The organism is Kitasatospora misakiensis, from assembly GCF_042656005.1.
Classification (GTDB): Bacteria; Actinomycetota; Actinomycetes; order Streptomycetales; family Streptomycetaceae; genus Kitasatospora; species Kitasatospora misakiensis.
Window position 1 is genome coordinate 115,344 of the sequence record NZ_JBHSOF010000005.1, and the last position, 57,671, is coordinate 173,014.

The window sequence follows — 57,671 nt, forward strand, 5'->3', positions numbered from 1 at the left end:
AGGAACGCGGTCGCGCCGACCTCGCCGCCCTGATCGGCCTGCTCGCCGCGCTGCTGCCGTGGGGCGCGGCCGCCGTGCCCGGCAGGCCGACGGCGCTGGACCCGCAACTCGTGGCCGCCGAGGGCCACTTGCCGGGCCGGGGCACGCACCGCGCGGGCGAGGACGAGGTCACGGTGACGGCGACGAGGAACGCGCACCCGAACGTCGGTGCCTCCGCACGCCGGACGACGGGGAGGCCTACGCAGCCGCAGCGACCCCGACACCCCCGGCGGCGGCGCGCCGGGGCGGTGGCCGGGGCGGTGGCTGGCACCCTGACGGTGGCCGCGCTGGCCGGCGTCGCGCTCGCCGGGACGACCCAGCGCGAGGAGCGGACGGTGACGGGCAGTCCGATGGTGCGGGTCACCAGCACGCTGGAGGCCGCCGTCGGGGAGGCGACGACGCAGCCACCCACGCCCGCACCGACGGCCACGTCCGCCTCCCCCACCCGTCGGACCCCCACCACACCGCCGACACCCTCGGCCTCACCCTCCCCCTCGGCGAGCCGGTCCGCGCCACCGTCCACTCCCCCGTCCTCGTCGCCGTCCCGCCCACCCGCACCGTCCGCGTCCCGGCCGCCCGCCCCCTCGCCGTCGCGCCCGCTGCCGCCCGCCACCGGGACGCCGTCGGGCGGCGGCACCTCCAGCCCGTCCCCCTCCTCGCCACGACTCACGGACCCGCCCGGCACCAGCACCTCGCCGACCCCCGTCCCCAGCCCGCCCTCGCCCGTCCGCGAGCCGCTGCCGCCCACCGTGACCTCCCCGCCGCCGGCGCCCACCCGGGTGGACTCGCTGACCATCGACTCCATCAGCTGCCTGGACAGCAGCCGCTTCGGCATCCAGGCGAGGATCACCGTCGTGACCTCCGGGCCGCCCGGCGCCAGGCTGACCGTGTCCTGGCAGCACCACTCCGGTGCGATCAACCCACCGGTGACCGTGGCCACCGAGACGGTGCGCCTCGACACCGGCACCGTCACGCTCACCCGCTCATACAACTTCGGCAGCGACGAGTCGCTCCAGTGGGGCGTCCGGGTGGGCAGCGACCCCCGGCCGGGCAGCACGCCGACGGCCTACCGCGAGTTGCCCTCCATCGACTGCCGCCAGCCCGGCTGAGCCGTCCTCCGGCCGCTGCTCGCCGCCCCGCCACCCGTCCCGGAGTTCACCATGACCCTGCCCCCACCGGAGCACGGCTCCCGCGCCGACCGGACTTTCCGACTCACCCCCTCCGCGCCCACCAGGCCCTCGGCCGAGGAACCGGACTGCGCCACCGTCCTCGACCCGACCGCCTGGAACACCCCGATCGCCGACACCCCACCACCACCCCCAGCTCCACCGCCGACGCCGCCGACTCCCCAGCAGCACGAGGTGCGCCGCTTCGGCCCGGGCGTACCGCCGGCGGTCGCGGCGAAGTGGCACGGCACGCCGCCCCCACCGCCTCGGCGCCGGCGGCCCCTTCCGTGGCTGGTCCCCACCGCCGCCGCGGTCGTCCTGCTCGCCCTCCTGCCCGCCCGCTGCCGGGCCGAGCCGCCACTCGCACTGACCGGCATCGCCGTCACCGCCGAGCCGACCGACGGCCCGCCCTGCGACGGCACGGCCGTCATCACCGCGACGGTCACCACCGACGGCCACCCGGGCACCATCCACTACCGCTGGCTCCGCAACGACGGCACCGCCTCCGACGAACTGGTCCAGCCCGTCCGCACCGGCGAGTTCCGGGCCGACCTCGTCCTCAGCTGGTCCTTCGCCGGCCACGGCACCATGCACGCGACCACCACCGTCGAGATCCTCGCCCCCCGCACGCTGAGCGCCTCGACCTCCTTCGACTACACCTGCCGACGCTGAACCCCCGGCAGGTGCAGGCGCTACGGAAGCAGTGCCATCTCGTCAGTCCAACCAGTACTACCGGCAGCGGCCTGGTGCAGCCGGCCGCTCGCGCCTCTCAAGGTTGGGTGAATGCACCGTGGGTCGCCTCGCCTTGGCTCGGCTCACTGAACGCGGCACCGGCCGACAACGCGAGCATCGGCAGGATGTGCCGCGTGGAAAGCCGACGCGATGACCTCGGCAAGTCGGGTATCCAGATCCCGCACGGCCTCGCACTCGAACTGCTCGCCCGACCGAACGCGCCGCTACGTCTCGGAATCGATCCGGACGCGCCCGGAGGGCCGACACTGCAGGTCATCGACCCGTACGGCAACCGCCATCCGCACCGTAGCCGACCCCGGCGAGGGCGCACCGGCGGGCAAGCGCGCTACCGGTGCGCTACCGCGCGACCACCGAGCCGATGCGCCAGCAGCTCAGCGCCCTCGCCACCCACGAGGAGCCTGCGGCCTGACCGGTGCCACAAGGCCTCCGGGGCGTCCCCGGGGCCGCCCGAGTGGTTCGCTCCGGCCCGCTCCGCGACGATGGGGAGGGTGACGGCCGCCGCGGGCCGGGTCACGCCGCCGCGGTTCCCGGCCGACCGGGAAGGGATCGAACCGCCATGACCAGCACCACCACGACCACCGTGACCGCCTACGCCGCACCCGCCGCCAAGGCCCCGCTGGAGCGCACCACGATCGAACGCCGGGCCGTCCGCGAGCGCGACGTGCGGATCGCGATCGCGTACGTCGGCATCTGCCACTCCGACCTCCACCAGGTCAGCGCCGGCTGGGGTGCGGCGATCTTCCCGATGGTGCCGGGGCACGAGATCACCGGCGTCGTGCGCGAGGTCGGCTCCGCGGTGACCGGCTTCCGGGCCGGGGACCGGGTCGGCGTCGGCTGCATGGTCGACTCCTGCCGGGTGTGCGAGAACTGCCGGGCCGGTCTGGAGCAGTACTGCGCCGAGGGGCCGGTCTGGACGTACAACGCCGTCGGCAAGGACGGGCAGCCCACCTACGGCGGCTACGCGCAGGAGATCGTCGTCGACGAGAGCTTCGTCGTGCGTGTCCCGGACGCCCTGGGCCTGGACGTCGCCGCGCCGCTGCTGTGCGCGGGCATCACCACCTACTCGCCGCTGCGGCACTGGGGTGCCGGGCCTGGCCGGAGGGTCGCCATCGTCGGCCTGGGCGGGCTCGGCCACGTGGCCGTGCAGCTCGCCCACGCGCTCGGCGCCGAGGTCACCGTGCTCTCCCAGTCCCTACGCAAGCGGGACGACGGCCTGCGGCTGGGCGCCGACCACTACCGCGCCACCGCCGATCCGGCCACCTTCGAGGACCTCGCGGGCGCCTTCGACCTCGTCCTCAGCACCGTCTCGGCCCCGCTCGACTTCGCCGCCTACTTCGCGCTGCTGCGCACCGACGGCGCCATGGTCAACCTCGGTCTGCCCGAGGAGCCGGTGCAGATCGGGCTCCAGTCGCTGAACGGCCGCCGCCGCAGCATGAGCAGCTCGGGCATCGGCGGCATCGCGGAGACGCAGGAGATGCTGGACTTCTGCGCCGAGCACGGCGTGGCGGCCGAGATCGAGACGATCCGCGCGGAGCAGGTCAACGAGGCCTACGACCGGCTGCTGGCCGGCGACGTCCGCTACCGCTTCGTCATCGACACCGCCACCCTGTGACCCCGCCGCCGCAGCTCGGGGACCCGGGGCTCAGTAGACGTCCCGGACATAGCGCCTCTCGGCGGCCAGCTGCTTGATGTGGAGGGCGGCCTCCTCCTCGGTGAGGCCGCCGTGGGTGCGGGCGATCTCGTTCAGCACCCGGTCGACGTCCTTGGCCATCCGGGCGGCGTCGCCGCAGACGTAGAGGTGGGCGCCGTTCTGGAGCCAGTCCCAGAGCCGCAGGCCGTGCTCCCGCATCCGGTCCTGGACGTAGACCTTGTTCCGCTGGTCCCGGGAGAAGGCGAGGTCGAGGCGGTCGAGGTGGCCGGAGTCCTGGAAGGCGGCGAGCTCCTCGCGGTAGTAGAAGTCCGTCTCCCGGCGCTGCTCGCCGAAGAACAGCCAGTTCGGGCCGGTGTGGCCGCGGGCCCGGCGGTCCTCCAGGAAGCCGATGAACGGGGCGATGCCGGTGCCCGGGCCGACCATGATCATCGGCGCGGTGGGATCCGTCGGCGGCCGGAAGTGCGTGGTGGGCTGCACGAAGACGGGCACCGGGCCGTCGTCCGCGCGGTCGGCGAGGAAGGTGGAGCAGACGCCCTTGCGCATCCGCCCGGAGCCGTTGGGGTGGCGGACCACCGAGACGGTGAGCCGGACCTCGCCGGGGTGGGCCAGCGGGCTTGAGGAGATCGAGTACAGCCTGGGCTGGAGCCGCTTCAGCACGCCGGCCCACTCGGCCGCCGCGGCCCGCACGGGTATCGCGCCGACCACGTCCACGGCCTGCCGGCCCCAGGTCCACTTGGCCAGTTCGCCGGTGTTGTCCGGGCGCAGGAGCCGTTTGAGGTCGCGGTCGCCGGAGCGCTCGCCGACGAAGCGCAGCAGGTCCGGGGTGATCCTGGCGATCTCCAGGTGGCTGCGCAGCGCTTCGGCGAACGGGAGCTCTCCGGCGTCGCGGAGGGTGACGGGGGCGTCCGGGTCGAGGCCGGTGACCGCGAGCCACTCGGCCACCAGCTCGGGACAGTTCCGCGCCCGGACGCCGAGGGCGTCGCCCGTCCGGTAGTCGAGGTCGCCGTGTTCGCCGTGTTCGCCGCCTCGGGTGTCGAGGGCGAACTGTCGGACCTCCTTCGCGGATCCGGGCAGGCTGAGGAGCCGGTTGCCGATCAGCAGGGTGCCGAAGGGGGCGGCCTTGGAGTAGGTGGTCCGGCGGGCCGGAGCGGAAGGGGCGGACGGTACCGCCGGGGCGGCCGACGCGACCGGCGAGACCGGCCCGGCCAGCGCCGCCAGGACCTGCTCCAGCCACCGGTCGACCGCGTCGTCGTAGTCGGGCTCGCAGTCCGTGCGCGGGGCGAGCCGGGTCGCGCCGAGCTCCCCGAGCCGCTGGTCGAGGCGCCGGCCGTGGCCGCAGAAGTCCGCGTAGCTGGAGTCCCCGAGGGCGAGCACCGCGTAGCGGAGGCCGCCCGCGTCCGGCGGGCCGTCCGCGAGCATCCCCTCCCAGAAGGCGGATCCGTTGTCGGGGGCCTCGCCGTCGCCGAACGTGCTGGTGATCAGGAGCAGCGGCGTCCCGGCCGCCAGGGTGCCGGGGCCGACCTCGTCCATGCCGAGCAGCAGCGGCTGCCAGCCCTCGGCGGCCAGGCGCTCCGCGATCCCGGCGGCGACCTTCTCGGCGGTGCCCGTCTGGGACGCCCACAACACGGTCACCTCCCGGCCGGGCGGCGGGGCGGCCGGGCCGTCCGCCGTACCCGGCGCGGGCTCCGCGGCGCCGCCCGCGGCCTCGGCCTCGGCGTCGACCGGTGGGGCCGCGAGGTGGGAGTACGCCCCGGCCAGCACGCCGTTGATCCACTGTGCCCGCTCCGGGTCGACCGGCGCCTGCGCCGGGAGCACCGGCACCCCGGCCGGCCGGGCGGGCGCGGACGGCAGTCCGGCGAGGAAGCCCGCCAGGTAGATCCGCTCGGCGTCGCTCAGCAGGGGTGCCTCGATCCCGGCGACGCCGAACACCCCGGCCAGCGCGGCGATCTGCGACCCCGGCGCCGCCGGAAGCACCGGAACCACCGGAACCACCTCCGCAGGCTGCACCGCCACGACCGGCTCCGCGGCCTCCCGGAGACCGGGCGCCGCGACCGGGCGCAGCGCGACCGCGCAGACCTTCAGCTCCGGCTGGAAGGAGATCGGGTCCACCGCGTCGCTGGTGACCGCGTTGATGCTGAGGTACTCGCCGAACAGGTCGTTCCAGTGGAACGGCGCGAAGCAGTCCCCCGGCCGCACCCGGTCGGTGACCACCACCGGCAGCACCGCCCGCCCGCGCCGGGACGCCACCTCCAGGTGGTCTCCCTTGTCGACACCGAGCGCCGCCGCGTCCTGAGGGTGGATCTCCACGAACGGGCCCGGGTTGAGCCGGTTGAGCGCGGCGACCCGGCCGGTCTTGGTGAGCGTGTGCCACTGGTGCTGGAGGCGACCGGTGTTGAGGACGAACGGGTAGTCGTCGTCCGGCAGTTCGGCGGCCGGGAGGTGCGGCCGGGCGTAGAAGGCGGCCCGTCCGGACGCGGTCGGGAAGGCCAGTCGCGGCCGGCTGCCGTCCGGCCGCTCCAGCAGGGCCTGGCTGACGCCGTCGTTGAGGTAGCGGATCGGGTTGCGGTCCGGTCCGTCGGGGTCGGCGGCCGGCCACTGCACGGGGGTGTCCCGCAGGCGTGCGTAGGTCACGCCCCGCAGGTCCCAGCCGGTCTTCGGGTTCCACGCCCGCTTGAGCTCCTCGAAGACCTCCTCGGCGCTCGCGTAGCTGAAGCCCTCGGCGAAGCCCATCGCGCAGGCCACCCGGGCGATGATCTGCCAGTCCGGCAGCGCCTGGCCGACCGGGTCGGCGGCCGGTCGGGCCAGGGTGAGGCCGCGCTCCGAGTTGACCAGCACGCCCTCCGCCTCGGCCCACAGGGCGGCGGGCAGCACCACGTCGGCGTACGCGTTGGTCTCGGTGTCGGCGAACACGTCCTGGGTGATGACGAGCTCGGCGGCCTCCAGGCCGGCGATGACGGTCTTCCGGTTGGCCACCGAGGCGACCGGGTTGGTGCAGATGATCCAGCAGGCCTTGATCTCGCCCTCCGCCATCCGCGAGAACATCTCGACGGTGCCCCGGCCGACGTCGGTGCGCAGCGTGTCGGCGGGCAGGCCCCACAGCTCCTCCGTGAAGGCCCGCTCGGCCGGGTCCAGCACCGATCGCTGCCCGGGCAGGCCCGGCCCCATGTAGCCCATCTCCCGGCCGCCCATCGCGTTCGGCTGCCCGGTGAGGGAGAACGGGCCGCTGCCGGGGCGGCAGATCGCGCCGGTGGCCAGGTGCAGGTTGACCAGGGCGTTGGTGTTCCAGGTGCCGTGGGTGGACTGGTTGAGCCCCATCGTCCAGCAGCTCATCCACTCCCCCGCCGCGCCGATCAGCCGGGCGGCGGCGCGGATGGACTCCTCGGCGAGCCCGGTGATCCGGGAGACCTCGGCGGGCGGGTAGTCCGCCAGGAAGCCGGGCATCTGCTCCCAGCCGTCGGTGAACTCCTCGATGAAGGCCGGGTCGGTGTCCCCGTTCTCGACCAGCAGGTGCAGCAGTCCGTTGAGCAGGGCGAGGTCGGTGCCGGGCCGGATCTGCAGGAAGAGGTCGGCCTTGTCGGCGGTCGCGCTGCGCCGCGGGTCGACGACGATCAGTTTGGCGCCGGCCCTGACCCGGTCCATCATCCGCAGGAACAGGATCGGGTGGCAGTCGGCCATGTTGGAGCCGATCACCAGGAAAACGTCGGCGTGGTCGAAGTCCGCGTACGAGCCGGGCGGCCCGTCGGCGCCCAGCGACAGCTTGTAGCCGCTGCCCGCGCTCGCCATGCACAGCCGGGAGTTGGACTCGATCTGGTTGGTGCGGACGAAGCCCTTGGCGAGCTTGTTCGCCAGGTACTGGGCCTCCAGGGTCATCTGGCCCGAGACGTAGAACGCCAGGGCGTCCGGCCCGTGCTCGTCGAGGATCGCCCGCAGCCGGTGCGCGGTGGCGGAGATCGCCGCGTCCACGGGCACGGGTACGGCCTCGGCCCCCCGCTCGACCCGGACCAGCGCGGTGTCCAGCCGCCCGGGGGCCGCGAGCATGTCGGCGGTGGTCGCGCCCTTGGTGCAGAGCCGCCCGCCGTTGGCGGGGTGGTTCCGGTCACCGGACGCCTTGAGCACCGTCCGGCGGCCCGTCTCCCCGTCCACCGTGACGTCGAGCAGCATGCCGCAGCCGACGCCGCAGTACGAGCAGACGGTCCGCACGCTCTGGACGGGGTTCGGGCCCGGTACCGTCACTACGGCTCCCTCTCAGGTAGCAGTCGCCGGCCCCGGCCCCTGCCGACCCGTGCCGTCCGACGGTGGGCGGTCCCACCACCGGAACCGTAGGAAGTCGGCATTAACGCGAGATCACGAACCCGAACGCCGGACGTAAACCCCCTCGCACGGCCGGTGCCGCACCCCTGTGAGCCCGGGGCCCACCCTGTCCGACCCGCACGGTCCCACGGCGGACGGCCGGTTGCCAAGACGTCGCCGTCCACGCCCGGCCCCGCGCGCCGGGAGGGGCCCGGGGGTCAGTGCGGCGGGGCCGGGACGGTGACCGGGGAGGAGGCGCCGGGGAGCAGGAGGCGGGGGGTGCCGGTGCCGTCGGCGGGGGTGGACCAGACGTCGGTGGCCTTGCCTCCGTGGGCCGGGAGGGCGTAGGCGAGGGTGGCGTCGTCGAGCCAGGCGGCCTGGTCGTCGACGCTGCTGGTCTCGGCCAGGGGGTGCTCCCGGAGGTCGGCCAGGTCGAGGACGAAGAGGCGCCAGGGGGCGGCGGGGTCGGCGGAGACCTTCTTCTTGAAGGCGATCCGGGTGCCGTCCGGGGAGAGCGAGGGGCATTCGACGTTCTCCCGCAGGGTGCGGGCCGACCAGGCCTTGAGGTCGCCCTCGACGAGGTGGGTGCGGCCGCCGGTGGAGACGGTGGCGTAGAAGCGGTTGTCGTCGGCGGCGAAGTTGACGCCCCAGTAGTTGACGTCGGCGGCGTGGTAGCGGCTGTCGCCGATCGTCAGCGGGATCTCCTCGACGGACTTGATCAGGTAGTCGGTGCGCAGGTCGAGGATCGAGGTCCGGGTGGAGAACCGGCCGGCGGCGTAGGAGTCCCCGACGGCGAAGGTGGTCCAGGAGAGCACCTGGCCGGAGGGCGACACCCGCGCCCGGTTGGGGATGCCGGGGACGGTCACCGACCGGAGTTCGGCGAACCGCCGGTCGTAGACCACCGCCTGGGTGCGGGCCGGGGTGCCCGGCAGGGCGCGCAGGCACAGGGCCCGCTCCCCCGCCGCGTAGAACCGCGCGCAGGACGGCCCGTCCGGCGTGCCGCCCGGGCTGCGGGCGACCCGGCCGGTGGCGGTGTCGCGGTAGTAGAGGCCGGGCTCGTTGAGGGTGAACGAGGCTTCCGCCGCGACGAGTTGCGGCGCGCCGCCGCGTTGCCGGGCGTGCAGCAGATAGCCGAAGGAGCCGCCCAGGAGGACGAGGACGGCGAGGATCAGGAGGGTCGGGCGCGACTTCATCGGGCCTTCCTTGCGGGCAGGATCCGCCAGGCGGCGGTGAGTGCGGCGGCCAGGGCGAGGGCGGCCGCCGCCAGGGCCGGGCGCGGCCCCCACCACGTCCAGGCCGCGCCGAAGCCGGCCGCGCCGACCAGGCGGGCCAGGGCCTGGCCGGTCTGGAGGACGGCGAGCCCGCTCGCCCGGCCGTCGGCGGGCAGGGCGGGGGCGGCCAGGGCCATCAGCACGCCGTCGGTGGCGGCGTAGAAGACGCCGAGGAGGACCAGGACGAGCGCGGCGGTCGGCGGGCCCGCCGGGGCGAGCAGGGTGAGGTAGGCGGCGAGCAGTGCGCCGTGTCCGAAGAGGAGCGGGGTCCGGCGTCCGATGCGGTCGGCGAGCCGACCGGCCGGGACGGCGAGCAGCAGGTAGCAGGCCGCCGCACCGAGCGGCAGCAGGGGGAAGAGCGAGGGCGACAGGTCGAGGCCGCGTTGGAGCAGGAGGTAGAGGAAGGAGTCCCCGACGGTCGCGGCGCCGAGCAGGGCGGCGGCCACGACCACCCGCCGGAAGGCGGGGTCGGCGAGCATCCGGCGGGTGGTGCGGGCCGGTCGTGGTGCGGCGGTCCCTCTCGGGGCGGTGGCCGGCGATGCCAGGTCGGCCGGGACGAAGAGGCGCAGCACCACCACGCCCAGCAGGCCGACCGCGAAGCTCACCACGAAGACCGCGTCGTAGGCGTCCGCCGTCGCCCACAGCACCACGAACGCGACCAGCGGGCCGAGCAGCGCCCCGGTGGTGTCCATCGCCCGGTGCACGCCGAAGGCCCGGCCGAGCGCCTCCGGCGGTGCGCTGAGCGTGATCATCGCGTCCCGGGGCGCGGTGCGCACGCCCTTGCCGAGCCGGTCGGCGGCCAGGGCGGCGGCGATCCCGCCGGCCGCCCCGCCGGCCATCAGCAGGCCGAGCCGGGAGAGGGCCGAGAGCAGGTAGCCCGCCCCGGCGACGGTCCGGTGGCGACCGCCGCCGCGGTCGGCGAGCCGGCCGCCGAGGAGCCGGACCAGCGCCGTGGCGCCGTTGAACAGTCCGTCGAGGAAGCCGAACTGGAGGGGTGACAGGCCGAGGCCCAGCACCAGGTAGAGCGGCAGCACGGCGGTGACCATCTCCGAGGAGACGTCGGTGACCAGGCTGACCGTGCCGAGCGCGAGGACCGTGCCGGGGACGCGCCGCCCCACCCCCGCGGGGCGGGGCGGCGCGTCCGAACGGCGGCCCGTGGTGGCCAGGTACATCATCAGTGGCAGCTGTAGGTCGGGCTGGTGTCCTTGGCCTTGCCGTCCGTGCCGAGGTAGCTCCAGCCGTAGCCGGAGTCGGTGAAGTCCAGCTTCAGCACGCCGTAGTCGCCGCTGATCCGCTTCTGGCTGTTCGGCTGGACCTGCTCGATCGGGTAGGGCTCGGCGCCGCCCATGCCGCCGACGATCTCGACGATGCCGTCCGCGGTGGCCCTGCCGTCCGGGTCCTGCGGGGCGAACCGCTCGTAGTGGTGGTCGTGCCCGTTGAGCACCAGGTCGGCCCGGGCGTCGTAGAGGATCCGCCACACCGGCCGGGAGACGGGGTCGTTGCCGTGCCCGCCGGAGGAGTACAGCGGGTGGTGCCAGTAGGCGGCGACGCACTTCCTGGCGTTCGCCGCGAGGTCGGCCTTCAGCCAGTCGATCTGGGCGCTCTGGTCGAAGGCGTTGGAGTCGAGGGCGACGAAGTGCCAGTTGCCCTCGTCGAAGCTGTACCAGCTCTTGCCCTGCGGGTAGGCGACGCTGCCGAAGTACGCCTTGTACCCGGCGAGCGGGCCGGCCGGGTCGTAGGTCTCGTGGTTGCCGGGGACGGGGTGGGTCTTCGCCTTGAACGCGCCCCAGCTCTTGTCGTAGTAGGCGCGGAAGTCCGCGAGCCGGGCGTCGTCGTACTGGTTGTCACCCATCGTCAGGTAGAACCTCGGGTCGATCCGCTGGGCGAGCGCGGCGGTCCTGGGGTGCGCGCAGGCGCTGTCCGAGGCGGTGCACTGGGCGGCGATGTCGCCCGCCGCGACCACGGTGAACGCCCCGCCCGGCGTGGTCCCGGTCGGGGACGGCGCGGTGGGCGACGGCGTCGCGTCCGCGGTCCCGTAGACCTCCATCTCGAACAGCGAGTACCCGTAGGAGGTGCCGCGCGCCGTCCCGTACATCCGGACGTACCGGCCCTTGCCGGTCAGCCCGGTCCACTCGTCCGTGCCGCCGTTGCCGGCCTTCTCCTCGGCGACCGTCGTCCAGGTCGCCCCGTCCGCCGACACCTCCAGCCGGTACGCCTTCGCGTACGCGGCCTCCCAGGCGAGCTTGATCCGGGAGACGGTGGCGTTCGCTCCGAGGTCGACCCGCAGCCACTGCGGGTCCTTCCCCTCCGTGCTCGCCCACCGTGTGCCGGTGTTCCCGTCGAACGCCTTGCCCGCCGCGTACGACGAGCCCTCCGTGGACGAGGCCGTCGCGGCCCTGCCCCGCGAGAGCAGCGGATCGGCCGCCGCTCCCGCCCGCCCGGACCAGCCGAGCAGCAGTCCGCCGACCAGCACGAGCACGGCGGCGAACACTCCGATGTGAACAGGCCTTACTGAGACTTCGGGACGCATCCCTGGACTCCCTGACCTCGGTTGACGGCGAGAGCTGGACTCCTGTGAAGCTCGTGCACGAACCCCACCGGCGGAGCGGCGGCCCGCACCACCGCGGCGGCCGGGTCAGAGCTCTCGCTGAGCGCGTCACGCCCCGGCGGTGCGGGCGCCGCGCCAAGCCGCCGTCGGGGAGCCTAGTGAAAAGTAAAGTTTCCTGACAATAGTGCGGGCGCACCGAACTCCCGCGCGAATCCGGACCGCACGCCGCTCGGGCGTGCCGCCGGCGCGGGGGACGGATCCATGGGACGACCGTCCGGTCACCAGTTCAGCTGATGACGTGTTCAGCAGATCGGTAGTTCTGCTGATGACCGTTCGGCAGCAGAGTGGTGGCCATGAGCAACGCCGTACAACGAGAAGCCGCCCCGGACACCGCGTGGGACAACACCTGGACCAACCCACCGCGCAGCGTGTGCGTGATCGGTGGGACCAGGTACTTCGGCCGCCACCTGGTCACCCTGCCGCTCGACGCAGGGATCCGGGTCACCCTGGTCAACCGCGGCTCCGCCCCGCCGCCGCCCGGTGTGGAGCACGTCCGGGCCGACCGCGACGACGAGGGCGCGCTGGCCGCCGCCCTCGGCGACCGCACCTTCGACGCGGTGATCGACCAGGTGCTGTACACGCCCGCCCAGGCCGCGGTGGCCCGCCGGGTCTTCGCCGGCCGCGCCGACCGGTATGTGATGACCTCGACCATCGAGGTCTACAACCCCGCGACCTCGCCGCTCGTCCGCACCACGCCCGGGGTGCCGGTGCCCGAGCAGGCCGTCGACCCGGCGCACTGGCCGGTGGACCTCACGCTGCCGTGGCACGACCCGGCGGCGATCACCCGGCACTTCGGCGAGGCGACCGCCTACGCCGAGGGCAAGCGCCAGGCCGAGGCCGTGCTCGCCGCCGGTGACCCGCCGTTCGCCTGGGCTAGCGTGCGCAGCGCCCATGTGCTCGGCGGCGGGGCACGGGACTTCACCGGCCGGCTCGCCCACTACGCCGAGCGGGTCGCCGCCGGACGGCCGGTCGCCGTGCACGAGGACCCGCGGCCGAGCTCCTTCGTCCACCACCGGGAGATCGCCGCCGCCCTGTTCGCGGTCGCCGCCTCGCCGGCCGTCGGCGCGGTCAACGCCGCCTCGGCCGAGCTGCTCGACGCGGTCGGCCTGTGCGAACTGATCGCCGACGGACTCGGCACCACCGCCCGCTATCGGCGGGCCGAGGGCGTGGAGCACTCGCCGTACTCCTTCGACCGCTGGTACGCGATGGACACCCGGCGCGCCGAGTCGCTCGGCCTCGTCTTCTCGCCCCTGCGCGACTGGCTGCCCGCCGCCGCGGCCGAGGCCGTCGAGGCCGTCCAGGCGGCGGGCGGGCCCGAGGACGCCACCGGGACGCCCGCGACCGACGGAGAGGCGGCCTGAGCATGCGACAGCGCACCCTCGGAGAGCGGAGCATCGGCGCGATCGGGCTCGGCGCGATGCCCCTCTCGGTGGAGGGACGCCCGGACCCCGAGGCCGCCCTCACCACCCTGCACGCCGCGCTCGACGCGGGTGTCACCCTGCTCGACACCGCCGACTCCTACCACTGGCACGCCGACGAGGTCGGCCACAACGAGCGCCTGATCGCCCGGGCGCTGGCCGCCCGGCCGGCCGGCGACCGGGAGGCGGTGCTGGTCGCCACCAAGGGCGGCCGTGGCCGCCCCGGGGACGGCTCGTGGACGGTCGACGGCCGGCCCGAGCACCTCCGACGGGCCTGCGAGGGCTCGCTCCGCCGCCTGGGCGTGGACACGATCGACCTCTACCAGCTGCACAAGCCCGACCCCCGGGTGCCGTGGGCGGACTCGGTGGGGGTGCTGCGCGAGCTGCTGGACGCCGGGAAGATCCGGGCGGCGGGCCTCTCCAACGTCGACGAGCGGCAGATCCTGACGGCGCGGGAGATCCTCGGTCCGGGGCTGGTCTCGGTGCAGAACCACTTCTCCCCGGCCGACCGCACCGCCCTGCCGCAACTGCGGCTCGCCGAACGGCTGGGCCTGGCCTTCCTGCCCTGGAGCCCGCTCGGCGGCCTCGCCCGCAGCGTGCTGGACGATCCGGCGGGCGGCGTCCCGGCGCACACCGCCTTCCACCGGATCGCCGCAGAGCGCGGCGTCTCGCCCCAGCGGGTCGGCCTGGCCTGGCTGCTCGCGCTCTCCCCCGCCGTCGTCCCGATCCCCGGCGCCCGCCGCCCCGCCAGCATCCAGGACAGCGCGGCGGCGGCCGAGCTCGTCCTCGACGCCGCCGAACTCGCCTCCCTGAACGGGCCGTTCGCGGCCCTCACGAACGGGTGATGCCGGCGGCCTCCGCGAGCAGGCGGTAGGAGGTGAGCAGCTCCGCCCGGTCGTAGGTGCTGGTGGTCAACAGGAACTCGTCGGCGCCGGTGCGCTCCACCAGCGCCGCGAGTTCTCCGACGGCCTGCCCGGGGGTGCCCGCGATGTGGCCGGTCAGGGCCTGCTCGAAGGCGGTGCGCTCGCGCGCGGTCATCGACCGGGCGAGGACCTCCTCGGCGGGTTCGAGCGGGGAGAACTCGCCGCGGGTCCGGCTGTGGGCGCTCGACCAGGCCTCCGGGACGAGCAGTGCGCGGGCCCGCTCCTCGGTCGCGGCGACGGCGACCGTCCCGGACACCACGACGTAGGGCCGCTCGGCACGGGCCGAGGGGCGGAAGCGCTCCCGGTAGCGGTCGATCGCCGCCCGCATGGCCTCCTCCCCGCGCACCGCCGCGATCACCAGGGGCAGGCCGGCGTCGGCGGCCACCTCCGCGCCCGCGCCGGTGGCCAGCACGAACGCGGGGACGTCCAGGCCCTCGGACGGACGGGCGTGCACACCGCCGGGGCCGCGCGCGGCGGGGTCGAACCAGGAGAGGAGTTCGGCGAGCTGCTCGGGGAACCGGTCGGCGTCGTCCTTCTCCCGCCCCAGGGCCCGCCGCACCCCGTCGGTGAAGCCCACCGACCGGCCGAGGCCCATGTCGATCCGGCCCGGGAAGAGGGCGGCGAGCACACCGAACTGCTCGGCCACGACCAGGGGCTGATGGTTGGGGAGCATCACCCCGCCGGTACCGACCCTGATCCGCGACGTCGCCGCGGCCACCGCCGCCGCCAGCACCGTCGGCGCCGAACCGGCCACACCCGGCACGCCGTGGTGCTCGGAGACCCAGAACCGGTGGAAGCCGAGCCGCTCGACCTCCACCGCGAACGCCACGGTGTCGCGCAGCGCCTGCGCGGGCTCCTCCCCACGGCGCGTCCGGGAACGGTCCAGCACGGAGAGGCGAAGGGCGGGCGAGGCGGTCACCTCCCTGCCAACAGCCACCCGCGCCACCGGCATTCCCCCTGGAACGCCGGTCCGGGGCACCGGGGAAATCCGCTTGCCGATCCTCATCCCCGGGCTTCACGGGACTCATGGGACATGGCCCGGCACCCGGCTCAGGTTCCGGGGAGGATACGGCGCGTTTCGTAGGCCCACATCGCGATCTCGACCCGGTTGCGGGCGCCGAGTTTGGCCATCAGGCTGGCCAGATGCGTCTTCACCGTGCTGAGGCTGATGTGCAGTGCATCGGCGATCTCGGTGTTGGTCAGCCCGCGAGCGACGGCGAGGAGCACCTGCTCCTCGCGGGCGGTGACGGGTGAGACCGGCTGGGCCGCGGGCCGGCCGGCGGGCAGGTCCGCGAATGCCTGGAGCAGACGGACGGTGACGCTGGGCGCGATGAGCGCCTCCCCGTCGGACGCCGACCGTACGGCCTGGGCCAGCAGGTCCGGTCCCGTGTCCTTGAGGAGGAATCCGCGGGCGCCGGCACGCAGCGAGCCGTAGACGTACTCGTCGAGGTCGAACGTGGTGATGACGACCACGGCCAGCGGGTCGGCGACGCCCGGGCCGGCGACCAGCCGGGTGGCCTCAAGCCCGTCGAGTACGGGCATGCGGATGTCGAACAGGCAGACGTCGGGGCGCAGTTCGCGGGCCAGCCGTACCGCTTCCCGTCCGTCGGCGGCCTCGCCGACCACCTCGATGCCGGGCTGGGCGTTCAGCATGATCCGCAGCCCGGTGCGGATGATCGTCTGGTCGTCAGCGACGAGGACGCGTATGGACACCGCGCTCGCTCCTCGCTCTCGGCAGCTCGGCTTCGACCTGCCACCCCCGGTCGGTGCCCGGGCCGGCTCGTAGGGTGCCGCCGATCAGGGTCGCGCGCTCGCGCAGTCCGGTGAGTCCGTATCCGTCGCGACCCCGGCCGGTGCGCCGGCCGTTGTCCCGCACGCTCACCCGTACCGTGTGCCGTTCCGCGGCGACCCGGACGACGACCTCGGTCGCGTCGACCGCGTGGCGCAGCGCGTTGGTCACCGACTCCTGCACGATCCGGTAGACGGCGGCGTCCACGGCCGGGGGCAGCGTGTCCAGCTCGCCGTCGAGCCCCAGGTCGACCCTGACGCGACCGCCGGGGGTGCGCACCAGGCGCTCCAGATCCGCGACGCCGGCAGGGGGCGCCAGCTCGGCGCCGACCCCGCGGTCGCGCAGCGCGGCGACCATGGCGCGCATTTCCTCCAGTGTGCGCGCCCCTTCCTCCTCGATCCCCTCCAGCACCTCGACCGCGGCGGACGGATCGGTGCCCGCGAGCACCCGGCCCGCCTGGGCGATGATCACCATGGCCGACACGTGGTGGGCCACCGTGTCGTGCAGTTCCCGGGCGAGCTGCTCGCGCTCGCGGGAGCGCACCTGCTCCAACTGCCGCTCGCGAGCGGTCACCCGGAACCGCACCGCAGCCCCGAGCACGCCGGGCAGCAGCCCGAAGACGAAGCCCACGACCTTTTCGACGACCGGGGTGTCGTCCGCGACGACACACAGCGCGAACGCCACGACGATCATCGCGCCGCCCAGCACGTTCTCCCGTCCCGATCCCCACCGGGGCAGCGCGTACACCAGCACGAGGACGACCGCGCCGGTGTACAGGCCGACGGGCTCGCGCGGTGCGGCGACGAGCGAGGCCACCTGAAGCAGGCTCACCGAGCCGAACGCCAGCGTGACCACCGCCAGCGGGCGGGTCCGGCGCCACAGGGGCAGCAGGCAGAGCCAGACGGCGAACACCACCGCCACCGGACGCCACACGACGTTCTCGCGCAGAGCGGCTTCCAGCGCCACACCGGCAAGGCCCGCGGCGGGCAGCGCCCAGTCCCGCCGCAGCCGGGCGGGCGCGTCGGGCGGCCGGGGTTCGGTCCACAGGGTTCGCAGGTCGTCTCGGAGCACGGTTCTCAGCTTAGGGACCGCGGCGTGCCGCGCATCGGCCGAAAGGACGGGTCGTCACTCCGCCCCGGGGCCGACGGATCCGCGGCCCGCGGGCCGATGGCGCGGAGCGCCCTGGCGACGAACCTCGGCATCGGCGGCCGTACAAGGACGGCCGCCGAGGTGGTTGGAGGAACCGATGCTCTCGAAAGCCCTGTTGCGCCTGGGCGCAAGCGCCGCCCGCCATCCCTGGCGGGTGATCGCGGCATGGCTGGTCGCCGCCACGCTCGCCGTCCTCGCCGCCGTCGCCTTCGGCGGGCGGAACGCGGATTCGATGACCGCTCCGGGACTGGACTCCCAACGGGCCGCGCACCTGATCGAGCGGGCCGGCACCGGCCAGGAGGGGATGACCGCCCAAGTGGTCGTCACCCCCCTCGACGGCGCTGCGACGTTCTTCGACCACGACGGCGCGCGCACCGCTCTCACCCGGCTGCAGACCGAGGTGCGGCGGCTGCCGCACGTGCTCGGCACGAGCGACCCGGCGGGGGCACTCGACGCGGGCGGGGACACCGCCGTGCGCGGCGGCCTCGTCTCGGCCGACGGGCGGATCGCGGTCGTCCGGGTGCAGTACCCCGACCAGAGCCGGCTGTCGGCCGAAGACCTCGACGCCCTCGTCGATCTCGGCGACCGGCTGCGCGCCGAACTGCCCCTGCGCATCGAGATGGGCGGGAGCCTCTTCTACGCCTTCTCCGACCCCGACGGCGGCGCGAGCGAGTTGATCGGCCTGCTCGCCGCGGCCGCGATCCTGTTCCTGGCGTTCGGTTCGCTCGTCGCCGCCGCGCTGCCGATCGGCATGGCGGTCTTCGGACTGACCGTCGGGGTCGCCACGATGACCGTACTGGCGAGGGTGACGGACGTCCCCACCTTCGCACCGGTGCTGGGCAGCATGGTCGGGCTCGGAGTCGGCATCGACTACGCGCTGTTCGTGCTCGCCAGGCACCGGGAGTACCTCGCGCGCGGGCTCGATCCCCGCGAGGCGGCGGGGCGAGCGGTGGCCACGGCGGGGAGGCCCGTGGTCTTCGCCGGCGGCACCGTCGTCGTATCGATCCTCGGCCTGGCGGTCGCGAACGTGCCGTTCATGACGGTGGGCGGGCTCGCCGTCTCGATCGTCGTCCTGACCATGGTGCTCGCGTCGGTGACGCTGCTGCCGGCCTTCCTCGGCGCCGCCGGCCCACGCCTGGCCCGGCCCGGCCGGATCGGCCGGGCTCTGCGGACCAGGAGGCCGGGCCGACTCGCACGGCGGCGGGACCCGGCGGCGGACGCCGCCCACGCCGCCGGGTGGCGTCGCTGGATCGGGCACGTCAGCCGGCACCCGGTGCCGTACGCGGTCGGCGCGGCGGGGCTGCTGCTGACCGCGACGCTGCCCGTGCTCGGCCTGCGCGTCGGGCTGCCCGACGACGGCTCACTGCCCCCCAGCCGTACCGAGCGCCGGGCCTACGACCTCGTCACCGAGGGGTTCGGCCCGGGCACCAACGGTCCCCTCGTCATCGCCGCGGACCCCGCCGGTGATCCGGGAGTGCTGGACCGACTCGTCGGGGCGGTCGCGGCGGATCCGGGCATCGCATCCGTCGCGCCGACGCACGTCGACCGGGCCACCGGCATCGCGACCCTCGTGGTGTTCCCGACCACCAGCCCCCAGGACAAGGCCACGGCCGACACCATCGCCCGGCTGCGCACCGACGTGCTGCCCACGGCGATCGGGCACGGCCCGGCCAGGGCCCACGTGGGCGGCGCCGCCGCGAGCCTGTCCGATGTGGGCCAGCGCACCAGCCAACGCCTGCCGGTGCTCGTCGCCGCCGTGCTGGCGATGTCGTTCCTGCTGCTGATGCTGGTCTTCCGCTCGGTACTCGTACCGCTCAAGGCGGTACTGCTGAACCTGCTGAGCATCGGCGCGGCCTACGGCATCATGGTCGCGGTCTTCCAGTGGGGCTGGGGAGGCGCACTCATCGGGCTGGAAGCGACGGTTCCGATCGTGTCGTTCATCCCGATGTTCCTCTTCGCCATCCTGTTCGGCCTGTCGATGGACTACGAGGTGTTCCTCCTCTCCCGGGTACGCGAGGAGTACCTGCGCACCGGCGACAACGGCACGGCGATCGTCGAGGGCGTCTCGGGCACCGCCCGGATCATCACCTCGGCCGCCCTCATCATGGTGGCGGTCTTCCTGTCCTTCGCCGTCACCGAGGACCCCTCCACCAAGATGTTCGGGCTCGGCCTGGCCACCGCGATCTTCATCGACGCCACGGTCGTACGCATGGTGCTGGTACCGGCGACCATGACGCTCCTCGGCCGGACCAACTGGTGGCTGCCGAAGTGGCTGGACCGGATGCTTCCCCGCGGCCCGGTCGGCACCGAACGACACCGACGCTGAATCCACGGGTCGGCCTTCGAGACGCCCCGGGTCGCCGGGCTCCGTCGCGTCTGCGGCGGTTGGGCATCTGGTCGGCCGGCTCCGAACATGGTGTCCGGCCCGCCGCCGCCGACCCGGTCAGCCGAGGCCGAACCAGTGCTCGGCGAGCGCCTCCAGGGTGTTGGCCCCCGGGGGTGGCGGGACCTCGCGCAGGTAGCGGGGGAGGTGGCTGTAGACGTGCAGCAGTGTCCAGGCCATCGCCGTGCGCGGGTCGACGGCGCTCCCGTACCCGGCCGCGAACCGTGCCATCAGGCCCGGTTCGGCGCGGGTGACGAAGATGCCGACGCCGACGAAGTCGTACGCCCGGTCGCCGATCATCGCGGGCTCGAAGTCGAAGAGCCCGGAGAGTCGCCCGGTGGTTCCGTCGACCAGCAGGTGCTGGCGCATGAACTCGGTGTGCAGCAGGACGCGTTCGGGCTCGCGCGGCAGGTCGGCGGCGTCCAGGAAGCCGGGGATCCGCTCCAGCCAGACGTCCGGGAGTCCGCGCTCGCGCTGGCGGGCGAGGGCTCCGGCGCGCTGACGGTCGGTGAAGGCGCCCCAGTCGCCGGGGCCGAGCGCGTCGGCGAGCGGGCGCGGGTCCAGCGCGTGCAGGGCGGCCAGCGCCTCCCCCGCCCCGGCGGCGATCCGCTCCCGCCGGGCGGGGGAGGACCCGGCCCAGGCCTGGGTGAGCTCCGTGCCGCGCAGGCGGGACATCAGGACGTAGCGCCAGCCGTTCTCGTACTCGCCGGCGTCGCGCAGCTCGGGCGTCGGCACCGGCAGCCGGCCGCCGAGGTGGTCGAGCACCCGGGCCTCGGTGACGCCGTCCTGGGCGGCGGCCTTGGGGTAGAGCTTGAGCACGTGCGCGCCGCCGACCGCGTACACCGGCTGGGTGCCCTCGGAGAACCGCTCCAAGGGGAGGCCGTCCAGCCCCAGCCGGGCGCAGAGGTCCTCGACACCGGGGCGCATGACCGCCTCGTCCGGGACGACCGCGTCCCATTCCTCGTCCGTCTCGACCAGCGGCAACATACCGGGGACGCTAGGCGGCGGACGGCGCCGCGGCAACGGAATTACCGGCCCGCGACCGGACAGGAGAGGAAACCTGGCGTGCGGTCGTGTCGAACGCCCCACCCGGTCACCTTTCGCGTATGTTCGGTCACCTCTCGTCATGTCCGGTGCAGCCTCGGCGGACTCCGCGACCCATGGGATCGCACACGATCGTTCCCCCTCCCCCGGGCCGCACGCCTCCCGCCCCCAAGGAGACGCCGGTGATCGACCGCCTCTGGCTCCAACCGCCGCTCGCCATCGCCCGGCTGGGGCCCTCCCCCGTGCCGTGCGACAACTACCGCTGGGGGCCGAGCGACCTCTCGGCGCGCGGCTCCGGCAAGACCACCGTCGAGCCCGCCCCCACCCTGGACCTCGCCCCCGACGGCACGCTGACCGAGCGCACCCCCGACCGGGCCGTGTTCAAGGACGAGCACGGCTGGCGCCCGGTCTGCCCCTACTTCGAGCTGCACGGCAGCTGGACCGTCGACGGCACCGGCCGGACGGGGCCGCTCACCGAGGCGGTCCTCGCGCAGTTCGGCCTCGGCCTCGCCGATCTGCGCTGGCAGGTCGCCGTCGCCAACCACAAGGCGCACCACTACACCCAGAGCCCCGGGGACCGGATCGAGGCGCGGGCCGAGGTCCGCGGCGACGACCACACCCGGCACCCCCTGGACGGGACCTCCCCGCAGGGCGCCGCCCCGCAGGACGCCTCCCCGCCGCTGGTCGGGCCCGGGCGGCGCCTGCCGCTCGGCGCGGTGCAGGTGCCGGCGCCCAACGACCGGCTGCCCGAACTCCGGCTGCGCTTCACCCCGGCGGTCGGCGCCGTCTACGGCCCGACCGACCTGCCGAACGAACCCGCCGCGCCGGGCGAGCCCGAGGCGTACCTGCTGCCGCCCGAGCGCCTGATCCTCAATCCGGACGCCGTCTGGTGCGGCTTCCCGCTCGCCGAGACCAGCACCGATCCGCGCACCATGCCGCCCGGGCTGTTCGCCAACGCCGAGAACCAGGTCAGCCTCGGCCTGATCGACGACGTCTGCGACGGCACGGTCACCGTCACCCTGCCCGGCGGGCTGAGCGCCACCGCCCGGATCGTCGCCAGCCCGCCCGACTTCGCGCCGGACCGCCGCCCGTTCGTCTCGCTCGCCGACGGACTCGTCGACCGGGTCCGGCGCGCCGAGGTCCAGGACCCCGCCTACCTCGCCGACGAGCGGCAGACCGCCCTGGAGATCCGCGACCTGTTCGAACGGATCCTGGAGACCATGGGGAACATCAACGTCGATGTGCAGAACGAGCGCGTCGGCTTCCCGCTGCCCGTCCCCGAGGAGCTCACCGGCGTCGTGCTCGGGCTCACCGAGAACGGCCGCCGCCGCCACCGCCGCTTCGTCGCGCTGGAGGTCCTGGAGGACCTGCTGCGCGAGCAGCCGGAGCTGATCGGGCGGGTGGTGCGCGAGCCCGTCCCCGACGACCCGGGCTTCGACGCCCGGATGCCGGTCGCGATGCGCGGCGCCGACGCCGCCGCGCTCCACCTGACCCGCCGCCAGTACGACCTGCTGGTCGCCTGGGCCCGCTCGCTGCGCGCGGACACGGAGGTCGGCTCATGACCGTACTCCTGCAGATCGGCCGCCGCCCGCCCGGGCCCGCGGCGTCCGCTCTCCCCGCACCCGCCGCCCCGCCCACCGGCCACCCCGACCTCCGGGTGTTCCGCAGCGCGCACGGCGCGCACCTGTTCCTCGCGGACGGCAGCCGGGTCTACGACCTGCCCGACGAGCGCACCGCCGCCCGCCTAGAGCGCTGGGCCACCGCCCCGGACGGCGCGCTCGACGAGCTCGCCCGGGAACTCGGCCTGCCGCTCTGGGAGCGGCCCCCGCGGATCGACGGCACACCCGCCGAAGTCCCACCGCTCGCCTCGCTCTCGCTCAACGTGATGCAGGCGTGCAACCTGAGCTGCGGTCACTGCTACGCCGACGAGGGCCGGTTCGGCGGCTCGGCCCGCGCGATGCCCCGGGCCACCGCCTTCGCGGCCGTCGACCGCCTGCTCGCCGAGGCCGCGCCCGGCGCCGACGTGGTGGTCGGCTTCATGGGCGGCGAGCCGCTGCTGGCCCGCGAGCTGGTGCACCAGGTGGTCGCGTACGCCGAACGGGCCGGCGCGGCCACCGGGCACCCGGTCCGCTTCGCGCTCACCACCAATCTGACCGTGCTGCGCCCCGAGGACGCCCGGCTGTTCGCCGCGCACCCGTTCACCGTCACGGTCAGCCTCGACGGGGACCGCGCCGGGCACGACGCGCTCCGGCGCGCGCCGGGCGGCGGCAGCGCGTACGACCGGCTGCGCGCCGGGCTGGCCCTGCTGGAGCGGCACGGGCGCCCGCGCCACCTGGCCGCCCGGGTCAGCGTCACCCCGCACACCGGCCGGCTGCTCGACGTCCTGGAGCACGGCATCGGCCTGGGCTTCGACGAGGTCGGCTTCGCCGCCGTGGTCAGCGCGCCGGACCCGGGCTACGAGATCACCGCCGACACCTTCGGCGGCTTCCTGGCGCAGATGGTCGAGTGCGGCGAGCGGGCGCTGGCCGAGCTGTCCGCCGGGCGCCGCTACCCGTTCGGGAACTTCGAGACCGCCCTGCACCAGCTGCACCGGGGCACCCACCGCCCCTACCCGTGCGGCGCGGGCGCCGGCTACCTGAGCGCCGCGGCGGACGGCGGGCTCTACGCCTGCCACCGGCTGGTCGGCGACCCGGAGTTCGCGATGGGCTCGCTGGCGGAAGGGCCGGACCGCGCCGCCCGCGAGCGCCTGCTGGCACAGCGCCACGTCGACCGCGCCGAGCCCTGCCGCTCCTGCTGGGCCCGCTACCTGTGCGGCGGCGGCTGCCACCACGAGGTGACCCGGCGCGGCCGGCCCGGCTGCGACTACATCCGCGGCTGGCTCGCCTTCTGCCTGCGGGCCTACGTCGAACTCTGCGAAGCGGCGCCCGGCTACTTCCGGGCGCCGGCCGATCAGGCGGGCCCCGTCGGCGCCGCCGGCCGAAGGGAGCAGTCATGACCGACCCGACACCCGACGGGAAGATCTTCCCGCGCAACCTCACCGCCAGGGCGGACCACGTGGTCCGCGGCAACCCCGCCGCCACCCGCCCCGAGAGCGGCGTCGACAACTGCTTCCCCGGGCTGGAAATCGACCAGCGCAACCTCGACCGGGCGTTCTTCCCCGGCCTGCGGGTCGACTTCCAGCGACTCAACGGCAGCCGGGCGCTCGCCGTGGCCGGCGGCCCCGCCGCCGCCCAGGGCCTGCGCGACAGCGACCTCATGGACGAGGCCAACCCGGTCTTCGTCTGGGCGCTCTGCGGGCGCACCACCGTCGACCAGACCGAGGCGCAGGCCCCCGTCATCAGCTGCCGGGGGATGGACGGCCTGGACGTCTGGCGCCGGGTGCACGACCTGCTGCCCGGCCGGATCGCCGTGCTGCTCGGCCCCGGCCCGGGCTTCTCCTCCCCCGGCGCCACCATCGTCGGCGACCTCAACGGCATCCGGCGCAACAACAACTCCTTCGTCCGGCGCGGCCCGGGCGGCCGGTTCCGGCTCGCCGTACTGATCGCCGACCGGGCCCGCTACCTGGACGAGAACGGGGTCATCGACCCCGAGGTCTACGAGCCTGGCGACCTCACCCGCACGCTGTGCGCGCCCTGGCAGTACGACTTCCGGGACTGCGCCTGCTTCTACTGGGCGGCCTCCAAGCCCGACGTCACCAGCAGCCCCGACGGCGCCGTCCCGCAACTGAACTTCCTGCGCCGCGACCGCGCGCTCACCCCCGACCTGGACACCGACGCGGGCGCGCCCGGCGCCGAGCGCGGCGTCCGTACCGAGCTGGAGTTCACCTACCAGGGGCTGATCAGCGACTGGGGCGTCCTGCCGCCGGTCCTCAACGACCGGGAGGCGGACACCCTCGGCATCCCCGCCGCACCGGCCGTGGAGCTGCTGAGCCGCGCTGAGGTGATCGCCAAGCTGAGGGACCTGGCGACGGTCGAGCACGCGCTGTGCGTGGAGTACCTGTTCGCACACTACTCGCTCAACGCGCCCCGCGAGCTGCCGCGCGGCACCGGGCCGACCACGCTCACCGGGCGGATCCACGCGGCCGCCGCGGAGATCTTCGCCGTCGCGATCGACGAGATGCGCCACCTGCGCTGGGTCAACGAGGCGCTCGGCACCCTCGGCGAGCCGGTCTCCCTCGGCCGCGCCGCGAACATCGACCGGGACGGGCCGCACCCCTTCCAGCTGCGGCGGCTCGACCCCGAGGTGCTGAGCTGGTTCATCGAGGTGGAGGCCCCGAGCCAGGCGGCCGGCACCGGCATCGACGGCATGTACGTCAGGCTGCACGAGACGCTGGTCCGCCACCCGGAGCTGTTCCCCGAGGACCCGGACGGCCGGCTCGGCCACCTGGTCAAGCTGATCATCGACGAGGGCGGCGACCACTTCCGGCGGTTCAAGACCGTCGAACGCCACCTCTCGGCGCTCGATCCGCAGCAGTACCTGCGCACCCTCGGGCCGGGCGACGGCAGCCCGTTGCAGACCCAGCTGCTCGACCTCGCCGACCAGTACTACGCGATCCTGCTCAGTACGCTGCACAGCACGCTCTCCCTGGGCGACCGGGCGGGCGGGGTGCTGATCGAGCAGTCCCGGCGGACGATGGCCAACCTGCACGAGACCCACCACGCGCTCGCCGCGCGCGGCGTGGCGCCCCGCTTCACCCTGCCGGCCTGGCTCACCCCAGCGCCGGGCGGCGGGGGCGGGGGCGGACCGGTGGCCGGCGGGCTCGTCGACGGGCAGGTCACCCGGGCGGCGGCGCTGGCCGCGATCGAGGCGCAGCGGGCGATCGGCAAGCTCGGCGATCAGGCGACGCGGTCCATGGCGCACCGGCAGCAGCGGGACGTCCGGGCGCTGCTGACCGTCCTGGCGCTGCACTCGGGGGACGGGGACGGGGACGGCGGGTGAGCGCGGCCGGCGTCCCGACGGGTACCGCGCGCGGCCTCACCCCCGGCGTCACGGTCGCCGGCTCCGGGCTCGCCGAGCTGACCTGCGCCCGGCTGCTGGCCGGGCACGGGCACCTCGTGCGGCTGGCGCCCGCCGCCCCGGACGCCGGACCGCGTCCGCTGCTGCTCACCGCGCCCACGCTCGACCTCCTCCGGTCGCTGTGGGGCGACGGACTCGTCGACGACGCGCCCCGGCTGACCCATCGCCGGGTGCGCTGGGGCGCGCACGCCCCGGCGGCCCGGTTCGCCCAGCCCGCGTGGGTGGTGGACGGCGCGGTCCTGGCCCGCCGGATGCGCGCACGCCTGGGACCGCTCCCCGGCCCGGACGGCCCCACCCGCTGGACGGTCACCGCCCGGGCCGAAGCCGAACCGGTCGACGCGGTCCAGCCCGCTGGCCCGGTCCAACTGCCGCAGGCGGGGCGGCGCCACCTGCTCGCCGGCACCACCGCGCTGCGGCCCGGCGAGGACGCGGCGACGGCCGTCCTGGACACCACCGAACTCGGCTGGCTCCAGCTCACCCCGCTGGGCGCGGGCGACTGCCTGGTCCAGGCGATGGTGCCCGGTCCGGCCCGGGACCCCGCCGCCCTGCTCGGCCGGATCATCGCCGACTCCCCGCTCGGCGCCGCGCTGCGCCGTCCGCCCCGGTCCGCCGCGTCCGTCGCGGCCGCCCCACGGCTGCATCCCGCCCCCGCGCTCGCCCCCACCGAGCGGCAGCCGCACGGCCGGCTGACCGTCGGGGCGGGCGCGATCCGCTTCGACCCGCTCAGCGGCACCGGCACCGCCCAGGCACTGCGCACGGCGATCTTGGCCTCCGCCGTCGTGGACGCCGAGACCGCCGGCATCCCGGCACCCCCGCTGTGCGCCCACTACACCCGCCGGCTGCGTGCCGCGTACGCCGAACACCTGCGCAGCTGCGCCGCCCTGTACGGCACGGCCTTCACCGGCCCCGCCTGGCAGGACGAACTCGACGCGGCCCGCCGGGCCTGACGTCCCCCGCGACGGCTCGGTGTTCAACCACCGGGCTCAGCCCCGGGACAGGACGAGGGACTGGACGGCCGGGAGCTTGCGCCAGTCGCTGGAGACGATGCTCGCGTGGGCGCGGGCAAGCTGTTCGGCGCGGGCGCGGGCCTGGTCGGCGGTGGGGTCGGTGCCGCTGATCGCCGGGGCGACGTTGTGGGCGTCGGTCATCGTCAGCAGGTAGTGGTTGGTGTCGTACCAGGAGGTGTCGACGCCGTTCACATAGGCGGCCGCGTCACCGTCGAAGACCACGAACCAGGGGCGGATCGAGGTCTCGCTGTACCGGGTGCGCGGGTCGCCGGCCGCCGCGCCGAGCGCGGTCGGGAACATCCGGGCCTCGCCGACCCGGCCCGCCGCGGCCAGGTCGCGCAGGTGGCGGCCGTACTCGACGTCGGTGTGCAGGGTGTCGAAGGGGTTGTCCAGCTCGACGGTGCCGGGGATCACGTACACCAGGGCGCGGCCGGCCAGCGCCGCCCGGCTCGGCCAGTTGCCCGCGCGGACCGCGTCGTCGAGGGTCGGGTGGCTGCCGCCGCCGGGCTTGGCGAGCAGGTCGGCCGGGCGCAGGGCGGCGGAGCCGAGGTGGGCGGCGATCAGCGCGTCGAGCTGGGCGGGGCCCATGCCGAGGTTCCCGGAGAAACCCGGCTTGAGCTCCAGCTTGATCACCAGCGGTCCGGCGCCGGGGTGGGCGCCGAGCCAGACCCGCACGTCGTCCAGGCAGGTCTCCAGGTTCTTGTTGCCGCTGCCGGAGTAGAGCTGGGCGGGCGTGCTCGCGCTGACGCAGTTGTTGGCGTTGCCCAGCGCGTTGGAGTGGCTGACCTTCCACTCCTTGGTGATGACGTTCGGCCAGGCGTCCAGCTCGATCATGCCGGTGCCGGTGTCCAGGCCCTGGGCGAGGTACCTGAAGGCGGCCGGGTCGTAGGTGTTGTGCAGGCCGACAGTGGTCGCGGAGCCGAACGGGAGCTCGCCGGGGGCGCCGGGGGTGGCCTGCGCCGCGGTGCCGAGCGGCAGGACGGCGGAGACCGCGGCGAACAGGCCGACGGCGAGGGTGCCGATGAGGGCACGGCGGGCACGGCGGACGGTCACGGTGTCTGTCCCCTGGTCAGTGCGCCTGCGGGCCGGCGCGCCTTCGGCGGTGGCTCCGCCGATGCAGAGCATGACCGGGCCGGCTGTCGGGCCGGTGAAGGGGACATAACAAATGTGCGACCGTCAGCTGCCGGGCCGTCACCCCTCGCGGTGGTGCTTCGGGTGTTTGATGGCGGTTTCTGGTCTTAACTGGCGCTCTTGGGTGCTTTCCGCCGATTCGCGCACCTTGGGCGCCCCGGGTGTCAGAAGACGGACCAGCCCGTGGCCGTCGTGAGGGCGTCCAGGGCGGCGACGCCGAGCACCGAGTTGCCGGCCGCGTCCAGGCCGGGGCTCCAGGTGCAGACCGCGCCCCGGCCGGGCAGCACCGCGAGGACACCGCCGCCGACCCCGCTCTTGCCGGGCAGGCCCACCCGGTAGGCGAACTCGCCCGCGGCGTCGTAGGTGCCGCAGGTGAGCAGCACGGCGTTGACCCGCTTGGCCTCGCTGCGCGACAGCAGGCGCGAGCCGTCGGCCCGCACGCCGTGGCGGGCGAGGAAGAGGCCCGCCAGGGCCAGGTCGCGGCAGCTCACCGCGATCGCGCAGTGCGCGTAGTAGTGCGCGAGGACGTCCTCGACCGGGTTGCGCAGATTGCCGTAACTGGCCATGAAGTGCGCCATGGCGGCGCTGCGGTGGCCGTGCTCGGCCTCCGAGGCGGCCACCGCGCGGTCCACGGCGACGGCGGGGTCGCCGGACTCCGCGCGCAGGAAGTCCAGGACCGCGCCGACCGCGTCCCCGGTGAGCTCCAGCAGGCGGTCGGTCACCACGAGGGCGCCGGCGTTGATGAAGGGATTGCGCGGGATGCCGTGCTCCGACTCCAGCTGGACCAGGGAGTTGAACGGATTGCCGGAGGGTTCGCGGCCCACCCCGCCCCACAGGCCGTCGCCGCCCTCGGCCAGCGCCAGGGCGAGGGTGAACAGCTTCGACACCGACTGGACGGAGAACGGCTGCTGCCAGTCCCCCGCGCCGAACACCTGGCCGTCCACGGTCGCGATCGCCATGCCGAACGCCGACGGGTCGGCCTCGGCGAGAGCCGGGATGTAGTCGGCCACCCGGCCGCGCAGCGGCGAGCGCACGGCCGCCGCCATGGCGTCGTGCACGAGGGCCTGGTAGTCCACGGCGGGGTCGTTCGCGCCGTTGGCCTTGTTCGTGGTGCTCATGTCGTTCATATCGTCCGCGTTGTTCATGTCGTCCGCGTCGTTCGTGTCGTTCACTGCGCCATTGTCGTGGCTCGGGCCTGTTCGACGCTGGTTTGCCCGCGGGGAGAGGGCTGTGCGAGCCTGTTGCGTCATCTCGGAGACGACTACCGCCTGGACCTGCGCCGGGCCCCCGATGTGCGCCAGGCATGCACCGAGGCGTACGGTCCGCCGTCCGCGCCGATGGCCGTCCCGCTCACCGAGCTCCTGGGCGTGGTCGGAGCGCACCAGTGGCGCACGAAGGGCGTGGAGGTACCGGCCCTCGGCGCTCGCGTTCACCCGCACTACGGCGTGTTCTCCCCGGTCAGGGGCGAGTACGTCGACCTCGTCGCCCGGGCACCGCTCCCCGCGCCGGCGGCCTGTCGCGCGGGGCGCCGTACCGCGTTCGACCTCGGGACGGGGACGGGAGTGCTCGCCGCCGTCCTGGCCCGTCGGGGGATCGAGCACGTCGTGGCCACCGACATCAGCCCCCGCGCCCTGGCCTGCGCGCGCGAGAACGTCCGCCGACTGCACCTCACCGGACGCGTCGACATCGTGGGCCCTGGGCTGTTCCCCGAAGGGCGCGCGGACCTCGTCGTCTGCAACCCGCCCTGGATTCCGGCCCGGCCCACCTCCGACGTCGAGCAGGGCGTCTACGACCCGGGCGGCAGCATGCTCCGCGCGTTCCTGGCCGGACTCGCCGCGCACCTCGAACCGGGAGGTGAGGGATGGCTCATCCTGTCGGACCTGGCCGAGCGCCTCGGGCTCAGGACGCGCGGCGAACTCCTGGCCGCCATCGAGGCGGCGGGCCTGCACGTGCTGGACAGGACCGACACCCGGCCGCGGCATCCACGAGCGCGGGACGCCGCGGATCCCCTCCACGCCGCCCGCGCCGCGGAGGTCACCACGCTCTGGCGTCTCGCCGCCGGCGGGGCTTGAAGACGGGCCCTGGTGATCACCGGGACCGGCGCCGGCGCTGTGGCTACGCGACGTCATTTCCCAGGTCAGCGCCGGGGAATAGCACGGCCCACCCCGTTGCTGAACGGGCAACTATCGACGGACAAAGGGGTCAGCCATGTCAGTGAACGGGACGGTCGCCGAGGGGTTCGAGGGCGTCCGGGAGGAGTTCGAGGCTTTCCTCGTCGAGGAGCCGGCCGAGCCGGGCGCGCAGCTCGCCGCGTACCTGGACGGGCGGCTGGTGGTCGACCTGTGGTCCGAGGGCGTCGAGCGGGAGAGCCTGACCGGCGTCTACTCGGTGACCAAGGGCGCCGCACACCTGCTCGTCGCCCTGCTGGTGCAGGACGGCGTGCTCGAACTGGACCGCACGGTGGCCTCGTACTGGCCGGAGTTCGCCGCCGAGGGCAAGGACCGGCTGACCCTGCGCGAGCTGCTGGCGCACCGGGCCGGGGCGATCTCGGTGGAGGGCGGCTTCTCGGCGGAGGAGCTGGCCGACGACCGACTGGTCGCCGAGCGGCTCGCCCCGCACAAGCCGTACTGGGAGCCCGGCACCGCGCACGGCTACCACGCCACCGTGATCGGCGCGCTGACCGGCGAGGTGGTGCTGCGGGCCACCGGCCGCACCCTGCAGGAGCTGTACGAGGAGCGGATCCGCGCGCCGTACGGCCTGGACCTCTACCTCGGGCTGCCCGAGGAGTTGGAGCCGCGGTTCGTCAGCCTGCAGGAGGCCGCGCCGACGCCGGAGCAGCTGGCCGCCTTCGCCGGGCAGCCGCTGCCCGGGAAGGACGATCTGTTCGCGACCTCCTTCAACCTGCGCACCGACCTGGTGGACTTCGTCAACCGGCGGGAGACCAGGGCCAAGGGCTCGGCCTCGGCCGGCGGCGTGGGCAGCGCGCGCGGTGTCGCCGGGATGTACGCGGCGGCGATCAGCGGCTTCGGCGGCCACGGCCCGCTGCTGAAGCCGGAGACCGTCGCCGAGTTCACCACCCGGCAGTACCGGGGCACCGACCTGGTGACCGGCGAGGTGGACAACTTCGCGCTGGGCTTCGAGACTTCGGGCCTGCGCTACCCGTTCCTCGGCGCGGACGCCTTCGGCCACCCCGGGGTGGCCGGCGGTCAGGGCTTCGCCGACCCGGCGAGCGGCGTGGCGTACGGCTACACCCGGCGGCGGTTCACCTTCCCGCCCTCCGGCGGCGCGCCGGAGAACGACCGGCTGGCCGCGGCCGTGGTGGCAGCCGCCCGAACGGTGCGCTGACGCCGCCGGACGCCGTGCCCCCACCCCACTCGTGAACAGCCGTACTCGGGTTGCCGAGCGGGTGGGGGAACGCGTCGGCCTGGTTGGATGCGGGTATGTCCGATGCCGCACACGTTGACGAAGTCCCGGCTGCGCTCGCATTGACCGGACATACCGGCACGGTGCTGGCGGTGGCGACGACAGTGGTGGTCGACGGCCGGGTCCTCGCTCTTACCGGCAGCGGCGAGGACTTCCACGGAGAGCTGTGGGTGCGGGATGTGATCGCCCGTGAGCGGGTAGGGCCGGAGCTGGTGTTCCCGCACCCGGTCCGCGCGTCGGCCGGGGCGCCCGGAGGTCGGCTGGTCCTGACCCCGGCACGGTGATCGTTCGGGCGGGCGCCCGAAGACAGCGTTGTCGGTGGGCTGTGGCAGGCTGTCCGCCATCCGACGAAGGGGAACGACGATCATGCACAGGCCGAGCCGACCCGAGGACCTCGACCGCGCCGAGCAGGTGTGGCCGCGCGCGGTGGTGTTCGCCCTGCTGGACGCCGCACAGGGCAATCGCGAGCACTGGCTGGACGAGCAGGGCGTGTGGAGCGAGAACGGCGGCGGCTCCTACTGGTGGCGCCTCACCCTGCTCGACGACGGCCACGCGGTCTTCTGCGGCCAGGACGCCGACGGCAGCCACACCCACATCGACGACCGCCAGATCGACTTCCTGGCCGGCGGCCCCGAGTGGCTGCCGTCGGAGCAGCTGCGCGAGGACGCCGAGGGCAACCTCTTCGGCTTCCTGTACTGGTGGCAGGACGACGCGTGGCACCGCATCCCGTACCCGGACGCGCTGCCCGAGGACGGCCTGGCCGCCGCCGCACCGTGGCTCGGCTCCGAGCAGCAGTTCCTCACCGACGCGGCGAGCATGGCCTGGGTGCTGCACGAGGACGAACCGGCGTTCACGGCAGCCCTCGTACGCTTCCTCCGCCGCGCCGAGGACCGTACCGTCGACGCCGCCGCGGTGTCGGACCTGCTCGCGGCGGCCGGCCCCGGGGACGACGACCGGGAGGACCTGCGGTTCGAGCCGGCCCTGGAGGTCGCCGTCCGCGCGGGGCTCACCAGCCTCGCCCCCTCGGGCGACTGACGGCCGGTCGGCCGGAGAGTCCTGGACGCCGCCGACGACAGCCCTCCTATACCTTGACACCGGGGCTTTGGGCGGGAATCCGTAAAAATCACTCGATCCGGTGATGAGCGGAGTCTCGGCGGTGGTCCGCTGCCAGGATGACGATCATGACTTCTTCTCCCGCTCTGCCCGCACGCCAGATCTATGACGCCAGTAAGGGCGGCGATCCGGGCAAGCTCATCCTTCAGGACGGCGGTACCACCCAGGACGGCCCGGCCAACAACGTCTACGAGAACCTCGGCATCGTGGCCGGCTTCTTCCAGGAACAGTTCGGCCGCCAGTCCTACGACGGCAAGAACGCCACCCTCAAGGCGCGCGTCCACACCGGCCCCGGTGGCAACGCGTACTGGGACGGTCTGCGCTTCAACTTCGCCGACGGCGACGCGAGCAAGGTCGGCGATCCCACCGCGGTGCTGGACGTGGTCGGCCACATGTACACCGAGGCTGTCATCCAGACCACCGCCGGCCTGGAGCTGAACGGGCAGTCCGGTGCGCTCCTGATGTCGATCGCGGACGTGTTCGGTGTGCTCGCCAAGCAGAAGCACCTCGGGCAGACCGCCGAGAAGGCCGACTGGCTCGTCGGTGTCGGTCTCTTCAAGGACAAGCCCGACACGGGCCTGCGCTCGATCAAGGAGCCCTCCCTCTACAAGCACCCCGCGCACATGAGCAGCTACGTCGAGACCTACTCCGACAACGGCGGCGTCCACACCAACTGCGGCATCCCCAGCCGCGCGTTCTACCTCCTCGCCACGGACCTCGGCGGCCAGGCCTGGGAAGCAGCGGGCAAGATCTGGTACACCGCCCTGACGCGGTACGCCTCCCGCGACACCGACTTCGAGGGCTTCGCGCAGGCCACCGCCGCCGCAGCCAAGCAGCTCTTCGGCGACGACCACGTCAGCAAGGTCACTGCGGCCTGGAAGTCCGTCGGCGTCAGCATCGGCTGAGCCGAGCCGGCAGCCGCATGCCGCCGTCGGGTCCACGAGGACGGCCTGCCTCCCGGCCGGGCTCCGACAGCGGCATGCCGCAGGGCAGTCAAGTTCCTCCGGCACGCCGCCGGACACGTCGGGGGCGAACCGGCTGGGTTTCGCGATGCTGTTGAGGTTCTTCGGTGATCGTCAGTTTCCGGCGTCGAGTCGGATGTGCTCGATGTCGTCGTCCAGGAAGGCGGCCAGCGCCTGGGCTTCGGTGTGGACGGCTTCCCGTTCCAGGGTGGTGAGGGGGCGCAGGGGGCTGATGTGGAGGTGGTGGTCGCGCACGGTCCAGGTGGCGGTGACGCGGCCGTCGACGAGGACGGTGCGGTGGCCCGCGACGGAGAGGCCGAGGTGGGGGGCGTCGATGATGCGGCTGCGGTCGTGGTAGCCGAGGATCGCGTTGTCGAAGGCCGGGAGGAACCGGACGGGGGCCGGGGTGTCGGGGTGGGGGCGGGGTGCGTCGGGCAGGTCGAGCAGTTCGCGGCCGCGTTCGTCACGGAAGGCGACGAGTTCTTCGCGGGCGGCTTTGACGGCGGCGGGAAGGCCGGCGAGGCCGCACCAGGCGCGCAAGTCCGCGCTGGCGGCGGGCCCGTACGCGGCGAGGTAGCGGTGCAGCAGTTGTTGTCCGACGGGGTCGTCGCCGTCGGTGGGGAGGGGGTCGATGTCCCGTGCCAGCCAGGTGCTCAGCGGCAGGTTGCGTACGCCGGCGGTCTGCTGCCACTGGCCGCGGGGCGGGAGTTGGGCCATGGGGATGAGGGCCGCGACGAGCAGTTCGCCCAGGACTCGGCGAGGCGGGCCGGGCCAGCGATCTGCGAGCGCCTGGACCAGCTCGGTCATGGTGCGGGGCTGTTGGTCGGCCATGACCGCGCGGCCGGCGGCGGCGAGTTCGTCCAGGTCGATGCCGGCCAGTTCGCGCCGGTAGGTCCCCAGCACCCGCTGGCGCAGCATGGCGTCGTGGCGGGCGCGCCAGGCGAGCGCGTCGTCGGCGGTGACGAGGTGGACGGTGCGCCGCATCAGGTGGGTGCGCACCACCGCGCGACCGGTCAGCGCGTCGTCGAGTCGCTCGGGTGTGAAGTCGGACAGGCGGGACCACAGCCCGGTGAAGGGTTCCTGGGGTTCCTGCGCCTGGAGGCCGCACAGGTGGGCCACGGCCTCCGGCACGGAGCTGTCGCTGCGTGCGAGCAGGTGTTGGCGGGCGAGGGTGGCGCGGTTGAGGGCGCGGGTGTCGAGGACGGTCATGGCCTTCTCACGCGGCGGCTGTTCGGTGCCTGCGTCCGTCCGGGCCGCCCGGACGGACGCAGGTATGTTCAGGTCGGTCGGTTCAGCCGTTGTACGGTGCGGCGACGTCCAGGACCCAGGTGATGCCGAAGCGGTCGGTGAGCATGCCGTACAGCGGTGCCCACTGTGCGGGCTCCAGGGGGCTCACGACGGTCGAGCCCTCGGCGAGCCTGCCCCACAGGGCGCTGATCTCCTCGGCGTCGTCGCCGCGGACGGAGACGAAGAACGGGTTCTCGCCCTGGTTCCAGGGCAGCTGCGAGGGGACGTCGTAGGCCATGACGTGGAAGCCGTTGTCGCCGGCCACCTCGCCCCACATCACCCAGTCCGCCTCGCTCTCGTCCCGTACGGCGCCCGCGTCCTTGTAGGTGACCGCGACGGTGCGTCCACCGAAGACGGTCCGGTAGAAGTCCAGCGCCTCACGCGCGGTGCCCCGGAAGTTCAGGTGGGTGGTGGTCGTGACGGACATGACCTGCTCCTTGCCTCGGTGTGGCACTCGGTGTGCCAGGTGTGCGCCGTCGGCCGTCGGGGCCGAGCGGCTGCTGCCGTGACCGGGGGGCGTGCCTCCCGAACGGCTCGGGTGCCACGATGGCAAAGGTAGAGGACAGGGTGTGTCCGGTACTCCGGGGAGGATGGGTGCCATGCAGAAGACGTCCGCCCGGCTGCTCGCGCTGCTCTCGCTCCTACAGACGCCCCGTGCCTGGTCCGGCGACGATCTCGCCGCCCGCCTCGGCATCACCTCGCGCACCGTGCGCCGTGACATCGACCGCCTGCGCGAACTCGACTACCCGATCACGACCGTCAAGGGACCGGCCGGCGGCTACCGCCTGGAGGCCGGCACCCGCCTGCCGCCCATGCTGTTCGACGACGGGCAGGCCGTCGCCCTGGCCGTCGCGCTGCGGACCGCGGCCGCCGGCACCACCGTCGCCGAGGACGCCGCCCGCGCGCTGGCCACCCTCCGCCAGGTCATGCCGCCCCGCCTGCGCCACCGCATCGACCTGCTGCAGATCACCGCCGTCCAACCGCCCGCGGCGGCCGGCGACACCCCGCAGGTCGACGCCCAGGTCCTGATCGAACTGAGCCGCGCCATCCACGCCCGCGAGGAACTGCGCTTCGACTACGCCCCGGGGCCGGGCACCTCGACCGATGACGTCCGCCGAGTACAACCCCACCACCTGGTCACCTGGCGTCAGCGCTGGTACCTCGTCGCCTGGGACCTCCACCGCGAGGACTGGCGCACCTTCCGCGTCGACCGCATCCGGCCCCGCACACCCACCGGCCCCCGCTTCACCCCGCGCGACCTCCCCGGCGGCACCGTCGACGCCTTCATCACCAGCCGGTTCCGCGGCAACGACGGCACCACCACCGACTGGCCCTGCCAAGGCGAGGTCGTCCTCCACTGCCCCGCCGCCGACATCGCGCCCTTCGCCCAGGACGCAATCGTCGAGGAACTCGGCCCCCACCGGTGCCGGCTCATCCTCGGCTCCTGGTCATGGACCGGACTCTCCACCGCCATCGGCCGCTTCGACACCGACATCGACGTCATCGGCCCACCCGAGCTGGCCGCCGCCTTCGGGGACCTCGCCGCCCGCTACGCCCACGCGGCCCGCACCGCACGACCGGAGACCGGCCCGGCGCGGTGAGGAAGCCGGCGGCGGGTCAGCGGCGGAGCATGCGGACGCCGGCGACCTCCAGCAGGCCGTTGAGCTCGACCTTGCCGACCCGCTGGTCCGGGTTCACCACCAGTCCGTCCCGGCGGACGATGTCGAGGATCCGCTCGGCCAGCGGCATCACCATGTGCCGCCCCCAGCACCGCTCGTTGGCGTGCCCGAACGGCAGGTAGCCGGGCTGGGTGTCGGGGTCCAGGCCCTTCCAGCGCTCCGGGCGGAAGGCCTCCGGGTCGTCCCACAGCCGGGGGTCGCGGTGGCTGAGCAGCGGCAGGACGAGGAGGTCGTCCTTGGGGCCGATCCGCCCGTCGACGGCGCCGAACTCCGGGGAGGCTACCCGCAGGATGTTCCAGGACGGCGGCAGCAGCCGCAGCGCCTCCAGCAGGATGTCCCGGTTCGGCACCTCGTCGTCGAACGGCGCTCCGAGCCAGACGGCGTTGGTCACCAGCGCGGCCACGGTGAAGCAGATCGGCCCCGCGACCCGCCGGTAGAGGTACATCGCGTAGCGACGGTCGTTGTAGGTCTCGGCGTCCAGCACCCGGGCCGCCAGATTCGACAGCGGAATCCTGGTGCCCGGTTTTCCGAGCATCGCCGTACCGGAGGTGACGGCCATCCAGGTCAATTTCGGGGTCAGTTCGAGGCGACGGTCGACGAGCACCCGGAAACGGAAACTCTCCTTCCCGAAGACCAGGTCGCGCAAATACACGTGCGGGGCGTGCGGCCATTTCCCGGCGAGATCCGCGCCGTCGTCCAGCGGCTTCTTCAGCGCCGTCCGGACGTCGGCGGACACCGCCTGCATGAGCGCCGCCGCATCGGCCCGGGTGACCAGCCGCCCCCGCACGGGCTTGAAGGTCGGGCGCTCCTCGGCGTTGGCCGGCCGGCTGCGCAGCAGCTCGTCCATGAGGTCGACGCCCGCCACCCCGACGGTGTCCGCCTCCAGGCGGAAGAGGTCCTGACCTCGGTACTTGTTCAGGAGTTCGTCGATCCGCGGCGCGAAGACGGTGACGCGGGCGCTCCGCCCGGTGCTGGACATGACCATCCGTGACTCCAAGGGTGGGCGGGTGTGCTGACGGGGCCCGCTCACGGTGAGCGACCCACTCACGGTGAGCGGGACGTGCCCGGCGAGGCCGGGTGGCACTCGCCGGGCACGCGTCCGACGGTCGGACCGTCGGACGGACCGTCGGACGGACCGCCGGAATTAGATCCAGCCGTACCAGGCGTAGGCCTTCAGGCTCTTCTCCGGCATGACCTTCTTCACGAAGTGAACGAGCTTCATGACAGCACCTCCATGTCTGCGAAAACAATGACGGACAACGACCTGACGGTGGTTCGCAGTGAGAAACTCCGCAGAATTCCGGGTTCCGCTTCCACCCGCCGCAACGAGTGAATCCCAGGCGAAATTCACGGTCAAGTGACGCAGGTCACTCGAAGTACCGCCAGTCCGGATGGTTTGACCGTCCGTCCACGACCCGAGCCGTCGTTGACGCGAGCGCGCCAGTGCTGGTCAGGGCCACGGCCGGAGGGTGGCGGCCGGATGAACGGACCGTTCCGGGCGGGGGTCCGACAGCGGGCGGAGAGCCTCAACGGAACGTTCGGTCTGCCTCATGGGGCACGGCGACTGCCCGGTCGTGGCGTCCGCGTCAGCTCTACGAGGGGCGGGCGGGCGTCCGTACCGTGCCTACCCGCGACGTGGCCCACCTCTCCGTGGAGTCCACCGGCCCGGGCGAGTGGTCCGTCCAGCTGTACACCCCGCCGATATGGGCGAGTTGACCGGCGCCCGCGGCGGTCCGCGCGACGCCCGACCCCGCCCGGGCGCCGCCCGAGGCCGCAGGTGGGAGCGGTTTCGCGGAGCAGTCTTTGACGGATCGTTACCGGCTCTTTGCATCCGGACGCGCGGGTCCGGCGACGGCGCCGCTAGCCTGTGCTCCGCAGCGGAACGGCCGCCCGGCCGCACCGCTCTGGCTGGGGGCGATTGTGGTCGAACGTCTGGTGCTGGACCTCCACGCAGACGGCCGGATGACGGTGACGGAGTGGCCGTCCGGGGAGGCGTCCCCGGGCCCCGCCATCGACGCCGGATGGCTGCGCCGGCCCCTGGCCGACGCGCCGATGGAGAGCCTGCGCTGGTACCTGGAGGAGTACCTGCCGACCCCGCTCGGCGCCTACGGCGAGCGCGGCCCGCAGGTCGCCCGACAGCTCCCGGAGTGGGGCACGCGCGTGTTCTCCGTGCTGTTCGGGTCCGGTCCGGGCAGGGACGCCTACCACCGGGCGCGCCACCGTGGTGGCGGGCTGGAGATCGTGCTGCGCTCGGGCTCCGCCCAGCTCCTCGCCCTGCCCTGGGAGCTGATGACGGATCCGGCCCTCCCGTCGCCACTGGTACTGGACGAGGGCGTCGTGCTGAGCCGCCGGACGCCGTACAGCGCGGACGCCGGCGCAGGCCAGGGCGACTTCGAGGTCTTCCAGGTCGGCGGGTCGCGCCTGCGGGTGCTGCTGGTGATCGCCGGGCCGGACGACCCCGCCGGGCCCGGCCACCGCACGATCGCCCGCCCACTCCTGCGGCGCGTCCGGGCGGCGCGCGGTGCGGTCGACCTCCACGTCCTGCGCCCGCCGACGCTCGCCCGGCTGGGCGAGGTGCTGCGCGAGGCGCGGGAGGAGGGCCGACCGTTCCAGCTTGTGCACTTCGACGGCTCCGGGGCACTCACCGGAGGCAGCGGCAGGGGCGTGGGCGGCGAGGCGTACGGCCCGGACGGAGCGCTGACCTTCGAACGGCCGGGCGGCGGCACGGAACCGGTACCGGTCGAACGGGTCGCCCGGGTGCTGGCCGCCGCCGACGTCCCCCTGGTGGTCCTCGGCCCCGGCCGGACGGGCGCCGAGGCCGGACTCCCGGAGGCCGCGGCGGCCGCCCGGCTGCTCCGGGAGGGCGCCCACGCCGTGCTCGCGCTGCCGTACGGCATCAGCGCGCCGGCCGCCGCCGGGTTCCTGACGGCCTGCTACGAGCGCCTGCGCGCCGGCGACCGGGTCGCCCCGGCCGTGGCGGCCGGCCGCCGGTGGCTGGCCGCGCAGGACCGGCGTACCTCCCCCAGGGGCGCGGTGCCGCTCGCCGACTGGATGGTCCCGGTCCTGCACGCCCGGGGGGAGGTGGCCCTGCCCGGACTGCGCAGCGAGCCGGCCGGGGCGGACCGCGGCGTCGCGACCGCCTCCCGGGTCCGGGAGGACGAGGAGGCGGGCACCCCGGACACGTGGGGAACGGCGGACACCCCGGACGCCTGGGGGGACCCGACCCCCGTCGGGGAGTTCGTCGGACGCGACGGCCTGCTGCTCGCACTGGACGCCGCCGCCCGGGCGCACCCGGTGATCCTCCTGCACGGCGTCGCCGGCGTCGGCAAGACGGAGCTGGCGAAGGCCTTCGGCCGCTGGAGCCTGGAGACCGGCGCGCTGGACGGGCCGGACGCGGTGATCCTGCACGCCTTCGAGCCGGGGGCGGCCCCCGGCGGCCCGGCCGGGGTGGTCGAGGGGATCGGCCGCCGGCTGTTCACCACCGAGGACTTCGACCCGCTGACGCCCGCCGAGCGTCAGGACGCCGTCGAACAGGCGCTGGCCACCCGGGACCTGCTGCTGATCCTGGACGGCGTCGACGCCCCGCCCGCGGGCCCGAACCCAGTGGACGAGGACCGCGCCGAGCTCCGGGCCTTCCTCGACCGGGTGGCCCGGCACGGGCGCAGCACCGTCCTGCTCACCGCCCGCACCCGGGAGGACCGGCTCGGCCCCGCACCGCTGCGGATCGAGGTGCCGGGACTCGACCCCGGCGAGGCCGTCGACTACGCCGAGCAGCTGCTCACCCCCACCCCCGACACCGTCCGCAAGCGCGGGCTGCGGGTGTTCGGCGAGTTGCTGGAGTGGCTGGGCGGGCATCCGCTGAGCATGCGGCTCGTCCTGTCCTCGCTGGACGCGCACGAGCCGTGGCAGGTGCTGGACACCCTGGTGCGCAGCACGGCCGCCGCGCCAGCCGCCTCGGATGCCTTGGACGCCTCAGACGCCTTGGACCACGCCGTCGGCGGGTCGTCCGTCCCGGCCGCGCTCACGGTGAGCACCGCCTACGCGCTGGACCGGCTCGGCGCGGCCGACCGACGGGCCCTGACGGCCGTCGCGCTCTTCCACGGGACCGTCGACGCCGCGGTGCTCGCGCTGCTCTCCCGCCATCCGCTCGCGCCCGACCGCTTCCGGGGCCTCGGCACCGAGGAGTGGCAGCGGCTGCTGCGGCGGGCCGCCGACCTCGGTCTGCTCACGGCCCGCGGCCGCACCGCCTACCACGTCCACCCCGCGCTCGCCGACCACCTCACGGCCGGGTGGCGCGCGGCCGAGCCCGGGTTCGCCGAGCAGTACGAGGCCGCGTCGCAGGCCCTGCTCGGCGCCCTGGTCAACTTCTGCCTGCTGCTCTCCCGCGAACTGCGCGGTGGAAGCGCCGAGTTCGCCCTGGCCGCCCTGGACCTCCAGCGGCGGACGATCGGCAACCTGCTCGACCGCGCCGTCGACCGGGGCCTGTGGCTCCAGTCCCTGGCGCTCGTCCGGCCGCTCCACGAGCACTGGAACGCCCGGGGCCTCGACACCGAGGCGCGGCACTGGATCGACCGGGTACGGCCCACCCTGGAGGGACCGGACGGCACGCCGCCCGACCCCGACAGCCCGGCCGGTTCGCTCTGGCTGTACCTGGTCGGTGCCGACGCCCGGCGGCTGCTGCGGCTGGGCCTGGTCGACGAGGCTGACCGCGCCTTCCGGGAGATCCACCACGCCGCCGAGCGGCAACCGCCCGGCCCCGACCAGCTCGACGACCTCGCCGACTGCTACCAGCAGCTCGGCCGACTCGCCGTCGACCGGGGCGACCTCGCCGACGCCGAGGCGTGGTACCTGCGGTCGCAGGCCCTGCTGGAGCAGCTCGGCGACCAGGACGGCCTCGCGCTCGGCCACCACCAGCTGGGGGTGATCGCCCACCGGCTCGGCCGGCCCGCCGACGCCGAGCAGCGGACCCGGCAGGCGCTCGGCCTCTTCGAGCGCCTGGGCGAGACCACGCGGGCGGCCGGCTGCCACCACCAACTCGGCCTCCTGGCCGAGGAGCAGGGCCGTTTCGAGGAGGCCCACGGGTGCTACGGGCGCGCGCTGGCGGCCGTCGACCGGCCGGCCGACCTGCCCGGCGCGGCGGAGCTGCTCCACCGGCTCGCCGCCGTCGCCGCCGAACTGGGCCGGCTCGCCGAGGCCGAGAGCTGGTGCGAGCAGGCGCTGGACCTCGCCGAGGCGGCGGGCAGTCCGCCCGGCACCGCCGACGCCCATCACCGGCTGGGCGTGCTGGCCTGCGCGCAGGAGCGGTTCGCGGAGGCCGAGGCCCGGCACCGCAAGGCCCTGGAGATCCGGCAGGACATCGACGACCGGGCCGGCACGGCCGCCAGCCAGCACCAGCTCGGCGTCGTCGCGACCCGCCGCGGGGACCTCGACGAGGCAGAGGGCTGGTACGCGCGGGCCCTGGCGGTCCGGGAGGAGCTCGGCGACCAGGCCGGGGTCTCGGCCGGCCACCACCAGCTCGGGCTGACCGCCCAGACGGGCGGCCGGGCGGCGGACGCGGAGGCCCGCTACCGCAAGGCGCTGGACGTCTCGCACCGGATCGGCGACACCCCCGGGCTGGCGCGGACCTTCGGGCAGTTCGGGCTGTTCGCGGCGGAGCAGGGGCGGCCGCGGGAGGCGATGGAGTGGCTGGTGCGCAGCATCACCTGCTTCGAGGAGTTCCCGCACCCGATGACCTGGCCGAGCGTGGTCGGCCTGCGGCGGCTGGCCCTCGACCTCGGCCCGCGGGCCGTCGAACGGGCCTGGCGCTCGGTCACCGGCCGCCGGCTGCCGGACGCCGTCCGGGAGCAGCTCGCGGGCTGACCGGGAGCCCCCGGCGGCCGGTCGCGCCCGTCAGATCGCCGCCTCCTCACCGAGGAGGAGGCGGCGGATCCGGGCGAGGGTGGCGGCGTCCCGGGCCGTGGTGAAGGGGAGCCTGTTGCCCCCGGCCAGCCGGAACGGCGCACCCGTGAGAGTCGCGTGCGCGCCGCCCGCCTCGGCGACCAGGAGCAGCCCGGCCGCGTGGTCCCAGGCGTTCTCCCAGGCGAACACGGTGGCGTCGACGGCACCGCGGGCGATCGCCAGGTACTCGAGCCCGGCCGAGCCCGCGCAGGGCCGCGTGCGCACGCCCTCGGTGCGCAGGCCGAGCAGGGCGCGCTTGCGGGCGGGCGTGGTGTAGCGGGGGTGGGAGGCGGCGATCTCCAGCGACGCGCCGGGCTCGGGCGATCCGGCCCGCAGCGGAACGCCGTCCAGGTGGGCGCCGCCGCCCCGCAGGGCCGTCGCCATCTCGTCGCGGGTCGGGGAGTACGTCCAGGAGGCCAGCAGTTCGCCGTGGTGGGCGAGGGCGACCAGGGTGCAGAACCCCTCCTCGCCGCGGACGAAGGTGCGGGTCCCGTCGATCGGGTCCACGATCCAGACCGGGCGGTCGCCGGCCAGCTCCGCGTACAGACCCGGGTCCGCGTCGACCGCCTCCTCCCCCACCACGACCGAGCCGGGGAGCAACTCCGTCAGAGCGGCCGTCAGGTGCGCCTCCGCACCCCGGTCGGCGACGGTCACCAGGTCGTGCGGCCCCTTCTTCTCGGCCACCTGGTCAGCGGTGAGCGCGCGAAAGCGCGGCATGATCTCAGCGGCCGCCGCCCGCCGGACCGCCTCCTCCACCGGGCCCAGGCACTCCGCGGCGAAACGTTCGTCGATCATCTGCCCATCAGACCACACCCACGGACATCACAGCCCCGACCGAACAGACGGACGGCCCACGAAGGCCCCCCGGAACCCCGGACCGGGCCCCTCCACGCCTCATTCCATGATCGGCCCCGGTGCCGCCCCGGCGGGGGCCCGGCCCAGCAGTCGGGCCGGTGACGCCATCGTGCCGTACCAGGTGTTCCCGCACTCGTCCGCGACCGGAGCCCAGGCGGCCACCACCGGGAGCTCGGCATGGTCGCCGGCCTCCAGCGGAGGCAGCCGCCAGGACATGCCGTGGTGGTTCCCGAAGTCCACGCCCCAGGACCGGAGCGAACGGTCGCCGACCTCGTCGATCAGCGCCGCCCATCGCCGGGGCACTTCGCCCACGAGAGCCGCGTCGCAGACCGCATCCTCGTCGTGACCGCCGACGGTGAGCCTGGTCGTCAGATCCTCCACGGTGATCGCGGCGAACGCCTGTCCCCCGTCCCACTCCGCATCGGCGTCCACCGGGAGTTCCGCCGGCAGCGACGCGGAGAACCGCACCTGCGCGAGCCGGGCCAGGGCGTCGATCCGCCAGACCGCCGCCCGGCATGCGGTCAACGGCCCCCAGACCTCCGGGTCGAGCGCGGGATCGAACGGGGTGAGCAGCAGTTCCACCCGGGCCGAGGCGCCGGTCCAGCGGGCGACCGTGCGGCCGCCCGGCAGCGCGAACAGCTCATCGGGCACCGGCGGGAGGCGGGTCGCCCCGATGACCGTGTCGAAGCCCAGCGGGCCGAACGGCGTGTCGACGGCCGGCCGATCGGCCGGCCGCAGGCGGGTGCGTGGGACCGTGGGCAGCAGCATCGGCCCAGCGTAACGGGGGTTCACGGTGGCCGACCGGCCGAGGTCCGCGTGACGGCGCCGGGGGCCGGCCCGCCGCCGCCCACCTCAACGTCCGATGACGGAGGGGACGATCACCCGGATCGAGCGGATCACCGAGTCGTCTGAGCACCTCCGACCCGGCGTGCGGCGGCTGGTGCGCGCCCCCTTGAGCTACGGGTCGTACCGGTTGTCGCCAAGCCTTGACACTGCGTCACAGGCCGAGAACCCTGGTGCTGTATTCCAGAGACGCGAGGGACACGGCATGCCATGGTTTGACGAGAGCAAGCGCCACCAGGGTTTCCCGGCGGCGGTGTTGGCGGACGGCAGTGAGCCGGCGCCGTTGCCGGACGGGCGCACCACCTGGTGGCTCTACAACGGTGCGGACGGTCCTCGGGCCACTGCGGTGCGCGGTGGTTGCAGCTGCGGCTGGCGGGGTGAGCGGGTGCACCCGTTGGACTTCGGTGACGACGGGGCGACCGAGGCGGTGGGCGAGGCCACCGGGCCGTTCGCGGACTGGGAGTGGCACGTCGACCTGGCCGAGGGTGTGGTGCCGCGCGAGGTCGAGGAACTGGTCGCGGCGCTGGTGGACCGGATCTGCGACCTGACGGAAAGCCGGCCGTACGCCGCCGCCCGTGCGGCCGCCCGGTTCGAGCGGGCCGCCGGTTCGACCGCGCTGCTGGCCGGCCGCAAGGCCCGCAGCAACCTGATGACCTGGGAGTACATCGGCCGCGCCTTCGGCTGCGGGCCGGCGGAGGCGCTGGGGCGGTTCGGCGAGACGCTGGACGACGTCGACCGGGGTGCTGGGGGCGAGTTCTGAGGTGTCGGTGCCCAGGGGGGCCGTCGCACCTGTCGTCCGCGTCCGGCCCGTCCGCCGGCGCGTCCGCGGTGCGACGGCTCTCAGCGGTCCACGCCCCCCATCACCGGGTCGATGCTCGCCACCGCGACGATGACGTCCGCGACCTGCCCGCCCTCGCACATCGCGGCCATCGTCTGCAGGTTGGTGAAGCTCGGGTCGCGGAAGTGCACCCGGTACGGCCGCGTGCCGCCGTCGGAGACGACGTGCACGCCCAACTCGCCCCTGGCGGACTCGACCCCCACATAGACCTGGCCGACCGGGACGCGGAAGCCCTCCGTCACCAGCTTGAAGTGGTGGATCAGCGCCTCCATGGACTCGCCCATGATCTTCCGGATGTGGTCGAGCGAGTTGCCCAACCCGTCCGGGCCGACGGCCAGTTGGGCCGGCCAGGCAATCTTCTTGTCGGCCACCATCACCGGGCCCGGGGCCAGCCGGTCCAGGCACTGCTCGACGATCCGCAGCGACTGGCGCATCTCCTCCAGCCGGATCAGGAACCGGCCGTAGGAGTCCGCGGTGTCGGCGGTGGCGACCTCGAAGTCGTAGTTCTCGTAACCGCAGTAGGGCTCGGTCTTGCGCAGGTCGTGCGGCAGGCCGGTGGCCCGCAGGATCGGGCCGGTGGCGCCGAGCGCCAGGCAGCCGGCCAGGTCCAGGAAGCCGACGTCGACCAGCCGGGCCCTGAAGGCCGGGTTGTTGGTCGCCAGCTTGTCGTACTCCGGCAGCCGCGAGCGCAGCAGCTTCACGCCCTCGCGGATCTGGTCCTGCGCACCCGGGGGCAGGTCCTGCGCCAGGCCGCCCGGCCGGACGTAGCCGTGGTTCATCCGCAGGCCCGTCACCAGCTCGAAGATGTCGAGGATGACCTCGCGGTCACGGAAGCCGTAGACCATCAGCGTGGTGGAGCCGATCTCCATCCCGCCGGCGGCCAGCGCCACCAGGTGCGAGGAGATCCGGTTGAGCTCCATCATCAGCACCCGGATCACGCTCGCCCGCTCCGGGACGTCGTCGGTGATCCCGAGCAGCTTCTCCACCGCCAGGCAGTACGCGGTCTCGTTGAACAGCGGGGCCAGGTAGTCCATCCGGGTCACGAAGGTGGTGCCCTGGACCCAGTTGCGGAACTCCATGTTCTTCTCGATGCCGGTGTGCAGGTAGCCGATGCCGCAGCGGGCCTCCTTCACCGTCTCTCCGTCGATCTCCAGGATCAGCCGCAACACACCGTGAGTGGACGGGTGCTGCGGACCCATGTTGACGATGATCCGCTCGTCGTCGGCCCGGCCGACGGCCTCGACCACCTCGCCCCAGTCGCCGCCCGTGACGGTGTAGACGCGGCCCTCGGTCGTGTCCCGCGCTCCTGCCGACTCGTCCTCGATGCCGCTCATCAGCCGTATGACCTCCGCTCGGGCCGCCGGTTGCGCCAGGTGCGTCCGTATCGCGGCGCGCGGTCGGGCACGACGGGGCAGCGGCCCGTCTCAGCCGGCTGGCCCTCGTCCCGGCCGCACGGGCACGAATTGCCGGCATGGGGGCTGCTCAAGTCCAGGATCGCGCACATCAGCCAGAGCCACACTGCGGAACGGTCAGGCGCTTCTGGCCCGGGCAGCCTGTTTTCGTGATGCTGCGGGCGCGCGCTCAGCCCTCGGCGTCCGCGGTGAGGGGGCCGGGCAGCAGGGCGGCGAGGGCCAGGGCCGCCGCCACCGCCGCGACGCCGCAGAGGGCCGCCCGCAGGCCGGCCGCGGAGGCGGTCAGGCCCACCACGGCGGGGCCGAGCAGGCACCCCCCGTAGCCGAGCGAGGCGACGACGGCCACGGCGGACGAACGGCCCTCGGGGCGGGCCCGCTCCCCGGCCAGCGAGAGGACCGTGGGCGCGCACACGGAGGTGCCCAGGCCCGCCACGACGAGGCCGACCAGCATCGACCGCACGCCCGGCGCCAGCGCGGCGGCCAGCGTGCCGACGGCCGCCACCGCCGCGCCCAGGGCCAGCAGGTGCCGCTGCGGCAGCCGGGCCGTGAGCCCGTGCCCGGCCAGGCGGCCGACGGCGGCGGAGGCCGCGAACACCACCGGCCCGGCGGCAGCGGCACCGGAGCCGGTGTGGAACACGGAGCGCAGTATCACCGCGCTCCAGCTCTGCCAGGCGTTCTCGACCAGGTACGCGAGCGCGCACAGCGCCCCGAGCGCCAGCAGCGGCCGGTTCGTGACGGGCGCCCGCCGCCAGTCGCGCCCGGGGCGGGGTGCGGCCACCGCCATCAGCAGGACGATCACGGCGACGGCCGAGCGGCCGAAGCGGTCCACGGCCGCGCCCGCCGGGCGCATCGAGCCGAGCGCGCCGAAGCCGATCATGAGGACGGCGACGCCGAGTTCGCCGTCGTCCACCCCGGCCCGCCGCTGGATCTCCGGGACCAGCGCGCCCCAGGTACCCCAGAACACCCCGTACACGCCGAACCCCACCAACACCTGTACGCGCACCAGCACCACCAGTCCCATCCGTCACTCACGGGGAGGGCCCTTCCCATCGGCCCGCCCACGCAGCGCTCGCCGGGGAGGGCGCCAAAGAGCGCGGCCCGGCGCGCCCGCGGCCCCGGGCGCCGTGGAGGGCGACGGTGGGAAGGCGTCAGCGCGAGCCGGCTGCCGGGCTGGTGCAGTGGTCGCGGGCCTCGGTCAGGGCGGCGGCGAGGGCCGTGGGACGGCGGGTGGAGAGGTAGACGTAGGGGCAGAGCAGGGAGGGTTCGGCGACCTCGACGCGGACCGCCCGCGGGAGGTAGCTGCGGATGAGGAGGCGGGCCCGGGGGCCGGCGAGGCGGGTGCGCCAGGCGAAGGCGGCGGCCTCGTCCAGGATCTCGACCGCACCCACGTGCTCACCGCGCAGGACGATCGGTCCGGCCACCAGCACGCCGTCGCAGACCCGGATCCGCACGCCGCCGTAGCTACCGAACGCCGGGGCGAGCGCCAGCAGCAGAATCGTGCCGCCGGCCGCGGCGAGCAGCGGGGAGAGCGGGAGCAGGGCGGCCGTGAGCCCGGCGACGGCCGCCAGCGCGGCCAGCCACCAGCGCAGTGGGACGGAGAGTCGTTCGTCGTAGATCACCACATCCGGGATGCTGCCATGCCGTCAGCCGGGCGCCGACGAGGGGCCGCCGGTCGGCGGGGGCGTGGTGTCGGCCAGGAGGTCGAAGGCCGGGCCGCCGACCCCACTGACGCCCCGCCCCGACCGGTCCGCTCAGCGAGCGGTCAGCGGGCGGTCAGCGAGTAGGCCGACAGCGGCGTGTTGCCGCGCTCCTTCGCCAGGGACCGAAGCACATCCGCCTGGCTCAGCACCAAGTCCCGTACCGCCTGCGGCAGCTCGGCCATCCGGTCGACGTCGTCGAGCAGCGACGTGCAGGCGTCCACCTCCCAGTCGCTGTCCTGCAGGTCGGTCGTGTCCACGGCCTGCCCCGGGACGGGGGCCCAGCCTGTCGCCGGGAGGACCCGGAGCAGGCTTTCCCGGGAGAACGGCGTGCGCACATTGCCTTCGCCTCTCGACCCGCCGGCCTCGATCTGTCCCTGGATCAGGACGGCCAGCAGGTGGGGCAGTTGGTCGGCCGAGCGGGGTGCGAGGTCCCACTCGGCGAAACACAGGTTCCGCGACCAGCGGCGGACCCGGGCGAGGATCTCCCGCAGCTGATCCAGGGAGGCGAAGTACCAGGAGCAGTGCGCCAGGACGGCGTAGTCGAACCCGTTGTCGGGGAAGGCGACCGCCTCGTCGAGGACGTCCACGCCGAAGCGGAAGTCGATCCGGGAGCCCAGCGGCGTCGCCTTGAGGTGCTCCGCCGACTGCCCCAGCGTGACCGGGGCGCCGTACGACGGATCCGCGATGTCGACGGCGACCACCCGGCCCCGCGGGCCGACGGCCTCGGCGAGGACCGCCGTCATGTCGCCCTGTCCGCAGCCGACCTCCAGGACCGACGCTCCGGCCGGGATGCCCCAGTTGGAGACGAGTGCGGCCCGGTAGCGGGTCTGGGCCAGCTGGATGTCGGCGCTCACGTCGGCGGCGGCCATGGCGGCCGCGATCGAGGGCGCTTTCGCCATCAGATCGGTCTTGTTCACAGAATCCTTCGTCGTACGCCGGACAGGCGAGGAGGCCGGAGCCAGGAGCCGGGAACCAGGAGCCGGGAACCGGCTCAGACCCGGTCGCACCAGGAGAGGGCCGCGATCCGCCAGCCCTCCGGGGTCCGCACGAACTGGATGGTCTTCGTCCCGCCGCCCTCGTAGGCCTCGCCGTCGAGGACGCCGGACTTGCGGTACTCGCCGAAGCGCGACGCGACGTCCCCCTCGATCTCGGTCCGCTCGGAGGTCTCCCACTCCGAGAACCCGACCAGCCGCCCGTCCGACAGCAGCCGTTCGCGCGGCTCGATGAACTCCTCCACGGAGTAGACCGTGAGGGTCGGCCGGGTGCTGACGATCACCCCCTGCGGGAGCATCAGCCGCCGGAGGCGGGCCACGTCGGCCCCCCGGCCCTCCCGATTGTCGAACGCCCCGAAGAACTCGGCGGTCAGCTGGTCGATTTCGGCCTTGGACATGATCCGACCGTAGCACCGCGACGCCCGGCGATCACCCCTTTGACGCCATGTCACACACCACAGACGGACGAGGCTTCCGCCGCCATGCCGCCGACCGTCATGGACGGCACGCACACGTACCGGGGAGCCGCCGGGCGGAAAACCGCTGGCGGCGCGCCTGACGACCCGATAGGAAAGCGCCCATGAGCACTCCCACTCCCCCGGCCGCGCACCCGGACGCCACCGATCCGCGCACCTTCCGCCGCACCACGATCGACCTGGACGACGCGGTGCTCCGGCCGTGGGGGCGCGAGGACGCCGGGTCCGGCCCGTTGCTGGACGGCCTGATCGCCGCCGCGGCCGACCCGCTGATCGCCCTCTGGAACCCGCTCGCGGCCCGCGACCGCGACGCCGCCCTGGCCTGGCTGGAGGCGCGCGAGGACGGCTGGGACCGGGGCGCTGCCGCCCCCTTCGCCGTACTGGACGCCGCCGACGGCTCCCTGCTGGGCTGTGTCAACGTGCGCTGGACCGACCGCGCGGACGGCCTGGCGATGATCGGCTACTGGGCGCCGCCGGCCGGACGCGGCCGGGGTGTGATCACCCGGGCCACCAACGCCGTCACCGGCTGGGCGTTCCGCACGGCCAGCGCCCGCCGGATCGAGATCGCCCACGCGGTGGGCAACGGGGCCTCCTGCCGGGTGGCCCTGAACTGCGGCTACCTTCCCGAGGGCACCTTGCGGGCCTCGCACATCTTCGGCGACGGGACCTACCACGACGAGCACCTGCACGCCCGACTCGCGACCGACCCCGAGCCGGCCCCCCGGTAGTCGCCGACACCGGCCCGCCGACCGCCTCCTGACGGTGCGGCGGGCCCGGGTGGAGCGTCAGTCGGAGAACGCTCCTAGAGCGGGTGGTTCGGCGCGAGCCGGTCGGCGATCAGGCGGGCGATGTCCTGCGCGGTGTTGCGGTCCGGAGCCGCGCAGCCCCGGGTGGTACTGACGGCGATCGCCAGGCGCTCGTCCGGCTGGTAGGCCTCGATCGCGGCGTAGCCGGAGAACGACGGGTTGGACAGCACCCAGCCCTTGTCGATGATGACGCCCAGGCCGAAGTGCTGGGCCTCGGTCTGCGGCAGGCAGACGTCCTTCGGGCAGCCGTTCACCGGGCCGGGCAGGCCGACGGTGCCGGGGTTCAGCTGGGTGCGGAAGGACTCCGGGGAGAGCAGCGCTCCGGTGCCGACCGCCTCGATGGAGCGGGTCAGGTCGCAGACGTCGCTGATCAGGACGGCGCCCGGGGCGGTGGTCCAGGACGGGTTCCAGAAGGTCGACTCCTCGTACGTGCCGCGCGAGGCGGTGAAGGCGTGCAGCACGGGGGTGGGGATGTCGGGTGTGAAGCTGTTGACGGTCTGGCGCATGCCGAGCGGCCCGAAGATCCGCTGCTCCAGCAGGTGGTCCAGGCGGGTGCCGGTGATCCGCTCCAGCGCCGCGCCGAGCAGTACGAAGTTGGCGTGCGAGTAGCTCCAGTTGGTCCCGGGGTCGTACCAGAACTTCTGGCTGGTGGAGAACCCGACGAGTTCCTCCGGGGTCCAGTGCCGGAAGGGCTCGGCGGCGAGCTCGTCCAGGAAGGCCTGGTCGGTGACGTAGTCGGCGAGCCCGGAGGTGGTGTCGCCGAGCATCCGCAGGGTGATCTCGTGGGCGCGCGGCAGGTCCGGCAGCCAGGGGGCGACCGGGTCGTCCAGGCCGATCCGGCCCTCCTCGGCGAGCTGGAGCAGGATGATGCCGAGGAACGGGAAGGCGACCGAACCGGCCCGGAAGTGCATCGCCGGTTCGGCCGGCACGCCGGTCATGGACTCGCCGAGCGCGCCGGTGACGACCTCGTGGCCGTCGACGGTGACGCGCAGGAGGACCGACTTCAGGTCGAGCTCGCCCCGGACCTGCCGGGCGATGTCGAGGACCTCGCGGGCCCGGGGGTCGGCGTCGGGGTCCGAGCGGACACAGGCGTGCGAGGGCGTGGGGGTCTTGACGAGGGCCCGGGCGGCGGCCGGCGGCCCGGCGGGCAGGGCGACGGAGGTCAGGGTCGCGGCCGTGAGGACGGCAGCCGCGAGTGCCCTGGTGCGGGAGAAGGTCATGACCGCACTATGGGCGGACGCTCCGGCCCCGGTCCGGCGCAACACTCCGCAGCGTCCTCCGAGGGGCCCAGTGCCGGGGAGTCCACCCCTCACGGACCTCACCCCGGCGCACGCGAGCGGGACCGCGCACGCGCACCCCCGCGCACGCGAACGCCCCGGAGCCGAGGGCTCCGGGGCGCGAAGAGCGCGGGATCAGCCGTTGGAACGGTCGAACCACTGCAGCCAGTTGGCACGCGGGCCGACGAGGCCGACCGCCGCGTTGCCGGCCTGCAGGCCCGACGAGGCGGAGGGCTGCGGGCTCCCGCCGTGCGCCACCGCGGCGGTCGGCGCGATCACGGCCGCCGCGGCGGCGACGGTCGCGATCACGGCGAACTGGCGGAGCTTTCCACGAACCGACATCTCAGGTTCTCCTTGATGGATGGTCAATAGCCTGGGCCGGCCGACTCCGAGGACGGCCGGGCGGCACACACGTTTGCACACGAACGTGGAAAGTCGGGCCTTTCCGCAACCCGAACCGGGCGAACGGGTGAGAACGTACGCCCCGCGGGTGACACCGGCAGGCCCGTCCGGCCGTACGCCCCCGCACTGCACCCCGACGCGCCCGGGCGGGCCGCGGCGCGCCGCCTGGTCAGGCGGACCGGCACTCCGCCGGCGTCCGCGCGAGCGCCTCCTCCACCGGGGTCGTGGCGCGGCCCGGAAGGACTGACGCCGACGCGGACCCGCGCGGCCCGGCTCCGCGCCCCGACGGCGGGTCGCCCCCGCCGACACCACCCGTCCGGGTGGTTCGCCGCCGTGTCCCGCCCCGGCGGACCGGCCGGGCGCCGATGCTGGCCGTGGCACGGCCGGGCCCGGCCTGCCGCCGTCCGGGGCTCCGGCCGGCGCACACCGGAGGAGACGGGTGACCGCGATGTCCCGAACCTTGATGTCCCGACCGTTGCTGTCCAGGACCGTGCAGGCGGCGTGCGCGGCGGTGGTGCTGGCCGCCGGACCGGCGGCCGCCGCCACCGGCTGCCCCGGCGCGGACCTCGCGGTGGCGGCCGCGAACCCCGCCCCGGTGGCCGACGGCGGCACCACCCTGCTGCATCCGGTGGCGATCAACACCGGTGACGCCGCCACCGCCGAGCCGTTCACGCTGTACGTGCACCTGCCGCCCGGGGTGGTGGGCTCCGGGACGTCCCCCGCAGCCGCCTGCCACACCCTGCCGCACGGCCACACCGTGGCGTGCACCGTCCCGGCCGGGCTGGCGCCGGGTGCCGCGGTCGCCGCCGAGGTGCGGATCTCGGTCGCATCCGGCATGCCGGCCGGGGTGCTGGAGGGCACCGTCGACGCCGACCTGCCGGGCGACCCGACGCCGGCGGACAACAGTGCCCGCTTCGAGATCACGGTCGTCCCCTCCCCGTAGCGACCCGGGCGGCGTCCACCCGATCGCTGTGTGACCGTCGGATCACGTCCTGCACACAACAGATAGCCGAAAGCAGGACAACCCCGGGGCCGATTCACTACGGTCGTCCTCACGACAGCGGCACCGGCGGCACCGGACACGTGGTCGGTGGTGCCGTCGGGTGGGGCGGCAGGGGGTGGCATGGCACAGGCACGGAGGCGTCTGTCGCGTGCGGAGGCGGTGCGTCAGCGCACCGGCGCGCAGTTCATCGGCCGAAGGGCGCAGTTGGCGCTGTTCGCGGACAACCTCGCCCGCGATCCCGATCCGGACTCCGGGCCGGACCCGGCGGACTTCCTGTTCCATGTGCGCGGGGTGGGCGGGGTCGGCAAGTCCACGCTGCTCGCGCAGTGGCGCGAGTCGGCCCGGCGGGCCGGTGCGCTGACCGCGCTGGTCGACGAGACCGATGTGCACGGCGTCGAGACGGCGCTCGCCGCGCTCGCCCGGCAACTCGCCGAACAGGCGGGCCCGCTGCGCGAGTTCGACAAGGCGCTGGAGCAGTACCGGCGTTCGCTCCAGGCCGCGGCCGACCGCGAGCCGGAGCAGCCTCCGGGCGGGGAGGGCGCCTCGCTGCCGACCCGGCTGGTGACCCAGGCGGCGTTCGGGGCGGCCGCGGTGCTGCCGGGCGCCGGCGTGGTCGCGGCCATGGCGAACCCGGACGCGGTGGCCCAGGGCGCCGAGCGCCTCATCGCGGGGGTGCGTCAGCGCCGGCGCGGCGGTGACGTCGAGGAGTCGGCGCTCAGCCGCGCCTTCGTCACCGAGCTCGCCCGGCTCTGCGACCGGGACCGTGGCCGGGAGCACGGACGGGACCACGGCCGGGACCGCGAGCACGGCCGGGACCACGGCGGGCGGCCGTGGATCGTGCTGTTCCTCGACACCTGGGAGCTGACCGGCCGCTATCTCGACGGCTGGCTGCGGGAGATCCTGGACGACGCGTTCGGCCCGCTGCCGCTGGAGGTGGTGTTCGTCCTGGCCGGCCGCGACGAGCTCGCCGAGCGCGAGTGGGCGCCGTGGCGGCCGGTGCTGGTGGACGTGCCGCTGGAGGTGTTCACCGAGCAGGAGGCCCGTGACCTGCTGACGGCCCGCGGGGTCACCGATCCGCTGGTGGTCGACGCGGTGCTGCGGATGTCGATGCGGCTGCCCCTGCTGGTCGCGCTGCTCGCCGCCGCCGACCCCGGCGCGGTCGAGGAGGTCGCGGACGTCGGCGCCGACATGGTCGACCAGGCGGTGGTGCGCTTCCTGCAGTGGATCCCCGAGCAGGAGCGCCGGGACACCGTGCTGGCCGCCGCGCTCCCGTTGCAGCTGAACCGGGACCTCTTCGCCTGCGCCGTGCCGGACGCCGAACCGGCCGTCTGGGACTGGCTGTCGGCGCAGCCCTTCGTCACCGGGCGCGGCGACTTCCTGCAGTACCACGCGGTGGTCCGCACCAGCATGGTGCGCCGGCGCCGGATCCACACCCCGCGGGAGTGGACGGCCGCGCACAGCCGCCTCGCCGAGCACCACGCCGCCGGGCGGACGGCGGTCGAGCAGTACCTGCCGGCGGCGCGGCGCGGTACCGACCCGCGGTGGCGCCGGCACCTGTTGAACGAGACCTACCACCAGTTGTGCGCGGACCCGCTGGTCCATCTGGCCCTCGCCCTGGAGCACACCGCGCGCACCGCCGGGGACGCGCCGGACGCGCTCGCCCCGTGGGCGGAGATGCTCAGCCAGGCCGCGCAGGACAGCGACGACGCCGAACTGACCCGCTGGGCCCGCCGGATCCACGCGGCGGCCGGCGGCGAGCAGCCCGCCCTGGCGGCCCTCGGGGTGCTCGCCGGTCCCGGACTGCCGGTCCGGGTGCGGGCCTGGGCGCTGACCCATCGCGGCTACCAGCACTTCGTCGAGGACCGCGACGACGAGGCCCTCACCGACCTCGACCAGGCCGTGGCGATCGCCGCCGACCTGCCGCAGGCCCTGGCCTACCGCGGACGGGTGCTCAACTGGCACGGCCACCACGAGCAGGCGCTGGCCGACTTCACGGCGGCGCTGGCCCTCGACCCGGAGTACGCGTGGGCGCTGTCCCGGCGCGGCGAGGCCCGTCAGCTGGCGGGGCTGGCCGAGGAGGCGATGGCCGACTTCACGGCGGCGCTCGCGCTCGACCCGGACGACGCCTGGGCACTGGGCTCGCGCGGTCAGGCGCACCGGCTGGCCGGGCGGCTGGAGGAGGCGGTCGCCGACCTCACCGCCGCGATCCTGCTCGACCCGGAGTACGCCTGGGCGCTCACCCAGCGCGGCGAGGCGTTCCGGACGGCGGGCCGGCTGGGCGAGGCGGTCGCCGACTTCACGGCCGCGCTCGCGCTGGATCCCGGCGACGCCTGGGCGTTGAGTTCGCGGGGCCAGGCCTACCGGCAGGCGGGCCGGCTGGACGACGCGATCGCCGACCTGACGGCCGCCCTGGAGCTCGGTCCGGAGAACGCCTGGGCGCTCGCCGAGCGGGGCGAGGCGCACCGGCAGGCGGGCCGGCCCGAGGAGGCGATCGCCGACTTCACGGCGGCCGTGGCGCTCAATCCGGAGCACGCGTGGGCGCTGGGCTCGCGTGCCCAGGCGCACCGGCAGGCGGGCCGGATCGAGGAGGCCGTCACCGACTTCACCGCCGCGCTGGCGCTCAACCCGGAGTATGCCTGGGCGGTCGGCGAGCGCGGTGAGGCGCACCGGCAGGCGGGCCGGTTCGACGAGGCGATCGCCGACTTCACGGCGGCGCTCGCGCTGGATCCGGAGTACGCCTGGGCCCTCGCGGAGCGCGGTGAGGCGCACCGGCAGGCCGGGCGCCCGGCGGAGGCCGTGGCCGACCTGACCGCGGCACTGCTGCTGGACCCCTCGGACGTGTGGGCGCTGCGGGCGCGCGGGCAGGCGTACCGGCAGGCCGGGCGGCTGGACGAGGCGATCGCGGACCTGACCGCCGTCCTCGCGATCGACCCGGAGTACGCCTGGGCGCTGGCGCTGCGCGGCGAGGCGCACCGGCTGGCGGGTGACCTGGAGGAGGCGATCGCCGATCTGAGCGCCGCGCTGGCGCTCGAACCGGACGACGCCTGGGCGCTCGGCTCCCGGGGCCAGGCCCGGCGGCAGGCGGGCCTGGCGGAGGAGGCGATCGCCGATCTGACGGCCGCCGTCACCCGGAATCCGGACTACACCTGGGCGCTCGCCGAGCGCGGTCAGGCGTACCGGCAGGCCGGGCGTCCGGCGGAGGCGGTGGCCGATCTGTCGGCGGTGCTCGCCCGGGACCCGGCGGACGTCGCGGTGCACTGCGCGCTGGCGGCGGCGTACCGGCACGCCGGGCGGTTCGACGAGGCCCGGACGGCGCTGGAGGCGCTGACGCCGGAGGTGGCGGCGACCTCGCCGGTGCTGGTGGAGGTGGCGGTGCTGCGGCTGCTGACGGAGGGGCCGGCCGGTGCGGCGGAGGCCTGGGAGGCCTTCCTGGACTGCCCGTACGAGGATCCGCAGGACCCGTTCGAGGCGGGGGTGCGCAAGCTGCTGCACGGTCTGGTCGCGGGGGACGCCGGGCCGGTGGACCTGGCGCGGGCGTTCCTCGCGGTGCCCGGTGCCCGCGCGGTGCGGGCCGATGTCTGTCTCTATCTCGATGAACTCGCGCGCGCCGGGGCACCGGTGGGAGCGCGGGCGGCGGCGGCCCGGCGGGTCCTCGGGTAGCCGGCGGTGGGCTGCCCGTTCGGGCAACGGAGACTTAGGGTTGCCATCAGAAACGATCATTTGGGTACATTCATGATCGACTCCTGATCAGTTGATCCGTTGATCAGTCAGACCGCGCTTCCCCCCTGCTTCGAGACGGGATCCCGATGTCCAACCCCAGTTCCACCGTGAGCCGCCGCACGCTGGTGACCGCGATCGGCGCCACCGCCGCCGCGCTCGCCACCGCCCCGGCCGCGCAGGCCGCCGCGCCCACCGCTCCGACCCCGGCCGCGCCTGCTGCCCCGGCCGCTCCCGCTCCCGCCGCCGCCCGGACCGTGACCGTCCCGGCCACCCGGGCGCGGTCGGCCGCCGGGCGCGCGGCCGCGGGTGTGCGGACCGACTTCCCGATCCACTACGTCGGGATCAGCTGGGACGGCCCCCGGCGCGGCGGGGCGATCCGCCTCCACCACGAGGAGACCGGGCCGGGTGCCTGGCAGCCGATCACCGCCGGCTGCGCGGGCGGCCCCGACGTCGTGGGCAAGGCGGCCGTCGCCCCGGCCGCGGCCGTACTGGTCCCGGCCGGCGGCGCGGTCGGCTACGACCTGCGGCTGCCCGACGGTGCCGCCAACCTGCGCTCCACCGCCCTCGACACCACCGCGGGCCCGGCCCGCACCGCCGCGCCCTCCGCGACCGCGCCGGCCACCTTCTGCGGCGTCGAGTACCTCAGCCGCGCCGCGTGGGGCGCCGACGAGTCCAAGCGCTTCAAGAACGGCGTGGAGAACTCCCCCGCCAAGTACTACCCGCTGCAGACCCTGACGGTGCACCACACCGACACCCCGAACGGGGACGCCGACCCGGCCGCCACCGTGCGGGCGATCTACGAGTACCACGCCGTCACCCAGGACTGGGGCGACATCGGCTACCACTTCCTGATCGACGAGGCCGGCCGGATCTACGAGGGCCGCTGGTCCGGCGACGACGGCATCCCGGCCGAGGACGCCAACGGCAAGGTGGTGACCGCCTTCCACACCGCGGGCTTCAACTCGGGCAACCTCGGCGTCGCCCTGCTCGGCACCCTGAACACCCAGGACGCCACCCCCGAGGCCCGCCACTCGCTCGCCCTGCTGCTCGCGCACATCACCCGCGCCCACGGGCTCGACCCGCAGGCCCACGTCACCTTCGTCAACCCGGTCAACGGGGTGACCAAGCCGGTCGACCTGATCAGCGGTCACCGCGACTGGCTCGCCACCGACTGCCCCGGCGGCACGATGTACGGCACGCTGCCCGCGCTGCGGGCCGAGGTCGCCGCGCTCTGACGGCCGGCCGCCACGACCCCGGGCATGTTCGCTGCCCGGGGTCGGGCCCGTCGGGCCCTGTCCGTCAGGGCGT

General features: G+C 74.5%; 45 protein-coding genes and 1 pseudogene (2 of these 46 cut by a window edge). 22 read left to right on the forward strand and 24 right to left on the reverse strand.

The features are described 5' to 3' along the window. The 3 genes from ACFP3U_RS06470 to ACFP3U_RS06480 form a co-directional block, all read left to right on the forward strand. Positions 1-1,148: the 3' portion of a protein kinase domain-containing protein gene (locus ACFP3U_RS06470; protein ID WP_380224243.1), read on the forward strand. 850 nt of this gene lie to the left of the window's left edge; 1,148 of the gene's 1,998 nt are visible here — the last part of the coding sequence; the start codon falls outside the window, past its left edge; its stop codon occupies positions 1,146-1,148. 51 nt (positions 1,149-1,199) lie between these two features. Continuing rightward, positions 1,200-1,877: a hypothetical protein gene (locus ACFP3U_RS06475; protein WP_380224244.1), complete on the forward strand. Its 678-nt coding sequence runs from the start codon at positions 1,200-1,202 to the stop codon at positions 1,875-1,877. Between the two features lie 637 nt (positions 1,878-2,514). Then, on the forward strand, positions 2,515-3,570 hold the full coding sequence (locus tag ACFP3U_RS06480) for an NAD(P)-dependent alcohol dehydrogenase (RefSeq protein WP_380224245.1): 1,056 nt from the start codon (positions 2,515-2,517) through the stop codon (positions 3,568-3,570). A gap of 30 nt (positions 3,571-3,600) precedes the next feature. Here ACFP3U_RS06480 and ACFP3U_RS06485 read toward each other — a convergent pair whose 3' ends face one another. The 4 genes from ACFP3U_RS06485 to ACFP3U_RS06500 all read right to left on the reverse strand — a co-directional run bounded on the left by ACFP3U_RS06485 (position 3,601) and on the right by ACFP3U_RS06500 (position 11,700). Beyond that, positions 3,601-7,842, reverse strand: a complete 4,242-nt coding sequence (locus ACFP3U_RS06485; RefSeq protein WP_380224246.1) for a molybdopterin-dependent oxidoreductase — start codon at positions 7,840-7,842, stop codon at positions 3,601-3,603. A 275-nt stretch (positions 7,843-8,117) separates the two neighbouring features. Further along, the gene (locus tag ACFP3U_RS06490; protein WP_380224247.1) at positions 8,118-9,092 is read right to left on the reverse strand and encodes a TolB-like translocation protein; all 975 of its coding nucleotides are present in this window, start codon (positions 9,090-9,092) and stop codon (positions 8,118-8,120) included. After that, positions 9,089-10,342 (reverse strand): MFS transporter, encoded by a 1,254-nt coding sequence (locus ACFP3U_RS06495; protein ID WP_380224337.1) that lies wholly within the window; start codon positions 10,340-10,342, stop codon positions 9,089-9,091. Before ACFP3U_RS06495 ends, ACFP3U_RS06490 begins: the two co-directional genes overlap by 4 nt. Positions 10,343-10,344: 2 nt before the next feature. Continuing rightward, on the reverse strand, positions 10,345-11,700 hold the full coding sequence (locus tag ACFP3U_RS06500; protein ID WP_380224248.1) for a discoidin domain-containing protein: 1,356 nt from the start codon (positions 11,698-11,700) through the stop codon (positions 10,345-10,347). Positions 11,701-12,071: 371 nt separating this feature from the next. Between ACFP3U_RS06500 and ACFP3U_RS06505 the strand changes: the two genes are divergently transcribed. Then, complete coding sequence (locus tag ACFP3U_RS06505; protein WP_380224249.1) at positions 12,072-13,139, forward strand: NAD-dependent epimerase/dehydratase family protein; 1,068 nt, start codon at positions 12,072-12,074, stop codon at positions 13,137-13,139. 2 nt (positions 13,140-13,141) lie between these two features. Beyond that, complete coding sequence (locus ACFP3U_RS06510) at positions 13,142-14,041, forward strand: aldo/keto reductase (RefSeq protein ID WP_380224251.1); 900 nt, start codon at positions 13,142-13,144, stop codon at positions 14,039-14,041. Here the strand turns inward: ACFP3U_RS06510 and ACFP3U_RS06515 are convergent. From ACFP3U_RS06515 to ACFP3U_RS06525, 3 genes are all read right to left on the reverse strand, one after another. After that, a complete protein-coding gene (locus tag ACFP3U_RS06515; protein ID WP_380224252.1) occupies positions 14,028-15,071 on the reverse strand; it encodes an LLM class flavin-dependent oxidoreductase in 1,044 nt (347 codons plus the stop codon). The two genes, ACFP3U_RS06510 and ACFP3U_RS06515, sit on opposite strands and share 14 nt — an antisense overlap. A gap of 98 nt (positions 15,072-15,169) precedes the next feature. Then, the gene (locus ACFP3U_RS06520) at positions 15,170-15,832 is read right to left on the reverse strand and encodes a response regulator (RefSeq protein ID WP_147977719.1); all 663 of its coding nucleotides are present in this window, start codon (positions 15,830-15,832) and stop codon (positions 15,170-15,172) included. After that, positions 15,807-16,979, reverse strand: coding sequence for a sensor histidine kinase (locus tag ACFP3U_RS06525; RefSeq protein WP_380224253.1), 1,173 nt, complete (start codon positions 16,977-16,979; stop codon positions 15,807-15,809). The genes ACFP3U_RS06520 and ACFP3U_RS06525 overlap by 26 nt, the downstream gene beginning before the upstream one ends. A gap of 175 nt (positions 16,980-17,154) precedes the next feature. On the opposite strand from ACFP3U_RS06525, the gene ACFP3U_RS06530 reads away from it, so the two are divergent. Continuing rightward, positions 17,155-19,383, forward strand: coding sequence for an MMPL family transporter (locus ACFP3U_RS06530; protein ID WP_380224254.1), 2,229 nt, complete (start codon positions 17,155-17,157; stop codon positions 19,381-19,383). A gap of 117 nt (positions 19,384-19,500) precedes the next feature. Here ACFP3U_RS06530 and ACFP3U_RS06535 read toward each other — a convergent pair whose 3' ends face one another. Further along, positions 19,501-20,427, reverse strand: coding sequence for a phosphotransferase family protein (locus ACFP3U_RS06535; protein WP_380224255.1), 927 nt, complete (start codon positions 20,425-20,427; stop codon positions 19,501-19,503). Between the two features lie 239 nt (positions 20,428-20,666). Here ACFP3U_RS06535 and ACFP3U_RS06540 point away from each other — a divergent pair, with 239 nt between their 5' ends. The 4 genes from ACFP3U_RS06540 to ACFP3U_RS06555 are packed head-to-tail and all read left to right on the forward strand — an operon-like array spanning position 20,667 to position 26,447. Next, positions 20,667-22,046 (forward strand): hypothetical protein, encoded by a 1,380-nt coding sequence (locus ACFP3U_RS06540; RefSeq protein ID WP_380224256.1) that lies wholly within the window; start codon positions 20,667-20,669, stop codon positions 22,044-22,046. Continuing rightward, entirely contained in the window at positions 22,043-23,479 is a 1,437-nt protein-coding gene (locus ACFP3U_RS06545) for a radical SAM protein (protein WP_380224257.1), read from the forward strand. The genes ACFP3U_RS06540 and ACFP3U_RS06545 overlap by 4 nt, the downstream gene beginning before the upstream one ends. Then, positions 23,476-25,422, forward strand: a complete 1,947-nt coding sequence (locus ACFP3U_RS06550; protein WP_380224258.1) for a LodA/GoxA family CTQ-dependent oxidase — start codon at positions 23,476-23,478, stop codon at positions 25,420-25,422. Before ACFP3U_RS06545 ends, ACFP3U_RS06550 begins: the two co-directional genes overlap by 4 nt. Next, the gene (locus ACFP3U_RS06555) at positions 25,419-26,447 is read left to right on the forward strand and encodes a hypothetical protein (protein ID WP_380224259.1); all 1,029 of its coding nucleotides are present in this window, start codon (positions 25,419-25,421) and stop codon (positions 26,445-26,447) included. Before ACFP3U_RS06550 ends, ACFP3U_RS06555 begins: the two co-directional genes overlap by 4 nt. Positions 26,448-26,483: 36 nt before the next feature. Here ACFP3U_RS06555 and ACFP3U_RS06560 read toward each other — a convergent pair whose 3' ends face one another. After that, on the reverse strand, positions 26,484-27,560 hold the full coding sequence (locus ACFP3U_RS06560; protein ID WP_380224260.1) for a phosphatidylinositol-specific phospholipase C domain-containing protein: 1,077 nt from the start codon (positions 27,558-27,560) through the stop codon (positions 26,484-26,486). Positions 27,561-27,802: 242 nt separating this feature from the next. Beyond that, positions 27,803-28,714 (reverse strand): glutaminase, encoded by a 912-nt coding sequence (locus ACFP3U_RS06565; protein WP_380224338.1) that lies wholly within the window; start codon positions 28,712-28,714, stop codon positions 27,803-27,805. 189 nt (positions 28,715-28,903) lie between these two features. Here ACFP3U_RS06565 and ACFP3U_RS06570 point away from each other — a divergent pair. From ACFP3U_RS06570 to ACFP3U_RS06590, 5 genes and pseudogenes are all read left to right on the forward strand, one after another. Continuing rightward, positions 28,904-29,710 (forward strand): annotated as a pseudogene (locus tag ACFP3U_RS06570) (methyltransferase); the annotation flags it as partial. Between the two features lie 136 nt (positions 29,711-29,846). Next, the gene (locus ACFP3U_RS06575) at positions 29,847-30,983 is read left to right on the forward strand and encodes a serine hydrolase domain-containing protein (RefSeq protein ID WP_380224261.1); all 1,137 of its coding nucleotides are present in this window, start codon (positions 29,847-29,849) and stop codon (positions 30,981-30,983) included. A gap of 95 nt (positions 30,984-31,078) precedes the next feature. Further along, a complete protein-coding gene (locus ACFP3U_RS06580; RefSeq protein ID WP_380224262.1) occupies positions 31,079-31,345 on the forward strand; it encodes a hypothetical protein in 267 nt (88 codons plus the stop codon). Between the two features lie 82 nt (positions 31,346-31,427). Then, positions 31,428-32,096 (forward strand): hypothetical protein, encoded by a 669-nt coding sequence (locus tag ACFP3U_RS06585; protein WP_380224263.1) that lies wholly within the window; start codon positions 31,428-31,430, stop codon positions 32,094-32,096. Between the two features lie 146 nt (positions 32,097-32,242). Further along, positions 32,243-33,079 (forward strand): M4 family metallopeptidase, encoded by an 837-nt coding sequence (locus ACFP3U_RS06590; protein WP_380224264.1) that lies wholly within the window; start codon positions 32,243-32,245, stop codon positions 33,077-33,079. 171 nt (positions 33,080-33,250) lie between these two features. Here ACFP3U_RS06590 and ACFP3U_RS06595 read toward each other — a convergent pair whose 3' ends face one another. Then, positions 33,251-34,345: a winged helix DNA-binding domain-containing protein gene (locus ACFP3U_RS06595; protein ID WP_380224265.1), complete on the reverse strand. Its 1,095-nt coding sequence runs from the start codon at positions 34,343-34,345 to the stop codon at positions 33,251-33,253. An 82-nt stretch (positions 34,346-34,427) separates the two neighbouring features. Then, the gene (locus ACFP3U_RS06600) at positions 34,428-34,850 is read right to left on the reverse strand and encodes a VOC family protein (RefSeq protein ID WP_380224266.1); all 423 of its coding nucleotides are present in this window, start codon (positions 34,848-34,850) and stop codon (positions 34,428-34,430) included. Positions 34,851-35,022: 172 nt separating this feature from the next. Between ACFP3U_RS06600 and ACFP3U_RS06605 the strand changes: the two genes are divergently transcribed. Next, complete coding sequence (locus ACFP3U_RS06605) at positions 35,023-36,024, forward strand: helix-turn-helix transcriptional regulator (protein ID WP_380224267.1); 1,002 nt, start codon at positions 35,023-35,025, stop codon at positions 36,022-36,024. A gap of 16 nt (positions 36,025-36,040) precedes the next feature. On the opposite strand, the gene ACFP3U_RS06610 is transcribed toward ACFP3U_RS06605, so the two are convergent. Next, positions 36,041-37,087, reverse strand: a complete 1,047-nt coding sequence (locus tag ACFP3U_RS06610; RefSeq protein ID WP_380224268.1) for a cytochrome P450 — start codon at positions 37,085-37,087, stop codon at positions 36,041-36,043. Positions 37,088-37,246: 159 nt separating this feature from the next. Beyond that, positions 37,247-37,324 (reverse strand): tryptorubin family RiPP precursor, encoded by a 78-nt coding sequence (locus ACFP3U_RS06615; RefSeq protein ID WP_350540985.1) that lies wholly within the window; start codon positions 37,322-37,324, stop codon positions 37,247-37,249. A gap of 698 nt (positions 37,325-38,022) precedes the next feature. Here ACFP3U_RS06615 and ACFP3U_RS06620 point away from each other — a divergent pair. Then, positions 38,023-41,961, forward strand: coding sequence for a tetratricopeptide repeat protein (locus tag ACFP3U_RS06620; protein WP_380224269.1), 3,939 nt, complete (start codon positions 38,023-38,025; stop codon positions 41,959-41,961). A gap of 30 nt (positions 41,962-41,991) precedes the next feature. On the opposite strand, the gene ACFP3U_RS06625 is transcribed toward ACFP3U_RS06620, so the two are convergent. Then, entirely contained in the window at positions 41,992-42,834 is an 843-nt protein-coding gene (locus ACFP3U_RS06625; RefSeq protein WP_380224270.1) for an inositol monophosphatase family protein, read from the reverse strand. Between the two features lie 99 nt (positions 42,835-42,933). After that, positions 42,934-43,662 carry a hypothetical protein gene (locus ACFP3U_RS06630; RefSeq protein ID WP_380224271.1) on the reverse strand — a complete coding sequence of 243 codons (729 nt, stop codon included), beginning with the start codon at positions 43,660-43,662 and terminating at the stop codon, positions 42,934-42,936. A 280-nt stretch (positions 43,663-43,942) separates the two neighbouring features. Between ACFP3U_RS06630 and ACFP3U_RS06635 the strand changes: the two genes are divergently transcribed. After that, positions 43,943-44,497, forward strand: coding sequence for a hypothetical protein (locus ACFP3U_RS06635; protein ID WP_380224272.1), 555 nt, complete (start codon positions 43,943-43,945; stop codon positions 44,495-44,497). 80 nt (positions 44,498-44,577) lie between these two features. Here the strand turns inward: ACFP3U_RS06635 and ACFP3U_RS06640 are convergent, their stop codons facing one another. From ACFP3U_RS06640 to ACFP3U_RS06660, 5 genes are all read right to left on the reverse strand, one after another. Continuing rightward, on the reverse strand, positions 44,578-45,909 hold the full coding sequence (locus tag ACFP3U_RS06640; protein ID WP_380224273.1) for an NADH-quinone oxidoreductase subunit D: 1,332 nt from the start codon (positions 45,907-45,909) through the stop codon (positions 44,578-44,580). A gap of 247 nt (positions 45,910-46,156) precedes the next feature. After that, a complete protein-coding gene (locus tag ACFP3U_RS06645; RefSeq protein WP_380224274.1) occupies positions 46,157-47,008 on the reverse strand; it encodes an MFS transporter in 852 nt (283 codons plus the stop codon). A gap of 127 nt (positions 47,009-47,135) precedes the next feature. Further along, the gene (locus ACFP3U_RS06650; protein ID WP_380224275.1) at positions 47,136-47,609 is read right to left on the reverse strand and encodes a DUF3093 family protein; all 474 of its coding nucleotides are present in this window, start codon (positions 47,607-47,609) and stop codon (positions 47,136-47,138) included. A 140-nt stretch (positions 47,610-47,749) separates the two neighbouring features. Next, positions 47,750-48,604: a class I SAM-dependent methyltransferase gene (locus ACFP3U_RS06655; protein ID WP_380224276.1), complete on the reverse strand. Its 855-nt coding sequence runs from the start codon at positions 48,602-48,604 to the stop codon at positions 47,750-47,752. A 74-nt stretch (positions 48,605-48,678) separates the two neighbouring features. After that, positions 48,679-49,077, reverse strand: a complete 399-nt coding sequence (locus tag ACFP3U_RS06660) for a nuclear transport factor 2 family protein (RefSeq protein ID WP_380224277.1) — start codon at positions 49,075-49,077, stop codon at positions 48,679-48,681. 182 nt (positions 49,078-49,259) lie between these two features. Here ACFP3U_RS06660 and ACFP3U_RS06665 point away from each other — a divergent pair, with 182 nt between their 5' ends. Continuing rightward, on the forward strand, positions 49,260-49,883 hold the full coding sequence (locus tag ACFP3U_RS06665) for a GNAT family N-acetyltransferase (protein WP_380224278.1): 624 nt from the start codon (positions 49,260-49,262) through the stop codon (positions 49,881-49,883). A gap of 74 nt (positions 49,884-49,957) precedes the next feature. On the opposite strand, the gene ACFP3U_RS06670 is transcribed toward ACFP3U_RS06665, so the two are convergent. Together ACFP3U_RS06670 and ACFP3U_RS06675 are read right to left on the reverse strand one after the other, a co-directional pair. After that, complete coding sequence (locus tag ACFP3U_RS06670) at positions 49,958-51,181, reverse strand: serine hydrolase domain-containing protein (RefSeq protein ID WP_380224279.1); 1,224 nt, start codon at positions 51,179-51,181, stop codon at positions 49,958-49,960. Between the two features lie 192 nt (positions 51,182-51,373). Next, the gene (locus ACFP3U_RS06675; RefSeq protein ID WP_380224280.1) at positions 51,374-51,580 is read right to left on the reverse strand and encodes a hypothetical protein; all 207 of its coding nucleotides are present in this window, start codon (positions 51,578-51,580) and stop codon (positions 51,374-51,376) included. Positions 51,581-52,088: 508 nt separating this feature from the next. Between ACFP3U_RS06675 and ACFP3U_RS06680 the strand changes: the two genes are divergently transcribed. The 3 genes from ACFP3U_RS06680 (at position 52,089) to ACFP3U_RS06690 (ending at position 57,598) form a co-directional block, all read left to right on the forward strand. Further along, the gene (locus tag ACFP3U_RS06680; RefSeq protein ID WP_380224281.1) at positions 52,089-52,583 is read left to right on the forward strand and encodes a hypothetical protein; all 495 of its coding nucleotides are present in this window, start codon (positions 52,089-52,091) and stop codon (positions 52,581-52,583) included. 219 nt (positions 52,584-52,802) lie between these two features. Then, positions 52,803-56,303, forward strand: a complete 3,501-nt coding sequence (locus ACFP3U_RS06685; RefSeq protein WP_380224282.1) for a tetratricopeptide repeat protein — start codon at positions 52,803-52,805, stop codon at positions 56,301-56,303. 146 nt (positions 56,304-56,449) lie between these two features. Continuing rightward, a complete protein-coding gene (locus ACFP3U_RS06690) occupies positions 56,450-57,598 on the forward strand; it encodes a peptidoglycan recognition protein family protein (RefSeq protein WP_380224283.1) in 1,149 nt (382 codons plus the stop codon). Between the two features lie 64 nt (positions 57,599-57,662). Here the strand turns inward: ACFP3U_RS06690 and ACFP3U_RS06695 are convergent, their stop codons facing one another. Beyond that, on the reverse strand, positions 57,663-57,671 hold the final stretch of the coding sequence (locus ACFP3U_RS06695; RefSeq protein WP_380224284.1) for a PLL family lectin. It continues 1,023 nt past the right edge of the window; only the last 9 of its 1,032 coding nucleotides appear in the window; the start codon falls outside the window, past its right edge; its stop codon occupies positions 57,663-57,665.

Bases quoted from the DNA above. Each gene is read 5' to 3' on its own strand.
- ACFP3U_RS06475 (WP_380224244.1), top strand. From the start codon at position 1,200: ATGACCCTGCCCCCACCGGAGCACGGCTCCCGCGCCGACCGGACTTTC.
- ACFP3U_RS06480 (WP_380224245.1), top strand. From the start codon at position 2,515: ATGACCAGCACCACCACGACCACCGTGACCGCCTACGCCGCACCCGCC.
- ACFP3U_RS06490 (WP_380224247.1), bottom strand. From the start codon at position 9,092: ATGAAGTCGCGCCCGACCCTCCTGATCCTCGCCGTCCTCGTCCTCCTG.
- ACFP3U_RS06495 (WP_380224337.1), bottom strand. From the start codon at position 10,342: ATGTACCTGGCCACCACGGGCCGCCGTTCGGACGCGCCGCCCCGCCCC.
- ACFP3U_RS06500 (WP_380224248.1), bottom strand. From the start codon at position 11,700: ATGCGTCCCGAAGTCTCAGTAAGGCCTGTTCACATCGGAGTGTTCGCC.
- ACFP3U_RS06505 (WP_380224249.1), top strand. From the start codon at position 12,072: ATGAGCAACGCCGTACAACGAGAAGCCGCCCCGGACACCGCGTGGGAC.
- ACFP3U_RS06510 (WP_380224251.1), top strand. From the start codon at position 13,142: ATGCGACAGCGCACCCTCGGAGAGCGGAGCATCGGCGCGATCGGGCTC.
- ACFP3U_RS06515 (WP_380224252.1), bottom strand. From the start codon at position 15,071: ATGCCGGTGGCGCGGGTGGCTGTTGGCAGGGAGGTGACCGCCTCGCCC.
- ACFP3U_RS06530 (WP_380224254.1), top strand. From the start codon at position 17,155: ATGCTCTCGAAAGCCCTGTTGCGCCTGGGCGCAAGCGCCGCCCGCCAT.
- ACFP3U_RS06535 (WP_380224255.1), bottom strand. From the start codon at position 20,427: ATGTTGCCGCTGGTCGAGACGGACGAGGAATGGGACGCGGTCGTCCCG.
- ACFP3U_RS06545 (WP_380224257.1), top strand. From the start codon at position 22,043: ATGACCGTACTCCTGCAGATCGGCCGCCGCCCGCCCGGGCCCGCGGCG.
- ACFP3U_RS06550 (WP_380224258.1), top strand. From the start codon at position 23,476: ATGACCGACCCGACACCCGACGGGAAGATCTTCCCGCGCAACCTCACC.
- ACFP3U_RS06575 (WP_380224261.1), top strand. From the start codon at position 29,847: ATGTCAGTGAACGGGACGGTCGCCGAGGGGTTCGAGGGCGTCCGGGAG.
- ACFP3U_RS06580 (WP_380224262.1), top strand. From the start codon at position 31,079: ATGTCCGATGCCGCACACGTTGACGAAGTCCCGGCTGCGCTCGCATTG.
- ACFP3U_RS06585 (WP_380224263.1), top strand. From the start codon at position 31,428: ATGCACAGGCCGAGCCGACCCGAGGACCTCGACCGCGCCGAGCAGGTG.
- ACFP3U_RS06590 (WP_380224264.1), top strand. From the start codon at position 32,243: ATGACTTCTTCTCCCGCTCTGCCCGCACGCCAGATCTATGACGCCAGT.
- ACFP3U_RS06595 (WP_380224265.1), bottom strand. From the start codon at position 34,345: ATGACCGTCCTCGACACCCGCGCCCTCAACCGCGCCACCCTCGCCCGC.
- ACFP3U_RS06600 (WP_380224266.1), bottom strand. From the start codon at position 34,850: ATGTCCGTCACGACCACCACCCACCTGAACTTCCGGGGCACCGCGCGT.
- ACFP3U_RS06605 (WP_380224267.1), top strand. From the start codon at position 35,023: ATGCAGAAGACGTCCGCCCGGCTGCTCGCGCTGCTCTCGCTCCTACAG.
- ACFP3U_RS06610 (WP_380224268.1), bottom strand. From the start codon at position 37,087: ATGGTCATGTCCAGCACCGGGCGGAGCGCCCGCGTCACCGTCTTCGCG.
- ACFP3U_RS06615 (WP_350540985.1), bottom strand. From the start codon at position 37,324: ATGAAGCTCGTTCACTTCGTGAAGAAGGTCATGCCGGAGAAGAGCCTG.
- ACFP3U_RS06625 (WP_380224270.1), bottom strand. From the start codon at position 42,834: ATGATCGACGAACGTTTCGCCGCGGAGTGCCTGGGCCCGGTGGAGGAG.
- ACFP3U_RS06630 (WP_380224271.1), bottom strand. From the start codon at position 43,662: ATGCTGCTGCCCACGGTCCCACGCACCCGCCTGCGGCCGGCCGATCGG.
- ACFP3U_RS06635 (WP_380224272.1), top strand. From the start codon at position 43,943: ATGCCATGGTTTGACGAGAGCAAGCGCCACCAGGGTTTCCCGGCGGCG.
- ACFP3U_RS06640 (WP_380224273.1), bottom strand. From the start codon at position 45,909: ATGAGCGGCATCGAGGACGAGTCGGCAGGAGCGCGGGACACGACCGAG.
- ACFP3U_RS06645 (WP_380224274.1), bottom strand. From the start codon at position 47,008: ATGGGACTGGTGGTGCTGGTGCGCGTACAGGTGTTGGTGGGGTTCGGC.
- ACFP3U_RS06660 (WP_380224277.1), bottom strand. From the start codon at position 49,077: ATGTCCAAGGCCGAAATCGACCAGCTGACCGCCGAGTTCTTCGGGGCG.
- ACFP3U_RS06665 (WP_380224278.1), top strand. From the start codon at position 49,260: ATGAGCACTCCCACTCCCCCGGCCGCGCACCCGGACGCCACCGATCCG.
- ACFP3U_RS06670 (WP_380224279.1), bottom strand. From the start codon at position 51,181: ATGACCTTCTCCCGCACCAGGGCACTCGCGGCTGCCGTCCTCACGGCC.
- ACFP3U_RS06675 (WP_380224280.1), bottom strand. From the start codon at position 51,580: ATGTCGGTTCGTGGAAAGCTCCGCCAGTTCGCCGTGATCGCGACCGTC.
- ACFP3U_RS06680 (WP_380224281.1), top strand. From the start codon at position 52,089: ATGTCCCGAACCTTGATGTCCCGACCGTTGCTGTCCAGGACCGTGCAG.
- ACFP3U_RS06690 (WP_380224283.1), top strand. From the start codon at position 56,450: ATGTCCAACCCCAGTTCCACCGTGAGCCGCCGCACGCTGGTGACCGCG.